The sequence below is a fragment of the Vibrio sp. R15-SG3-ISO1A genome (assembly GCF_059833955.1).
In genome coordinates, this window is record NZ_JCBDGH010000031.1 from 1 (window position 1) to 57,671 (window position 57,671).

Below are 57,671 nucleotides of genomic sequence, written 5' to 3' on the forward strand. Positions count from 1 at the left end.
TTATCTGCCGTCGTGTTAGGTCAAGGCACCTCACAAGACATCCGTTTTGAAGGCATGCAACAGGCACTCAGTGCGCCTCAAACCCAGCTGCGTTTATTCGGTAAACCTGATATCAACGGTCGCCGCCGTCTTGGCGTTGCGATTACACGCCGTGACACCATTGAGCAAGCCATCGAGAGCGCCGTCGAAGCGGCCGGTAAGATCAAGGTGATTTACTGATAGGTTCACGCCTCCCTCTATTTAAGTAATAAAAAACTCTGGTCCATAATGGCCAGAGTTTTTTATTTTCGCCGATTGTCAGAGTTCCGATCTTCGCCTCATGATGGCGCCTGAATCAAATAGACCTCTTCGGCAAAGCGTGACAAACCGCGCTTAGCAATTTTGGGATGGCGCTCGTCGGCATCATCTCGATAGAGCTTAGTCACTTGATACCCCTCATACAGGGCTCGAACTTCCCGCTCAGCAACACTAAATGGGGGCCCCGCCATCTCTGATTGAGGATAATCTAAGGTGACGAGTAAAATCCGCCCACCGGGTTTGAGTAACGACTGAATTCTTGCCACATAGTCGATACGCATCTCTTCAGGCAGCGCCACTAACGCTGCGCGGTCATAGACCAAATCGACCGGTTTGACGGGCGCGGTAAAGACGTCTCCGGTGTAAATAGAGAGTTCATCGAACTGAAACAGCTCATGCTGACCATTGAGAGGGATCACCAACGGCGTATAAAAATGCTCGGCGAAAAAGGCGCGCACCGCTATGTTACTCAGCTCCACCCCTTGCACATCACTGTGCTTGGTCGCAAGCCATACCAAATCTTCTGATTTACCACACAACGGCACAAATACGTTTTCATCTGCGCTGGGGTTGGTCGCTGGCCAGTATTGAATCAGCAATGGATTCACGTCTTCCAAGTGGAAACCAATCTCATTGGATGCCCATTTGGCATGCCAAAACTCAGGATCTTTCATTCTCTTTCTCTTTCGATGACTGACGTGCCATAGCCTAACGGAAAGTCAGCCTTCGTGGTAGGTGGGATAAGGCATTCGGCGATGGAATCTGATCATAATTGGTTACAACTTGCGGATGAACTTAAGCAAAAACGCGCAATCCAACCAAGGTAAGTTAATGAAATTGAGACCAACATCATAATTCAAACGTTTATCGAATAGCGGACCTTGGAAAGGCCATTTCCATCCCAAGATCTTAATCAGACACGTAGCACTTAGCGGTTCCTTTTTCCTCCATTTTCTAAGCGACTACGATTCTAAGGAGAGTGAATGAGCGTATTCTTGCGTACCACTGCACTGATGCTGTTAATGCTCAGCCGCGCCCCGGCGTTTGCCGCCATCCCTATGGCCCCTGACCGAGATGAAGGACCCAGTACTAAGCAAAACCAAGTCAGCCCTAAAGCGTTTAAACACAACTTGAGCGGTTTGTACGGCATCAAATCGACCGACGCCTCCCCCACTCAACCCTATTCAGATTTTGACGTGCTCTACAGCAAAGCGCACCAAGCGCAAGCGGAGCTCGAAACCTTATGTAAAAGTACCGCACTGTTGACCTCCACCGACGCTTACTTTGCTGGCGTAAAATCAAGCCAGCGAGCACAAGAGAAAATTGCCCATGAGCTCGACGGCCAAGTAGAGCGCATCACCGACCTTGCCAGAGCTACAATAGTAGCGCACGATATTGATGGCTTGATGTCCGCCTATGAAGCGTTAGCGCGCGAAACTACGGTAGTCAAAGTAAAGAACCGTTTTAAGAGCCCGCAAGCATCAGGCTATCGTGACTTGAATATTCTAGTTCAACTGCCCAAAACTCAGTTGGTTGCCGAGGTGCAACTGCACCTCAAAGCCATTGCAGATGTCAAAAATGGCGCAGAGCACGATATCTATGAGCAGATTCAGCTGATTGAGCGTCAAGCCGCCGCAGAATCGCGCCCGCTTAATGACATTGAAATGGCCAAGGTCGATAAAATGCGCAAGCTCTCTAAAGCGCTGTATCAAGACGCTTGGCACCCCTACCTCACCACGCATCTTAGCGCTGCCTAATTAATTAGGTTCAGCTCTCCTCATTAATGGGCAAACAAGGGTCAAGACCCTGTTTGCCTCACAACTTGCTCACTCCTGCTTGACGCATTCAGCCAATCGGTTACCCTTTTGTATAGTCAATAATCGATAGCGCGTTCCTCTGAAATCAGTGAGCTTATGAGTCAATCACCGTTATACCTGCAAATCAAACACTACATCGAACAACAGATCAGCTCGGGTCATTGGCCAGTCGGTCACCAAATCACCACCGAGCTTGAGTTAACCAAGCAGTTCAATGTCAGCCGTATGACGGTCAACAAAGCGATTCGCGATCTGGTTGCTGAGGGCAAACTTCAGCGCCGCCCCCGATTGGGCACGTTTGTTTGCGCGCCAGATGAGAAAGCGGAGTCACCGCTGCTTGATATTCGCAATATCGCAGAAGAGGTCGCGCAGCGAGGCAAAGCCTACTCCAGTAAAGTGATTAAGCAGGTTGAGTTATTGGCCGATGGCGTGATTGCGACCAAGCTGGGGGTGATGCTCGATACCAAGGTGTTTTACAGTGAAATCATTCACTTTGAAGACAACTCCCCCATTCAATACGAACTGCGCTGGGTCAACGAAGCATACGCGCCCGACTATCTCTCGCAAGACTTCACCACCCTAACGCCCAACCAATACCTTTCTCAGCACTGCCCGCTCAGCGCGATTGAACACACAGTGGAAGCAATCGTGGCAGATGATAAAGTCCGCAGCGCATTAAAATTGGCGGCAAACGAGCCCTGTTTGCTGCTCAATCGCCGTACCTGGAGCCAAGATAAACTGGTCAGTACCGCGCTACTTTATCATCCCGGTACGCGTTACAAACTCAGTTCCAAAGTGACCTTCTGACCGTTTGAAATTGGTCTGGTGATCACATTTTCATAACATCACACTTGATCATTTGACTACTCAAGACTCATTATTTGTATATACATTTAAATCTAAGAGTCTATCGAATGTTCTCCTCTGAGCTACCCCACTACGACTTGGTGCTTTGCAATGCTCGGCTCGTCACCATGTGTGAGGGCGAGAGCGGCTATCAAGTCAGCGCGCCGACCAGTATCGGTATTGTGCAAGGTAAAATCGCCTTTATCGGCGACATCCAACCGCAGCCCGAACGCTATGATTGCCAAGGCCAACTGGTGACGCCGGGGTTGATTGATTGCCATACCCATCTGATTCATGCCGGTAGCCGAGCGCGCGAATTTGAAATGCGGTTGTGCGGCGCCAGTTATCAAACCATCGCGGAGCAAGGCGGCGGCATTCTCGCAACCGTGAAAGCCACTCGAGAGGCGAGCGAACAGACGCTCACTGAACTCGCGCTGCCTCGTTTGGATGGACTACTACGCACTGGTGTCACCTCAGTGGAAATCAAATCCGGTTATGGCCTAACGCTCGCCGATGAGCTGAAAATGTTGCGCGCCGCCAAAGCACTTGAGCAGCACCGTAAAGTGCGCGTGAACCCCACCTTGCTTGCCGCCCATGCAGTGCCACCAGAATACCAAGGGCGCGCCGACGATTACGTTGACTATATTTGCCAAGCGATCATTCCTGCCGTGGCTGACGAGCAGCTTGCCACTAGTGTGGATGTCTTCTGTGAATCCATCGGCTTTTCACTGGCGCAAACCGAGCGTGTCTTCCAATGTGCGACCGCGCATGGGCTCGCGATTAAAGGGCATACTGAGCAACTGTCGAACCTTGGCGGCAGCGCGTTAACGGCCAATTACTCTGGGCTATCAGCGGATCATATTGAGTACCTAGATGAGACTGGCGTGAATGCGCTTGCTCAATCAGGCACTGTTGCCACCTTGCTGCCCGGCGCGTTTTACTTTTTAAAAGAGACGCAATGCCCACCGATAGACTCCTTGCGCCAAGCCGGCGTTCCTATGGCGCTCGCGACAGACTTCAACCCGGGCACCTCGCCGTTTGCCGACTTGACCATGATGATGAACATGGCGTGCACCTTTTTTGGCTTAACGCCGCAAGAAGCGCTGCGCGGTGTCACCTGCCACGCCGCGAAAGCGCTAGGCTATGGACAGACACGCGGGCAGATCGCACCGGGCTTTGACGCTGATCTTGCGATTTGGGACATCGCCCACCCAGCAGATCTTAGTTACCAACAAGGCATGCCGCGTTTAACCGCACGTGTTGTATTGGGAGAGCTCACTCATGCCTAATCAACCTCAATCATCTTTTCACTGGCAAGGGCGCGATGACAAAGAAGATGGCGCACTGGGTCAGCGCGTGCATCATGTGGTCACCTCTACCACTAGTGACGCGCTCAGCGAGCACACTCAAGATGCCATTTCTCTATTGGGTTTTGCCTGTGATGAAGGCGTGGCGCGTAACAAAGGACGAGTCGGCGCCGCCAATGGGCCAGATGCGATTCGCCAAGCATTGGCAAACCTCGCGTGGCATGAATCGACCCCTTGGCTGGACTTAGGGAATGTCACCTGCGCCCAAGGTCAGCTTGAGGCGGCGCAGCATGAGTGCGCGCAGCACATTGCACTCGCACTTAAGCACGGCAAAGTGATCACCTTAGGTGGCGGGCATGAAGTGGCGTGGGCCTCTTTTCAGGGGTTGGCGAGCTTTCTTCAGCGCCACTCAGATAAAACGTCGCCTGCAACAACGACTCAAGGCGGAGCTCAACAGCAGCAGATCGCACCAAAGATAGGCATCATCAATTTTGACGCCCATTTTGATTTGCGCACCTTTGATACCCAAGACACGCAGCCGAGCTCAGGCACGCCGTTTCATCAAATTGCTCGTTACTGCCAAGCGCATCAGTGGCCCTTTCAGTACGCGTGCATTGGTGTAAGCCGGGCGAGCAATACCGCCTCGCTGTTTCAACGCGCGGATGAACTGGGCGTCTTGTACATCGAAGACACCGAGCTCGCGCCTTACTCACTCAAAACCCCACTCGAGCTGTTGCGCCAATTTATCGAGCAGTGCGATCACCTCTATCTCACTATCGATCTGGATGTCTTTCCTGCTGCCACGGTACCGGGCGTGAGCGCGCCGGCCGCTCGGGGCGTGAGCCTTGATACCCTATCGCCACTTTTACAGCTCTGTCTTGCTCAGCCTGAAAAGCTGCGTCTAGCCGACATTGCCGAATACAACCCTAGATTTGACATCGACCAGCAAACGGCGCGATTCGCAGCCCGCTTATGCTGGGACATAGCTAAGGCCATGGTGAACACACCAAGCCAGACTAAACAACCGAACAAGGAGTTCCCCCAATGAGTCAACCGACCAAGCATCACAACCCGCGCCTTGATACGGCGCGTACCATTCGCGCGCCACATGGCACAACCTTGCGCGCGAAGTCTTGGCTCACCGAAGCGCCACTGCGTATGTTGATGAATAATTTGGACCCCGATGTGGCCGAGCACCCACACGCGCTCGTCGTGTATGGAGGTATTGGCCGCGCGGCGCGCGATTGGGCGTGCTATGACAAAATCGTCGAGGTACTGGAGCGCCTTGAAGAAGACCAAACCCTAGTGGTGCAATCGGGCAAGCCTGTTGGTGTTTTCCCTACTCATAAAAATGCGCCACGCGTACTGATCGCCAACTCAAATCTCGTTCCCCATTGGGCCAACTGGGAGCACTTTAATGAGCTAGATAAGCAAGGGCTGATGATGTACGGTCAAATGACGGCGGGCAGTTGGATTTACATCGGTTCGCAAGGGATCGTCCAAGGCACCTATGAAACCTTTGTCGCGGTAGCCAAACAACACTTCTCTGGTGATGCCAGTGGCCGTTGGGTGCTTACCGGTGGCTTGGGCGGCATGGGCGGCGCGCAGCCGTTAGCCGCGACGATGGCGGGCTTTTCGATGATCGCCGTCGAATGTGATGAATCTCGAATCGACTACCGTCTGCGTACGGGCTATGTTGATAAAAAAGCGACCTCGCTCGATGAAGCGTTAGCAATGATCGCAGACGCTACCACGCCGATTTCTGTTGGCTTACTGGGCAACGCCGCTGATATTTTCCCTCAGTTGGTTGAGCGCGGTATTACACCGGATGTCGTCACCGATCAAACCTCGGCGCACGATCCTCTTAATGGCTACTTGCCTTCTGGGTGGACGATGGCACACGCCGCGACAATGCGCTCACGAGATGAAGCCGCCGTGGTGAAAGCGGCCAAGCAATCCATGGCGCGCCAAGTACAAGCGATGCTCGATTTGCAATCGCGCGGCGCCGCTACCCTAGATTACGGCAACAACATCCGCCAAATGGCCCTTGAAGAGGGTGTCGAAAATGCGTTTGATTTCCCTGGTTTTGTCCCTGCCTATATTCGCCCACTGTTCTGCGAAGGGATTGGGCCATTTCGCTGGGCGGCGCTCTCCGGCGATCCGGAAGATATCTACAAAACCGACCAAAAAGTGAAAGAGCTGATCCCCGATAACCCACATCTGCACCATTGGCTCGATATGGCGCGCGAGCGCATTCAATTCCAAGGTTTACCGGCACGAATTTGTTGGGTGGGCCTTAAAGATCGCGAGCGTCTTGGCCAAGCATTCAATGAAATGGTCAAAAATGGCGAACTCAAAGCACCGATTGTGATTGGCCGCGATCACCTTGATTCTGGATCGGTGGCCAGCCCGAACCGTGAAACAGAAGGCATGATGGATGGTTCTGACGCCGTCTCAGATTGGCCCCTATTGAATGCACTGCTCAATACCGCAGGCGGCGCGACATGGGTGTCGCTGCATCATGGCGGCGGTGTCGGTATGGGCTTTTCACAACACTCGGGTATGGTCATTTGCTGTGATGGCAGCCAAGATGCCAGTGAGCGAATTGCACGTGTCCTGCACAATGACCCTGCAACAGGGGTAATGCGCCATGCGGATGCAGGCTACGATATCGCGAAAAAATGCGCCGCAGAGCAAGGATTAGATCTTCCTATGCTCAATGAAGAACTGAAAAAGCTAAAATAACCCGCGCAAGAGAAGGAATATGAACATGCTCAACTTACTGTTAAAGCCGGGACAGCTCAGCTTACATCAATTGCGCCACATCAGTCGCAGCCCAGTTAACCTTTCACTGGACGACAGCGCCATCCCTGCCATTGAAGAGAGTACGCAGGTGGTGGAACAGGTGATCGCGGAAAATCGCACCGTCTATGGCATCAACACCGGTTTTGGCTTACTGGCCAACACGCGTATTGCGCCTGAAGATCTAGAAACCTTGCAAAAGAGTATTGTACTGTCACACGCTGCCGGCATTGGCGAGCTGATGGCAGATGAAACCGTACGTTTGATGATGGTGCTCAAAATCAATAGCTTAGCCCGTGGCTACTCAGGGATCCGCCTAAGTGTCATCCAAGCGCTTATCGAGCTGGTCAACGCGCAAGTCTACCCTTGTGTGCCGCAAAAAGGCTCCGTTGGCGCCTCGGGTGATTTAGCGCCGCTGGCTCACATGAGCACCGTGTTGCTTGGTGAAGGACAAGCGCGTCACAACGGCAAGATCATTTCAGGTCTTGAAGCCCTGACGATTGCGGGTCTAAAACCGATCACCTTAGCGCCAAAAGAGGGCCTTGCTCTGCTCAACGGGACGCAAGCCTCCACCGCCTTCGCATTGGAAGGTCTATTTGCAGCTGAAGATCTGTTTGCTTCAGCAACCGTGTGCGGCGCGATGTCAGTGGAAGCAGCGCTTGGCAGTCGTCGCCCGTTTGATCCGCGCATTCATCGCGTGCGTGGTCATCGCGGGCAGATGGACGCTGCTGCTGCGTATCGTCACCTGCTTGATAACAGCAGTGAAATCGGTGAATCGCACAATGGCTGCGAAAAGGTGCAAGACCCATACTCCCTGCGCTGCCAGCCTCAGGTCATGGGCGCGTGTTTGCAGCAGATTCGTAATGCGGCCGATGTGTTGCAGGTAGAGGCCAACTCCGTCTCAGACAATCCCTTAGTGTTTGCCGACGACGGCGACATCATCTCAGGCGGTAACTTTCACGCCGAGCCGGTGGCGATGGCCGCAGATAACTTGGCGCTCGCCATTGCCGAAATTGGTAGCCTTTCAGAGCGTCGTATGGCGCTACTTATTGACAGCGCGCTCAGCAAACTACCGCCATTTTTGGTCGACAACGGCGGCGTGAACTCGGGCTTTATGATTGCTCAAGTCACCTCTGCGGCACTGGCAAGCGAAAACAAAACCTTGGCTCACCCAGCCTCAGTGGACAGCTTGCCAACCTCAGCAAACCAGGAAGATCACGTGTCGATGGCGACATTCGCCGGCCGCCGCCTCAGAGACATGGCCGAAAATACCCGCGGTATCTTGGCCGTTGAGTATCTATCTGCCGCGCAAGGGATCGATTTTCGTGCCCCGCTCTCCTCTTCCCCACGTATTGAAGAGGCCAAGCAAATCTTGCGTGAGAAAGTCAGCTTCTACGACAAAGATCGCTACTTCGCCCCTGATATTGAAAAAGCCAATAGCCTGCTCAAAATGGCCGTTCATAACCATCTGATGCCACAAGAGATCCTGCCGAGTCTCTAACCCTCTACACTCAAACATAATGCCTAGAACGCCACCTGCGTTCTAGGCCCATCTCAAAACGAGTCATGGTTTGGTGAAAATTCAACTGGATCGACCATTGAAATCAAATCGTCATATATAATCACGGCAGTTTTGGCTAAGTAGCGTACATTATGTTTTTAACTCCTTATTTTTCTAGCAACGACAAGCAATTCCAATTCACTCGCCTTCAGGCCAGTCATTTCGCCAAAAAAGTGGCCGGTGACTACAACCCTATTCACGATGAAGACAACAAGCGCTTCTGTGTACCCGGTGATCTATTGTTTGCTGTGCTGCTACAAAAAGAGGGCGTCAGCCAGAAGATGCGTTTTGACTTCTCAGGTATGGTGAACGATGGCATTGCCCTGCACATTGAGAACAAATGCAGCAAAGAAGCCGCGGTGGTTGATTCCAACGGTAAAGAGTACCTGCACATGAACCGTGAAGGCGCAGTGAGCCACGATCCCGCGTTCATTGAGCACGTTGTGACAAACTACGTACAGTTCTCTGGCATGAACTTCCCTCACATCATGGTGCCTCTGATGGAAGAGCAGCAGATGATGATCAACTGCCAGCGTCCTTTGGTGATTTACGAAAGCATGGAAGTAGAATTTACCCGCCTAGACCTGACCCACCCAGAAGTCAGCTTTGCCGGCGCCACCTTTGATGTTGAAGGTAAACGCGGCGTTGTGACACTCAACTTTGATTTTAAAGAAGATGGCGAAATTGTCGGCAAAGGTGTCAAGCGCATGGTGGCCAGTGGTCTGAAGCCATACAACCAAGCCGACATTGATGATTTGGTGAATCGCTTCAACGAACGTAAGGACGCGTTTCTTGCACAGTTTAGTGTTGCTGCGTGATTAGTTAGGCTCATTACATAGCGATTGATAAAACTACGCCCCACAATAGTGGGGCGTAGTTTTTGTATGTGTGACGATAGTTATTTTTTATATGGATTTAATCTAAAATGCTTTTGGACATTTCCAATTTAACCACAACGGAATATATTTTCCCTTCAGATAAATGTTGGTATCCAAAATCTTCAATGGCCACCATTTCTAACGGTGGTCGATTTGTGATAAAAGTGGACATACACTTAGCTTGGACGCTTGTCCAACCTAATCATACAAATGTATTAGAGTCTTGTGGAGGAAGGTTAAGATCTGCTCTTGTCCTTGCGTATTCTTCTGCTCTATATTTTTCATATTCCTCAATGCTGCAATGACCTTCAAATTGATCCTCATCGCCATAATTGAGGTCATAACGTTCTATCATTTTCCCATTTATCAATCGCCCAATTTCCCAGTCTAGCAGACAGCTCTGATTCCATAGTCTTACTGAATATGAATGAAGCATGAGAACAACTGCTGTGTTCAACTCGATATTCCCTTGTTCACTCTCAGGAATTGGAAGGTATTGAGGAAGTCGCTCATTGAGACACATAATCGTGCTTGTCATTTCAAGTAAGATATCCACAATATAGTAATCATCATTGCTCAAGTAGAACATTGCGTGATCAGTCTGCTCTTCAAGCTCATCAAGCATGCGCTGTACATATAGATATGTATCTTCTAATGGGATATCTCGAAAGGTTTTCTTAAACTTAATCCTCATCTTTGATTGTTCACGGAGCGCTTCTAACTGTTGATCAAGTGTTTTATTCCATCGAGCCTCATATAACTGATCATCATGGCGTTTATTTTGCTCACGCTGATTCCACCAATAGCCCAAGATTGCTACGACTGCGGTGAATGAATAAAGAAACAGTTGTTTGGAGAATTCACGAACGTCTTGGAGCGTATATTCTAAGGGGTTTTCAGTGACGAACCAATGTGCAATCCAGCCAACAAGTAGCATGGCGATAACAATCAGTGCCCACTTTAGAGATATCCGTATAAAGAGCAAAGGTTTCACTGTGGTCGATATCCTGCATGTATCTGAATTAAATAACCATAACATTACTTTCCACTCGAGAGCACTTTTTAAAAGATACTGGAGATTCATATAGTGGTATTCCAGCACCTATCATTAGGAAAAGTTGGACAATTTTCTACTAAGAACGACCGCCCATTTGTTGCGCAAACTCACTTTGGGGCATTTCCGAGCCATCCACCAAACACTTCTAATACCACCAGATATTAACGCCACAATCGCCTTACCACTAAATCCACCGACGCACGCTCTGCTTGTAATCAATAAACGCTTGACCAAAACGTTGCTCTAAGGCGCGCTCTTCGGGTTCGATTTGGAAACGATTGATGTAGAGGACAAAGCCGAATGATAGCAGGATGGAGAGCAAGTTTTGTTGCCAGTAGGCAAAGCCGAACAGCAGAAGGAATAAACCTAAGTACATCGGGTTGCGCGTGATGCTGTAAATGCCCTTCACAACCATTTGTGATGCTTCGTGGGGCTTTTGTGGGTGAACGGTAGTTTTGGCGCGTTTGAAGGCGATGATGCCTGTGATCCCCACGTAACCCGCGCAAACAAAACAGATCGCAAACACGGTAAAGCCAAACGGCAGTGGAAAGCGCAACGTTGGGAAGAGCTGAGCAACTTTAGCAATCACAACAAACATCGCGATAAATACCGCGACGGGAGGGATCTTAAGTTCGAGCTTTTGCATCTTGGTTCTCCACTGATTTGTGTTTTGGGCAGTGTTGTTACCCACCGATATGATAAAAATAGCCCAGATGCGAGTTCTGGGCTATTGAGAGCGTGACCTAGCTTGAGATCAGTTTATACGATTTGTAACAGCGCCTGTAACGGGTGCTGAGTCACCTGCGATTCAAAGCGTTTGACCTGACTGCGGCATGAGTAGCCGGTGATCAAACAGCGCTCTTTAGGCAATGCGTCTAAGTTTGGCTTCCAGCTCAGTTGATAAATGTCTTTCGACATGGTGAGCTTATCGACCTCGTGACCAAACGTCCCCGCCATACCACAGCAGCCCACTGGCACGGTATTTAGCTTGGCGCCGAAATGAGTAAAGATGGCGCCCCACTCTTTCTCAGCGTTTGGCATCTTAGTTTTCTCGGTGCAGTGCGCAAACAGATACCAAGGTTCGTCATTATTGGCTGAATCACGGGTTGAGTTGTTGACCTCAAACTCTGACAATTTCGGATAGAGCCACTCATGCACGGTCAACACCTCAAAATCGCCGCGCGCCTCACCAAGTACCTCTTTATATTCGTCGCGGTAACAAAGAACCAACGCAGGATCGACGCCGACTAAAGGCACGCCGACATCGGCCACTTGCTCTAAGAAGGCAGCGGTGTTTTTCGCGCTTGAGGCAAACTGCTTCAAAAAGCCTTTGATATGCTGGGCTTTGCCGTTGGGCTTAAACGGCAGCAAAATCGGCGTTTTACCGAGCTTTTGTACCAACTTGGCAAAATCTTCCACAACTTGCGCGTCGTAGTAGCTAGTGAATGGGTCTTGCACGATCACGACGTGATTTTGCTTGTCCTCCGCAGAGAGCGCTGCAAGTTCTTGAAGATTAAACGGCTTAAGCGCGGATAAGCGCGATTTCAGCGTCGGTGTTGAGAGCAAAGGCGCATCGACATAACCGACGGTGGCTGCCGTCATCTCTTGTACCCACTTTTGGCTAAGTACGCCGTTGACCAACTTAGGCGCTTTTGCCATCAAAGGCAGCATAGTTTCAATGTTCGCCACCAGATAATCTTTCGCTGGACGCTGATAACGTGAGTAGTAGATGTTTAAAAAGCGCGAGCGGAAGCTCGGCACATCGACTTTAATCGGACACTGGCTCGCACACGCTTTACAGGCCAAACAGCCACTCATCGCCTCAAACACCTCGTGAGAGAAATCGTATTCGTGACGCTTGTTGAGCGTATTGCGCACACGGTCGATCATGGTCTTGATGCTTGGCGTGCGCTCTAGCGTCTGCTTTTCCAGGTCGAGCACATCAATGTTTTGCTCACTTAACTGGCGCAACCACTCTCGCACTATCCCTGCACGGCCTTTTGGCGAGTGACGGCGATCGGCTGTGACCTTCATCGACGGGCACATTGGCGAAGCGGTGTCATAGTTAAAACAGAGACCGTTGCCGTTACACTCCATTGCTTGCTTAAAGCTATCTCGCACTTGTACATCGATTTGGCGATCATAGTAGCCGCGTTTGGTATCGGTCACTTTAACCAAAGACTCTTTGCTATCGAGCGGCGTACAAATTTTGCCAGGGTTCATTTTGTTGTGTGGGTCAAAAGCGGCTTTAACACGGCGCAGCTCAGTAAAGAGCTCTTGACCGAAGAACTCCGGACCGTATTCAGAGCGGAAGCCTTTGCCATGCTCGCCCCACATAAGACCGCCGTATTTGGCCACAAGCTTCACCACCTCATCGGAGATCTGGTGCATCAGCGCTTCTTGTTTCGGATCGCACAAGTCCAACGCAGGACGCACATGCAATACCCCCGCATCCACGTGGCCAAACATGCCGTAATTCAGCTGTTTGTCATCCAACAGTTGGCGAAACTCTGAGATAAAATCGGCCAAGTTTTCTGGTGGCACACACGTATCTTCGGCAAACGCGACCGGCTTTGCGCGTCCTTTCGCCGCGCCGAGCAAGCCCACCGCTTTTTTACGCATATTGTAAATACGGCCAATACTCGCCAAATCATCACACACTTGGTAGCCAATGATCCCAGCTTCACCCGCTGCGAGCATCTCTTCTAGACGGGCGGTTAAGTCACTCACTTGTTGTGCGACTTCCTGCTCATCTTGCCCGGCGAACTCCACCATGTTGATGCCCTGCATCTCTTTGCCCGGGACATCGGCTAACAGATCGCTGACGGTGTGCCAAACAATGTCTTCTTTGGCTAAGTTGAGCACTTTAGAGTCCACCGTCTCAACGGAGAGCGCTTTGGCTTCCACCATAAACGGCGCATTGCGCAAGGCAGAATCAAACGTGTCGTATTTTACGTTAACTAGGGTACGCGCTTTAGGAATTGGCGTGAGATTGAGCTTGGCTTCGGTGATGAAAGCGAGCGAGCCTTCTGCGCCGCACAGCACACGAGTAATGTCGAAGGTATCGTTTGCTTCATCAAACGCATTTTTTAAATCGTAACCCGTTAAGAAGCGGTTAAGCGGCGGGAACTTAGCGTTAATCTGCGCGCGTTTGTCGCGGCACACTTGCTCTGTCACCGTTAACGCTTGATGCGCGTACTCGCCCTCTTTCGGTAGCCCATGAGATAAGTCCGACTCAAGAATCGACCCATCGGCAAACACCGCTTGCAATGACAGGACATGATCAGAGGTTTTACCGTATTTGAGTGACCCCTGCCCCGAGGCATCGGTATTGATCATGCCACCCAAGGTTGCGCGGTTACTGGTGGAAAGATCTGGCGAGAAGAAGTAGCCGTATGGGCGCACCGCATCATTGAGCTGATCTTTAATCACGCCGGTTTGCACTCGCACCCACCCCTCTTCTGAGTTGATTTCGAGAATCTTATTCATGTAGCGCGACAAATCGACCACGATGCCTTTCGTCAGCGATTGACCATTGGTTCCGGTACCGCCACCACGCGGTGAAAAGGTGACACGTTCATAGGCGGCTTTGCTGCCGAGTTGACCAATCAGCGCGACATCTTGCGTCGATTTCGGGTGGATAACGGCTTGCGGTAGTTGCTGATAGACGCTGTTGTCGGTGGCGACAGCGAGGCGACTTGAGTATTGGCTTTCGATATCACCGCTGAAACCGGCGAGTTTTAATTCATCAAGAAAACCAAGGACGACGGGATCGACATCTGGTTGAGAGTGTAATCTTGGTAACATTTGCTTCCTGCCCCTACTGCGCTGATCCTATCAGCATTGGGTTCGATACATTCGGGTTATAATTTGAGTTTGGTCACTTTACAACATTTAAAAGGGTGATCAAAACAGAAATGCAGTGTCAAATTGGAACTTCTCGCAATTCTTTCCCACACTTAGAAATCATGGACTTGATTTAAAGTGCTTTTATGAGCGATTCATCAATGAAGAAAAACAAAATCATCACGACAGAAGACATTCTCCTTAAGTTATGCCAGTCCGTTTCTGGCGTTATGACCTCTGCGACCAGCTCTCAAATTACCTACTCTGCCATGGTGCAGAAAATCACCAAGACCAGCCTAAAACCGGACTTCGGTTGTTTTGTCCTATTTGATGGTGGTTTTTCTGGGTTGGTGGTGATCAACTTTACGGCCAAAGCCGCGCTTGAGGTGTACACCAACTACATGCGCAATATGGGGATGCCGGAAGAAGAGCTCGCCGTCACTCACACCTCCGACGAAGTGGCCGATGTGCTGGGTGAGCTGATGAACCAGCTCGTAGGTGCGTTCACCAACCAAGTGCGCAAAGATCTGCAAACCCACATCACACAGAACCAACCTAAAATGCTGTCACTCAACAAACAAGTGATTCTGTCGGTCGATACCAACCTTGATCGCCCTCAAGCGCGACGTGTGACCTTCTCGACCGAGAAAGGCAACATCTTCTACTTAGAGTTGGCAATGGATAAGACTGAGTTCATTCAGCTCGAAGAATTTGAAAGCCACGACGACGATGAAACGCCAGATAGCATCCTAGAGAAAGCGCGCCAAGAGATGCAGGACAAAGAGAAAAAATCGGCCGATAAAAACGACGATGCCGATGACATCTTCGCCGAATTAGGTATCTAATCCGCCACCTTTCAGCTCAGCGGTTTTTTAACCCTCTTCAAACGCCATCGACTTTTCCGTGGCGTTTTCCTACATCACCATTTCCGTTTTATGACAGAACACGTTAAAATAGCCGACTTTGTTAAATTAGGTACCCTTAGCTGTCGATGGATAAACAAAAAGCCCTAAAAAAAATAGCGAAGTGTCTGGAGCTCGGAAACTCAGCCAACGTTAACGAAGCCGCCAATGCCATCAAGATGGCGCATCGCTTGATGCTCAAATATGGTCTCGACAAGGATGATATCGAGTTTATCAAGATGGGCAAAACCCAATCGACACACTTACTCCCTGCCAATGTCAGCTCGAATCTGCTGCGCATCATCCGTGGTATCAACACCAAATTCGGCGTTGAGGCCGTGCTGTTAAACCATAAGGGTTTAAAACGCGTGGAGTTTATTGGCGAAGCGGATCGCGCCATCTTCGCCGCGTTCGCTTTTGACATCGTATACCGTGAAATGAACGAACAGACAGGTCGTTTCAGAAACAGTTTTGCAGGCACCGGGACATCTAACGCCGAAGTCACTCGCCGCGTAAACTCGTTTTTGTCTGGATGGGTGGAAGGTGCGCTAGAAAAACTGCCGATCATCTCTCCAGATGAAGAGTCTGCAAAAAAAATCGATGACTACATCGACAAAGAGTTTCAAAACATCGATCGTGAAACCTTCAAGCAGCAGTTACGTGAAGCGATGAAAAACATCACAGAAGATTACGAAGTGGGTCTTAAGAAAGGTCGAACCGTATCGGTCAATCGCCCGATCGATGGTGGACAAGCGCCAAAACTACTGCGTTAACCCAAGAGTGCGTTAGCCCAAGAGTGTGCTAGCTCGATGCTTCAACGCTAGATCGGCAACGGCATGAGAGAAAAGCGACGCCGCGCACTCATCAACTTGGTTAAGAGGCATACACATCTTTGCTCGGCTGAGTATAATCAAAGGTATCACTGGTCAACTTTACCAAACGGACGTTGTTTTTGACTCGATTTGCGGCTTTACTTTTCCTTATTCTGAGCACCTCACTCTGGGCCAATACGCTTGAAGAGCTTCAGCAGCAGGCCCAAGCGAACAATGTTCACGCTCAGTTCCAACTCGCCAGCACTTACCTTGCACAAGAAAACCCCGATCAACAAACGATCGATGATGCCCTCTATTGGCTCGAAACATCAGCGCAAGGGGGTAACCGTCAAGCTGCGTTTGAATTGGCCAGCTTGTCGCTTGACAAGAACAGCGTCAGACCCGACCTAGAAAAAGCGCTCTTCTGGCTTACGAAATTGGCATTGGCCGATGACGCTCAAGCTCAGCTGCAACTTGGCAGAGTCTATGAGCAACTGTCAGTGCAACCCGACAATCTTGATCTTGCCAAGGTGTGGTTTCAACTCGCTGCGCAAAATGCCACTGACCCAAGCTTACAAAGTGACGCCGAAAACGGATACAACCGCGTCTTAGAAGCACAATTTAACGCCAGGAGAGCCAAGCAAGTGGCGGCCATCAGTCAACTAGACGTTGCCTTTGATGATGAATCCATCACCCTCAGCCCTCAAGCCCAAACCATCGACGCCAGCCAAGAGCACGATGGTGTTTTTTTCGGCTTGATGGGTTTTTGTCTGCTAACGAGTGGCCTGTGCATTTGGCTGTGGCGCAAGCAAAGAGGTTTATTACGCCAGCGCACCGCGACTGAGCAACAAGGCCATGCTCAAACCTCTAAAATGCAAACCAGAGTTAAGGAGCAAGATGCTCTGCTCAAGCAGCAAAAGCGCCAGCTTGAAACCCTCTACCGCGAATTTAAAAAGCTGCAAGGGCAGAGCAAGGTTTCTCCCACTCGTCCAACGCAGAGCAAACCTGCGACGCCTTCACCGCTTCACTTAGCCAGTGCAATGTTTGGCTTCAAGCCCTCACAATTGCCCAGTGAACGTGAAATCAAAGTACGTTACAAGCAATTGAGCAAGATTTATCACCCGGATCTCAAAGGCAGCGAAGAGGAAATGAAGCGTCTTAACGGTGCGCTCAAACTTCTGATCAAAGAGGTTAACAAATAGTTACATTTTCTCAGCGCACCCTGTTTAAGTTTTCACCAAGCGTTTAAAACTTGGCGTCGCGCAATCGATCTCCATCCCACTTCGATAACAAATCATTAACCTAACCGTGTTCTGTATGTCATAATCCCGCCCGACAATAAACCTGAGCAAGAAAAACAGACTCGGGTAAGATGGGGAGAACGAGATGTTTACGATCGAAGGAGTATGTGACTGGTGTAAAAAGCCTAGCCTACTCACGAAGCATGATTATGTCGATGGCAAGTACCACCACTCTTGCAAAGAGTGTTTTGAATACGCGACACTGGATGTGCGTCAATTCAATCTTGCCGAGCTGCGCCAACGCGAGCGCCTATCACACTCACTGTGAGTTAGACAGTTATCAGCGCTTCTCTCAAGGATGACAAGCCACTCTCAACGAGTGGCTTTTTAGTCTCTGGTTTTCTACGATCTTAGCGTTTTAACCGTTCTCTGGTGCATCGGCTTGACACTCAGGTCGTGCGCGAGCGAACGCCGCCAACTTACCAAGTGACGCCGTCACATCCACAATGTTGGGATAGCGCCGCATATCAAGGTCAAAGCGCTGTGCGTTATAGACCTGCGGCACCAAACAGACATCCACTAAGGTCACTTCATCCCCGACACAGTAGCAGCCGCGACGCTCGCTAATACGTGGCTCAAGCGCCTCAAACGCGACTTCAATCCAGTGTCGGTACCACTGCTGTTTTTGCTCTTCACTGACGTGCAATGTCGAAGTGAGGTACTGGAGCACGCGCAAGTTATTGATGGGATGAAGATCCGCGGCAATATCCAAAGCCAGGGCTTTGACCCAATATCGCTCGTCGCCTGACGGAGGAATCAATCTTGAGTGTGGATAGGTTTCATCAAGATACTCAATAATCGCCAGTGACTGGTGAATGTGCCTATCACCCTCCACCAGCACAGGGACTAACTTCGCAGGATTGATCGCTTGATACGCATCGCTGTGCTGCTCACCACCCTCTTTGACCAGATGAATCGGGCGTGACTGATAGCTCAAACCTTTTAGGTTGAGTGCGATTCGGACTCGATACGCCGCCGAGGAACGCCAGTAATCGTAAAGAATCCGCTCACTCATAGCGCACAACCTGTTGATCAATGGCGCCAAAGATCGATGCGCCCTGCTCATCGAGCATCTCTATTTTGATGCGATCGCCAAAACGCATAAAAGCGGTGGCAGGCTGACCATCGCGGATAGTTTCAATCATTCGCAACTCGGCAATGCAGGAATAGCCAACGCCCCCTTCCATAATCGACGTGCCGTATTCCGTGCCTTGCTTGTTGGAGACGGTGCCTGAGCCAATAATGGTTCCAGCGCCCAGTGGGCGCGTCGCTGCCGCATGCGCGATAAGCTCAGGGAACTCAAAGGTCATGTCCACACCAGCGTTTGGGCAGCCAAACGGTTCGTTGTTGAAGTGGCTTAGCAGCGGCAACGCCACCTTTGCGCCATCCCACGCTTCCCCTAGCTCATCCGGGGTGACCGCGACCGGAGAAAACACCGATGACGGTTTGGATTGAAAAAAGCCAAAGCCTTTCGCTAACTCATTGGGGATTAACCCGCGCAAAGAGACGTCATTGACCAACATTAACAACCGAATTGAAGATTTGGCTTCCTCAGCGCTGACGCCCATCGACACATCACCTGTGATGACGGCCACTTCCCCTTCAAAGTCGATACCCCAAGCTTCATCCGCCAGTGGGATGTCATCGGTTGGACCAATAAAGTGATCCGACCCACCTTGATACATCAGTGGATCGGTCCAAAAACTGGGCGGCATCTCCGCGCCGCGCGCTTTGCGCACCAATTCGACGTGGTTGACGTACGCAGAGCCGTCGGCCCATTGATACGCACGTGGCAAAGGAGATTCACACTGCTGAGCCGAAAACGTCAGCGAATCTTTGGCTTCGCCTAGGTTCAAACGTTGATATTGCGTCTCAAGCTGTGGCGCCACGCTGGACCAATCATCAAGCGCAGCTTGCAAGGTCGGCGCAATGTCTGAGACATCCAAATATTGGCTTAAGTCCTTGCTAACCACAACAAGGCGACCATCGCGTGTTCCATTTTTCAAACTGGCGAGCTTCATACTTCCTCCTTGCCCGAGGGCTGACGCCAACTGTAGACATAATCAATGTTCTCCACCTCACTCGCCGCTTGACCGATGTCGAGCGCATGTCGGGTATCGATCATGACCGCCACTTCGTCGGTGAAGGTTTTCTTGTGGGCTTGACCGGCCTGAAACGCCTTGGGGTGTGGCCCGTGAGTAAACCCTGCGGGGTGAAAGGTCACCATGCCAGCTTCGATGTTGTCGCGACTAAAAAAATCTCCGGCGTGGTAGAACAGCACTTCGTCATAGTCATCATTGTTATGAAAAAACGGTACTTTCAACGCACCGGGATCGCTTTCAATTGGGCGCGGCACGAACGTACAGACGACAAATCCCTCACCGACAAAGGTGGTATGCGCCGATGGCGGCAGGTGATAACGATGTGACATCAATGGCCGAATATCACGCCAGTTGACTCGCACCACGGATAAGTCGCCATGCCAACCAATCGCATCCAAAGGATTAAACGGATAGGTCACCACACTCACCTGTTCGTGGCGTTTGATGTGTACCTCTGTGGTTTGCTCTGAATACTGCGCTTTAAACGCCTCATCAATACTGGGCACATCGAGCACTGCTGGATCAAATACCGCGTGATTGCCGACCATGCCTTTCTCAGGCAGCGAATAGGCGGCATCGCTGTTTTCAATCATCAACACAAACATGGGTTCTGAGATCTCTAGGCGCCAAGACGTCGAGCGTGGAATCATCACGTAATCCCCTTCGCGCACCGACAAGTGACCGTAGTCGCAATACAGCTCCCCACTGCCTTGGTGAATAAACAGCAAATCGTCACCATCGGCGTTGCGCACCAAATGACGCATCGACTGCTCGCAGCGCCAGACTCGAACCTTACAATGGCGATTGTGTAACAGCTTCGGCACTTGCCAAGGAGAGGACTGACGCGCACTGTCTACCTGATTGAAGTTGAACGCGCGTGGCTTAAGATCCCCTTGCCACTCACTCCATCCCGTCGGCGCGTGTCGATGATGAAAGTGACTGGCAGGACCGAAAAACCCACTGCGACCGGACTCTCGCTCAAAAATGGCCTCTTCAGGAAAATCCGCATGGGCTTGCTTAGAACAGACGCCCTCCCGATGCGGAAAGGTGATCCATTTACGCATCACTCAGTACCCCGCGACGAATTTGGTCTTCTTCGATGGATTCAAACAGCGCCTTGAAATTGCCTTCACCGAATCCTTCATTGCCTTTACGTTGAATGATTTCAAAAAACACCGGGCCAATCACCGTTTGGGTGAAAATTTGCAGCAGTATGCCGTCTTTCATCGGTGCGCCATCGATAAGAATTTGCAGCTCACGCAGGCGTGCGAGCTCTTCACTGTGTCCCTCGACACGCTGATTCACTTTTTCATAATAGGTATCAGGGGTAGGCATAAAGTCCATGCCGCGATCGCGCAGAGTCTGCACCGTTTGGTAGATGTCGTTGGTGCTCAGCGCAATGTGTTGAATGCCTTCGCCGTTGTACTCACGAATAAACTCTTCAATCTGCGATTTGTCGTCAGACGATTCGTTGATTGGGATACGAATCTTGCCACACGGCGCGGTCATCGCTCGGCTCACAAGACCGGTCAACTTGCCTTCAATATCAAAGTAACGAATCTCTTTAAAGTTACCGATCCGTTCGTAAAATCCAGCCCAGGTGTCCATGTTGCCTTGCTTAACGTTATGCGTGAGGTGATCGATTTCAAACAACCCAACATCCATAGTGTTCATGCGCTCGTCAGCATCGGCATAGAATCGGAAATCCACATCATAGATACTGCCGTCTTGGTAGCGGTCGACGAAGTAAAGCAAGCTATCACCAATGCCGTACACCGCCGGAATGGAGAGCTCCATAGGACCAATTTCCGTGACATAGCGCTTGGCGCCATTGTTTAACGCATGCTCAAGTGCCTTGGCAGCATCTTTGACTCGAAACGCCATGCCGCAAACCGAAGGGCCATGTAAGCGCGAGAACTGCTCAGCCTGACTGTGAGGTTCGGCGTTGACGATAAAATTGACGTCTCCTTGACGATACAACCACGCCTCTTTTGAGCGATGCTTTGCTACCTCTGCAAAGCCGAGTGACGCAAACAGCGCTTTCAGATCTTGAATGCCCTTGTCATCAGCAGCGGTGTATTCAACAAATTCAAATCCGTCTGTGCCTAACGGGTTTAGTGCCGTATTCATGGTGTTATCCTCACCTGTTGTTGATCTCTATCGCCTTTAAATTCGCCCATTGATACGATTAATGAAATATCGAGGCTCGATTTGGCACCCATTCAAAAAATCACCTCGAAATGTAAAATAAATGTAACACCACAATGAAGTCACCATAAACACATGATTTAACTATCCCAAACCCGCCCAAGAACAGTAACAATTATTTTACAATCACTCTTGTGTGATAAATTTCCTTAAGTAGTGGCGAACTCCTCGCCACTTAAGTCAAGATTGAGTCAAATCCGCCTTCGATTTGATTTGGCGCAGCGTCATGGCGCTCGCTCTCATTAGGCTAACCGCATCTATCCCCCTCACCACAACCCATGAGGTAGACCATGAGTCACATCAACCCATCGCGCTTGGTCGAGCATTTTATTGAGCTTGTTAAAATCGACAGTGAGACAGGCAATGAAAAACAGATTTCTGAACACCTAGCAGAGCAGCTCGGCGAGCTCGGTTTCACCGTACACAAACTGCCCGTCCCTGCTCATATCTCTAACGGTCATAACCTGTATGCGAAATTCGAAGGCAGCCTAGCAGGTAGCATCGCGTTCAGCTGTCACATGGACACCGTTACGCCAGGCATCGGTATTGAACCTGTGATTGAAGACGGCATTATTCGCTCTAAAGGAGAGACCATCCTAGGTGGCGACGACAAATCGGGCATTGCCGCTATCATGGAAGCGGTACGCGTGCTAAAAGAGCACAATCAAGCGCACAAAACCATTGAGCTTGCTTTCACCGTGCATGAAGAAGGTGGCCTATTTGGCTCTGAGCATTTTGATATGAGCTTTATCGAGTCCAACCACGCCATCGTACTTGATACCGGCGGCCCGATTGGCACCATTGTCAATGCCGCCCCGGGTCAACAGAAAATCGTCGCGAAATTTATCGGCCGCCCTGCACACGCAGGTCTTGCGCCAGAAGAAGGCATCAGCGCCATTCAAGTTGCCGCAGAGGCGATCACGCAAATGAAGCTGCTGCGTATTGATGAAGAGACCACCGCCAACATTGGGGTTGTCGAAGGGGGGAACGCCACCAATATTGTGATGCCTGAACTGACGATAGTGGCAGAAGCGCGCTCGCTCAATGGCGACAAACTCGACGCGCAAGTTGAGCATATGATTGAGACTTTCCAGCGCGCCGCTGACACCCACGGCGCACAGGTTGAGATTGAATCGACGCGTGCTTACAACGCCTTTGTCATCGACGAAGCGTCACCATTGATTCAATCGGTTAAAGCCTCTTTTAACGCGATTGGCGCACAGCCATTCACCAAAGGCACCGGTGGTGGCAGTGACGCCAACAATTTTAACGCCAAAGGGCTGACGACCGTGAACATCTCAACGGGTATGGCGAAAGTGCACACGACAGAAGAGTACATCGCCATTGATGACATGGTAAAAGTGACCGAGTTTGTTCAGCACTACGTAACTCAAGAGTAAACGGTCTAACAGCACAAACAAGCCCATCTGTTTTCTACAAGTAAGGAAACGGATGGGCTTTATCTCAATGTGATGTCGCGAAAATGCGGATTTTCCACCAGCACTGACAACTGTTTGATCTCATCGAGCACCACCAAACACTCTTGTTGATGGATGCTGACCAGCATGGCCTCTCGCCTGCTCTCATCTCGGCGCGTATCCAGCGCAATCCCTTCCATCTCGGTGCCATCTTTGAATGTTAAACGCACGGGATAACGGTAGAGGCAGACAATTTCAATGTAGTCATAGTCACTGCAACGTATCATGCATCACTCCTTATCGAAACTGTCGACCACGATGGCACCCATCGAGGCTGGCATGGTGATCACCACCACGCGCTTAAACGAGGTGATGGGGTCTTCCATCAGGGGCAACTTATCCAGACAGACCAGCACTAAGGCGACCACACACGCCGCAATCAAATACGCCGCGACGATGCGCGCAACAAACTCCCATTTGCGCGTCTGAACGTTACTTTGGAATACGCTTTGATAGGTAAACAGGGTTAAAAACACCACCGAGAGCGAAAACAGGAGAAACAAATTGAGCGGCGGTAAGGTTTCACCCAAACGCCACGCCTCTTCAGAGAACGAAATCGGCACAGCAAGCGCAAAGGCGCCGACAAATATCTGACTCGCATCTTCGAAATTAAAGCTATATTTCATTCACTTATCCTGCAGAATTTTCTATCAAGCTTAGTTGATAAGGCGAGGACGATAAAGCGCTAGAGCCGTTATCGTCACGACAAAATGATTTCGTGGAAGTTTTCCCAATATCGTGGTCAGTTGTGGCTAGAATGGCGCAACTTTTCTATTCGGATAGCCTCCATGAGTCTACTTGAAAATCTCTCCATTATCATGGCGCTGATCTTAACCAGTTGCTTTTTCTCCATGTCAGAAATCTCGTTGGCTGCGGCGCGTAAAATTCGTCTGCGCCAACTCGCTGACGATGGCGATCACCGCGCGACCTTAGTCCTCGGGCTACAAACCCATCCGGGTAACTTTTTTACCGTAGTGCAAATTGGCCTCAATGCCGTGGCTATCATGGGCGGTATCGTCGGTGAATCGGCGTTTACCCCGTATATCGCCGCTATGTTGAGCCACTGGGTGCCCGCTGCGTGGATCGCGCAGGCCAGCTTTGTGCTCTCTTTTACCTTGGTCACTAGCCTGTTTATCTTGTTCGCCGATCTGATGCCTAAGCGCATTGCGATGGCGATGCCGGAAACCGTCGCGTTGGCCCTCGTGAAACCACTCTTGGTGTGCATTCTGATCCTCAAACCCATCATACTAGTATTTAACGGTTTGGCGACGCTGATTTTTCGCCTATTGCGCGTCCCTGCCGAACGCAATGATGACATCACCAGTGATGACATCTACGCCGTCATGGATGCAGGAGCCGAAGCAGGCGTCCTCGATACCAACGAGCAGCAAATGATGGAAAGCGTGTTTCAGATGCAATCGATCCCCGTTACGTCTGCCATGACGCCGCGTGAAGACATTGCGTTTCTCTCACTTGATGACGATGAAACCATGCTTAAGCGCAAGATCGCCGACAATCCTCATCACAAATTTTTAGTCTGTGATGGCCAACTCGATGCAATCAAAGGCTTTGTCAATTCAACCGAACTGTTGATCCGCCTCATCAATGAGCAAACGTTGGATCTTAAAAGTAGCAGCGTGGTGCAAACCTGCCCCATCATCCCCGACACCTTGAGCCTATCGGAAGCGTTGGAATACTTTAAATCCAATCGCGTCGACTTCTCTGTGGTGATGAACGAATACGCCTTGGTCATGGGCGTTGTGACTTTCAATGACTTGCAAAGCGCCGTGATGGGCAGTTGGGTGTTGGCCGAAGGGGAAGAGCAAATTGTCGCCCGTGACGAGCATTCTTGGCTGGTCGATGGTGTCACGCCGATCACCGATGTGATGCGCACACTGCAAATTGACGAACTGCCCCATTCACAAAACTACGAAACCATCGCCGGATTTATGATGTTTATGTTAAAGAAAATTCCGCGACGCACTGATTCGGTGACCTACTCTGGCTACAAATTTGAGGTGGTCGACATCGATGACCATAAAGTAGACCAATTGCTGGTCACTCGAGTGAAACAAAAAGACGACGATCAATAACGCACCAGCCGTTACCAAGACTCCTCTTGAAAACGGGCGGCCCTCGCTTGAGCGAGTGTGCAGTCCGTTTTCTCCATCAATTCCGTTAAGGTGATATTGGGATTGCCGGTGATAAGCTGAGCAAGCTGGATGTTGAGTGGCAACGGCGCAGGGGCACGCGCGCCAACTCGCGCATTGATGAGCATCTCAATTTTTTGCCTGACGTAGGCATAATCTTCGTTACTATCTTCGCGGCTAAGCAATTCATGACAGAGTGCATTGAGCGCCCCCTCTTCCCCCACCAACTGCCAGTGGCGTGAACGCCTAACACGGCTCAACACACAGTGGTGCTGCTGCGCGAGTCGTTTGAGGCTTTGACACTTCTCTCTTCCCAGTTTTTGCACCAATGAGGGCAGCGCGAGTGTCACGAGGTCAGCTTGAAGAGTCATAACAAAGATCAGTGGGCGTTGGATTGGGTCACTTTATCGTAAAAGGCCTGTGCGTCCAGCGGTCTTGAGAAAAAGTAGCCTTGATACTCATCACACCCTTCATTAAACAGTAGAGATAATTGCTCAGAGGTCTCAACACCTTCTGCCACGATCGATTTGCCTAGGTTTTGCCCCATCTGAATAATGGTTCGCACCAACATGTGATCGGTGATGTCAGTGGTGCAATCATCAACAAATGACTTATCGATTTTAAGTACATCAATGGGCAAACGCTTCAAGTAGTTGAGCGACGAGTATTCAATCCCGAAGTCATCAATGGCCACCGACATCCCTCGCTCTCGCAGGCGTTCACACGCTTCCACCACATATTCGGGCTCTCTCATTAAGGTCGATTCTGTGATTTCAATTTGCAGCGCCTCTCCAGGCAACTGGGCGTTATCGAGCGCGTCGATGATAAAACTGGCAACGTCATCATGGGCAAACTGAACGGTAGAGACATTAATCGACACAAGGATCGGTAGCCCAGAGTCATGCCAAGCTTTCACCTGCTTAATGCTTTGCGTAATCACCCAACGGCCAAGAGGCACGATAAACCCAGTTCGCTCTGCAATCGGGATAAATTCGAACGGCGAAATCATACCAAGTCGGGGGTGTGACCAACGAATCAGCGCCTCGGCCCCTACCACGCGATCGCTGACCATAGAGACCTTAGGCTGATAATGCAGCACGAAATGGCCCAATTGCAGGCTCTGCTTCATCTCCGACTCTAACTGATGCTGACGAATCGTCTCATCGAGCAGTTGGTCATCATACCAAACGACGGACCCGGGCCCTTGGGATAGCGCGCGATAGAGTGCCAAATTCGCATTTTTCCCCCACAGACTCACCACTCCATTCGCGTGCTTGGCCAATGCGACCCCCACACAAAAATTCAGCCGATAGGTCGTGTCGCCGACCACAAACAGCTTGCTGTGTTTGGTAAGAATGGTGTCTAGCACCGTTTGCAGCTTTCGCTCTACATGGACATTTTCCACCAGCACGACAAATTCATCGCCCGCAATACGATACATTTGAGCTTGGCTTTCTATTAAGCCGCTTATGTGGCTAGAGAAAGATTGCAACAGTTCATCACCATTGCGATAGCCCAATTTGTCATTGACGCTTTTAAAATTGTGCAGACCAATCTGCAATACCCCAAAACAGTGTGCATTACTCGCGTTCATAGCCGATACCGCCGCATAGAAGGCATTAATATTGGGCAATTTGGTCAAGTAATCGGTGAAGCTGTCTTTTTTAAAGGCCAGCGCTTGTTGCTGGGTTTTCTTGATGTAATACGTCATCAGGGTAGCGAAGACGGTGATCGCGCCCACTTCTATGGCGTCTTCGATAAACTCATCAAAGACATCAGGATCTAGAGTGTGAAGATAGCTGACAATCAGTAATGCCGCGATAGCCAGAGGCCAAAACGACCCGGGAAATAGGACGATGAAACAGAGTGGAAGTAAAATGAAGCTCTCTTCGATGGCATCCATCTCTAACGGTTCAATCAGCCCACCGATAAAAATCAGGCTCGCCGCTAACAGCGCGCAGATACGCTTACTCTGCTCAGATTGAGTGAACAAAGCATAAATCATTAGGAGGGGAAAGAGTAAATACGCCGCTCTGCCCATCTCGTGTTCGAGTAGCAGGGTGCGAGAAATCAGGGCAATAGAGAGAACATAAGCCACTTTAATCGCAATTCCGATCGACCGATTGAATAAATTCTCTTGCACTGCCATCCCTAATCCGTGGGTGATTTAAAATTTATAGCGACTTTGTTCCATAATTTCCACACTTTTTCGTCAATCCAATACCTTTGTCGAACAAGCAGATACAAAAAAGAGGAAGGGGTTCACCGCTTCCTCTTTACATGAATGTAGGGATAACTTTACAGCCCAAGCTGCTCTGCCATCGCTTTCATCTCTTCAAGATCCATTTGATGGACACGAATCATCTGGTTGATTTGACTCAAACGAGAATTGGCGGCATCTTGTTTGTCGCACGCATCCGATTTCGCTTCCCAAGAGGTGCCTTCTAAAAAGGTGTCACACGCTTTCTTCAGTGAGGCCAACTTTGGCTCCAACTCGTCGCGCTCTCTTTGCAATGCGGCTAATTCTTGTTTGACTCTTAGTTCTTGTTGGAAGAGCTCACGCGAACGCTCAAACATCGTTGCCTGCATATCGGCTTGGCGATTAAGCTGCGCATTTTCACCCGCGACATCCGCTAACTGTGATTTCTGCTCGCCGACTTGTTGCTCTAGGGACAGGTTGACCTTTTCCAGCTCCGCCACTTGCGATTCAAGCAGAGCGATTGATGCCTCGTACTGCGCTTTTTGCTCTTCAATCGCTTGTTCCAGCTTTTGCTGCACTTCAACGTCAACGTTGGCGACTTTTTCTTCCACCGTCACCACGAGCTGTTTTTTGTCTGACACAAGCGTTTGATACTGCGATTCCAACGCGTGGTATGTCTGTTGCCACTTTGACGCCGTCACGCTCGAGCCAATTAATGCACCCAGTGCGATACCCAATACGCCAGCAATCGCAATATAGAGGTAGGTTCGCTTGTCGCGTTGTTCGATAACGACCACATCATCATTATCTACGTCTGTCTGTTTATTCACGTATGACTCCTGCTCCACTAGCGAATCAACTCAGTGATTACGAGTGTCACGGTATAAATTAAAAACCCTGAGATCAACGTCACCACCACTGCTTTTTGCAGTTTTTCGCTCGTGCGATAGCGGATCAACACAAATGCCAATGCGACCAAAAAGGCAATCGCCAACAATCTTGTCATAGCCTCTCCTTAGCTGTACCCACATGCTTGGGGGCAACTTGATAACCTTTTCATTTATACCATTTTTTCGCGCGTTTTGGTCAGCGCCCGGTAGTTTTATTCTGTTTACTTAGGTGAGTGCGCAAATTATCCGCGCTTAATGCCTTTTATGAGTGATTCATTTGGGCAAGCTGCACTTTTGGGGTATAAAGAGCGCGACACCAAATGGGAGATAAACATGAAACCGTATCAGTTAGAGAAGAAAAAACGTCGTATTCAGAAGAAATTGTTCCTCGGCGAATTTGCCGTACTGGGTTTCGAGATTCGTTGTGAAACCAACATTCAAGATTTCGACCGCTACGACCAGTTTGTGGATGATTTTATTGACTACATCGACAGCCTTGGTTTGTGCTTCGGCGGTGGTGGCCTTGAGACATTTGACGGTTTCCTATGCAGTGTGGCCCGCTACGGCAATGCGACGGCAGAGCAACAAGCTTTGGTTGGCGCGTGGCTAGAAAAACGCGAAGAAGTGACCAAAGTGGAGATCGGCGAGCTGGTAGACGCCAACTACTTCTAAGCTTTCATTTTTGATTGTTCAAAAAATAGCGCTGTTGAGCGCTATTTTTTTTGCCCCCAATTCACCGTACTTTCGGCGTTTTCCGTACCCTCCCCCCTTAAAACGATCACAAGTGCAAAAACACGCTTGATCTCACAAAAAAAAGTGTTACAGTTCTCGCGTCAATAGCTCAGAACTATTGACCATCTTTTGCTCAACACATTGAGCGATTGTTCCAATGAAGACTGCAGGAGAGTGGTTAATAACTAAATTTTAACATTTAGTTAAGATAACCCGCCGAAGAATTAACTATTTCAGGTGCTACTTAGGTAGCGAGGACTGTAGTTGGAGGAACCTCTGGAGAGAACCGCTCTACCTTGTTGTAGAAAGTGGTCGCCGAAGGAGCAAGCCTATGTTTAGGTGAAACTCTCAGGCAAAAGGACAGAGGAGTGAAAAGACCCGTTATTCGGTAGCTTCCTGTCTATCGTTTTTGAGATCATCGATCTCGGCTTTTCCCTCTTCTCCTTATTTAAGCATTATCAATTTAAGGGGAACCCATGAATAACCTACAATCTTTACTGATCACTATCGACAATTTCGTTTGGGGACCGCCCCTGCTGATTTTGTTGGTGGGTACCGGTGTCTATTTCACTTTTCGTTTAGGTTTACTCCAGTTTAGACACCTTCCCACGGCACTGAAAATGGTGTTCAGCAAATCAGACTCCGGCAAGCAAGGGGATATTTCCAGCTTTGCTGCACTGTGTACCGCCCTGTCCGCCACCATAGGTACGGGCAACATCGTTGGTGTCGCCACCGCCATCAAACTGGGTGGTCCCGGCGCACTATTTTGGATGTGGTTGGCGGCCCTATTTGGCATGGCCACTAAGTACGCTGAGTGTCTACTCGCGGTGAAATACCGCAAAGTGGATGCTAAAGGCCAGATGGTCGGCGGACCGATGTACTACTTGCAATATGGTGTCGGTTCTAAAACCTTAGCCGTGCTGTTTGCCATTTTCGCTCTCGGTGTGGCTTGTTTTGGTATCGGCACCTTCCCGCAGGTCAACGCCATTTTGGATGCTTCTGAAATCTCGTTTGGCGTATCCCGTGAGGTCTCTGCGGTCATACTGACGCTATTGGTCGCTTTTGTAACGCTAGGTGGCATTCAGTCGATTGCGAAAGTCGCAGGAAAAGTGGTGCCTATGATGGCTCTGTTCTATGTGATGGCGTGTTTGAGTGTCATCATCATGAATTCTGCTCAGCTTTTTTCTGCCGTTGAATTAGTGGTCGTCTCTGCCTTTACGTCAACCGCAGCGACAGGCGGATTCCTAGGGGCAAGCATTATGCTGGCGATTCAATCTGGGATTGCCCGCGGCGTGTTCTCGAATGAATCTGGCCTAGGTAGCGCACCGATGGCCGCCGCAGCAGCGAAGACCGACTCTTGCGTCAAGCAAGGTCTGATCTCGATGACCGGCACCTTCTTTGACACCATCATCATCTGTACCATGACGGGCCTTGCCTTGATCCTGACTGGCGCATGGCAAAGTGATTTTGCTGGCGCGGCCATGACCACTCACGCCTTTGCCGTCGGACTTAACGCCGACACGCTAGGTCCACTGCTCGTCTCCATTGGCCTGATTTTCTTCGCCTTTACGACTATTTTAGGCTGGAACTACTACGGCGAACGTTGCGTTGTGTTCTTACTAGGTACTAAGGCTGTGCTGCCTTACAAAGTCATCTTTGTCGCTCTGGTCGCTTCTGGTGCGTTCCTTCACCTCGATATGATTTGGATCATCGCCGACATCGTCAACGGACTAATGGCCATTCCTAACCTTATCGGCTTGATTGCGCTGCGCCACATTGTGGTCGAAGAGACTAAACAGTACTTTGCTGCGCTGTCGGTGGGTAGCAGTGCCAAAGCCACCGTGTAAGGTGACGTGATCAAAAAGCCCGCGCTCTAGCAAGCGCGGGCTTTTTCATTTCTAATCCACTGTGATTTCTAATACATTGTGTATAGATTAAATTCTCTTTAAATCTGCGGTTTTTCAATCATCAGTTTAACACCAAGCGCAATAAGAACCGCGCCGGTGGTCCCTTCCATCCAGCGATTAAAACGCGCACTGCGAAGTAGAGATTTAGCCCGAGTCAGCACGCCCGCCAATCCACACTGCCACACCATCGCAATCACAAAATGGATCGCAGCCATCACACATGACTGCACAAACGCAGACCCCTCTGGATTGATGAACTGCGGTAAAAACGCCAGATAAAACACCGCCGTTTTAGGGTTCAGCACGTTCGACAAGAAGCCTTCTCGCAGTGAGCGCCACGCCGTCGCTTTGGTGTGCGCCACCGTTTGCACCGCGATCCCCGCATCCAATTGTCCATTGAAGAGCCCCTTAATAGACATCACACCTAGCCAAATCAAATAGGCCGCGCCGACCATTTTCACCGCACTAAATAGCTCAGCCGATTGCGCCAAGACCGCCGAGATACCAATAGCAGAAAAGGTGGCATGGACAAACAAGCCCGAGCAAATCCCCAAACTAGTTAATACACCATCGGAAAAGCCGCCACGCGACGAGTTACGAATCACAAGCGCAGTATCGAGCCCTGGGGTTAGCGTCAAAATGGTGATGGCGACCAAAAACGCTTCCATATTGTTGATCATTGCAGGTCCTTATTATTGGGGAGCAGAGGCTCCAGTCAGCGCGAGATATAACCAGGTCATCTCAGGAAAGATCGCCATCTTATAGCAAGGCCGCCAAAATAAGCAATGATTATGCTTCTTGCTGCAATTATTGAACGCAAACCTCTTGGTCAATGCTGAGGAGGTTGTTAAGATTTTGGTTTTCCCAGTCACCTAAGGTGTGGTCATGAGCGCATTCGACAAACTCAAACAGCATTCCCAAAAAATTTCTCGTTTTAATCACTTAGCGGCCATCTGTGGATGGGACCAAGCGGCAGTGATGCCGAGCGGAGGGAATCAAGCTCGCTCAGAGGCAATGGCCGAGCTATCCGTGCATATTCATCAATTGCATACCCAGCCACAGCTCGCGGATTGGTTTGCCGAAGCAGAAACAGAAACGCTCAGCGTTGAAGAGAGCGCCACACTGCGAGAGCTTAAACGCCAGTGGCAACAAGCCAATTTGCTGCCTGAAGCACTGGTGCAGGCCAAATCCCTAGCGGGCTCGAAATGTGAACACGCTTGGCGTACCCAGCGTGGCCAAAACGACTGGATCGGGTTTGAGAAAAACTGGGCAGAAGTCGTTAAACTTTCCAAAGAAGAGGCGCAAATTCGTGCCGATGCCAACGGATCGACACCCTATGATGCGATGCTCGACATTTACGAGCCGGGCACCACGTCAGCGTCACTCGATACGCTGTTTGCCGATGTAAAAAGCTGGCTACCTGCCTTGATCGATGAGGTGATCGAAAAGCAGTCCTCTGAGCACTACCTCACCCCAACTGGCCATTTCCCTACCGAGCAACAAAAAGCGCTCGGGCTGGATGTGATGAAACTACTGCAATTCGATTTCGACCATGGCCGATTGGATGAGAGCGTCCACCCTTTTTGTGGTGGTGTACCGCAAGATGTGCGAATTACCACCCGCTACGATGAAAACGAATTTGTACAATCGCTCATGGGCATCGTTCACGAAACAGGCCACGCCCGTTATGAGCAAGGTTTACCCAAAGCGCTAGCAGGATTGCCGTCCGGTGAAGCTCGCTCAATGGGGATTCATGAGTCTCAATCACTGTTTTTCGAGATGCAAGTGGGCCGCAGTGATGCGTTTATTGCCCATCTATCACGACTTGCCACCCAACACTTCTCCGGACACGATACGTCGCTCTTTAGTCAAGCGAACTTTCAAAAGCTTTACACTCGCGTCAAAAAAGACTTTATCCGGGTTGATGCCGACGAGCTCACCTATCCGGCTCACGTCATTTTACGCTATGAGATCGAGCGTGATTTGATCAATGGTGATATTTCCCATCAAGATGTTCCAGAGCTCTGGGACACAAAAATGCGCCAGTATCTCGGCCTTTCTACCGCCGGTAATTTCAACAATGGCTGCATGCAAGACATTCACTGGACAGATGGCGCCTTCGGCTACTTCCCATCATACACGTTAGGTGCCATGTACGCGGCGCAGTTTATGGCAGCGATGAAGAAAACCGTAAATGTGGATGAAGCCATTCACTCTGGTGATCTCACGCCTATTTTTACTTGGCTGGGCGATAACATCTGGAGCAAAGGCAGCTTACTGACAACCGATGAGCTGGTTAAATCGGCAACAGGCGAAGTGTTGAACGCTCAGTTTTTCCAAAATCACCTGAGAAGTCGATACCTGTAGATAGTACTCACGCAAAATGAAACGCCGTCACAGGGTTTACCCTGTGACGGCGTTTATGTGTGATCTTTACGCTTTAAGGTGTTGATCAAAGAATTCCAATGTTCGCTGCCAAGCGAGCTCGGCTTCTTTTTCGGCGTAACGTCCGGTGGAGTCATTGTGAAATCCGTGATTCACGCCCTCGTAAACGTAGGCTTGATAGTTCGCCCCATTGGCCTTAAGCGCTTTCTCGTACTCCGGCCAAGTTGCGTTGACACGCTCATCAAGACCCGCGAACTGAATCATCAACGGCCCTTTCACCTTCGGGATCAAAGATTCCGCTGCAGGTGTACCATAAAAAGGCACCCCTGCATCCAACTGCTCAGGAATGGTCGCAGCCAGCATATTGACTATGTAGCCGCCAAAACAAAAACCGACCGCCCCTAATTTTCCGTTACTTAGCTCATGCGATTTCAAGAAGCTCGCAGCAGCTAGGAAGTCCGCTTCAATCTTCTCTCTATCTAAACTCTTTTGCATCGCGCGGCCTTCATCGTCATTTCCTGGATAACCGCCCAACGGATAGAGTGCATCGGGAGCAAAGGCGATAAAACCTTTCGCGGCCAATCTTCGCGCGACGTCTTCAATGTATGGGTTAAGCCCACGGTTTTCATGCACAACCAGTACGACAGGCGCGGTGCCTACCAACTCTCGTGGCACGACCAAATACCCTTGCCCTTCACCGTGACCATTCGGTGAATCAAACTTGACGTAGCTGGCTTTGATTGCGGGATCGTTAAACGACACCTGCTCTGCCAGTGCATAGTTCGGTGTCAGTGCTGACGTTAAGACCGACATCGTAAAGCCTAATGCAACAAGACCAGAGAGACGTCTCATGAATTCTCGTCTGTCTATCAATCCATGTGCGTATTCGTCGTACCAATCAAATGCTTCTTGCGGAATTGCTTTAGGCGCCACAGGCGCTGTGACCTTTTCACCGATGATGTTTGACATCCTTATCTTCCTCATTGACTGTTATTACTTGAAGCGATAGTTACTTGAAGCAATAGTTATTTGATAACGTTCGTCATTTGAAACGATCGTTCAAGAAGTAAGATAGTCGCTATTGGACAAAAACGAGTGTTATTTACATTAATTTACACAGTAGACGCGACTGGTATCGCAGCCAAGCTCGTCACGTTTTTACCTTGGAACTTAGACTGGTATAAGGCTTCATCAGCATAGGTGAGCAAGTCATTGAGCAAATCCTCTGAATGCAACTGCGGACCCACGCTACTGACAATCCCAAACGAGCAGGAAGCGTGAAAGCGCCCCCCTTCTTGCCCAAACTCCGCCTGAGCAATGCGTTGGCGAATTCTCTCGACAATGGCCACGGCTTCTTCGTCATTTGATAGACCCGCCAGCAGTATCACGAACTCATCACCTCCAAAACGAGCAAAACAGTCTGTCGGTCTGATCGTATCTCGAGTAATACGGGCGATGTCCTTAAGTAGCCCATCACCGCTCGTATGCCCATAATGATCATTGATCGCCTTGAAATCATCGATATCAAAGATACAGAGATAAAAACGATGTTCGCTCGCCTTTCGACTGCGTGAAACTTCATCGGCCAAACGAATTTCAAAATAACTACGCGAATACGCTTGTGTTAGATGGTCAAACATCAGACGGGTGCTGAGCTCTTGGCGCTCACTGTATAGCTCGTCGATATGGAGGACCAATATCCATGTAATGCAGCAAGTCAGCAGGAACGAGCCTATCCAAGTCAAGGGTGGCATATCGAGCACTTCTATCGCGGTCAACGTGTCACTGACGCCAGTGCACATCCAAATCGCACTGGCGGCCAACAACATTCTTAACGTACGCAAATCGTCTTCTTGTCGCTTAGCCCTTTGCCTTAGGTAAACGCGAAATAGAACGATCATACAATACATCGCTAGCAGTAATATCCACGCGCCCCAAAGCTCAAACAGAGGCCCAAACACAAGTCCGGTGTAGTAACTGGATGTCACGTAAAATTGATTGTCCAGAAAGTATGGACTCGGAACCACCGCCATCAATGAAAACAGACCACATATCGCGTAGGCAAGCTTCAATGGCGTCGGAGCCTTATAGTCAAAGAAAGCGATGTAAAAATGCAGACCGAGCACAATCGTAAACATTGAAGTCACGATGGCGACTCGGTTAAAAATATTCAGCAAAACCAGATTGTCGCTAACGTTCAGCAGAATGGCAAACGCACCAAGGAACAGTCCGCTAGCTAAAGCCGTTAAGGAAAATATTCGATAGTAATGAACATTTTCCTCGTAACGAGATTGAAGCCGGTTATACAGCATCACAAAAAAGAAGCTCAGAACTAAACTGATGCTTGATGCGATAAGCATAGGCAATGAGGTAAGTAGCACGATGCCTTCCTTTTAAGACCCAGGGTATCCCTGTATGAAAACGCTAAGTCCCAACCTAGCAATCGCTACCTCTACACTCAAGAAATATTCATCTTTTCAATCACTTTTTGGAATATTTCAACGTGACGTCACATTTGCGACAGGTTTCACATTTATGCTTTACAACGCCCACCACTGCAATCGCCAAACCTCGGGTCCTACTTACGCCTCCGCCAACTGAGTCAGTAGCTCATCACGGCGCAATTCTAGGATTTCATCAATAAGTTGCTCTTTCGCACGGAGACCAAAATGATCGGCGTAGTTTTTCACCTTAGAAATCTCTTCAGGTTGAAGTTGATACACCTCGCGTTTGAGGCGTTGCATCGCTTCACTCTTGATACAACCTTGCTGCTGAAGCAACTTGATGATTTCCATGTCGGCTGGGTGTGGTGTTCTTGGCATAACGGTTTCTTATATTTTTCGGATTGACGTTGTTAGCCACTGCTCGTTGGCAGTGTTAAATTTTGCAGAAAGCGTAGTCTCTGATTGTTACAATTAAATTTAAACCAATAGAAAGTTAAAAATTCCAGATCAAAGTCAACGTTCTGTGCTGAATGTCCCTTCACGTCGGTACTCATAGGTATCCGCAAAGCGTGACAGAATCCAATCCCCAGCCGTGATCAAAGGGTAGCCACCCTGCCCTTGTTTTTCAGCGAGGCATGACTTTAGCGTCGTCACTGGGGTGTCAAAGTCTGGCTCGACGAAAAATGGCATGGAAAAACGCGTCTTGCCATTGCTCGGACTCGCGACTCGATGCTTAGTGGAGCGATAAATATCATTCGTCCAGCGCTGCATTAAATCGCCAATATTCACGACAAAGCTTCCCTCGACGGGCGTGGCGTCTATCCATTGATTTTGCTTATTCAGCACCTGTAAACCACCGCTCGCATCTTGGTAAAGTAATGTGATACAGCCGTAATCCGTGTGGGCTCCCGCCCCATTGCCCACCGTGTTGGTTGAAGGTTCTTGACTTGGGTAGTGCAACATACGCAACACAGAGATAGGTAACGTAAAATATTGGGTAAAGAAATGTTCTGGCTCATTCAGTGCAATTGCCATCGCTTTGAGCAACTTAAGGCCGACATCTAACGTAAGGCTGTAATGCTGATTCATCGCCTGGGTAAAACCTTCAATCGAGGGGTATTGGTTGGGGCCATAAAGCTTTGGACAATGCGCGACTTGCGAATGATAGGGCGAGAGGTCGAGCGCCATATCAAACGACTCTTTGCAATCCAACTCGCCGAGTGGATCGAGTTTCTCGGCGCTCAAGCGCCCCCACCCACGGTGATTCATACTGTGCTCAATCGATATCGCTTGTTTCTCCTCTTGTGGTAGGGAAAACAGCGAGCGTGCATAGTGTTCAATCTGATTAAACTGAGTTTGAGGAATGCCATGTCCTACTACATAAAAAAAGCCGAGCTCTCGGCAAGCTTGATCTATCTGATCGATGACTGGGCCCCAGTCGCGGCGATCATCAGAGTTGAGCGGAGAAATATCGATAATAGGAAGTGACATGAATGCTCCTTGCAGTGTGTCATTGACTCTGCAAGGAGTGAGCAAAAAGCTGACCAACAAGCCAACTTTTCTTTATCTAATTATATCAATCACTTAAATGAAAGCGAAAGCGAAGCCAAATGATACTTGCCCCACAAACTGCCGAATAGGATTGTGTTTGCACCAAAGTGAGGAAACATATAGCGAGCCGACATCAATCGATGAACCGCTCTTTGATCTCCAGAATATTCGGTAACTGGTCCATAAATACGGGCACCAGTTGTGGATCAAAATGTTTTCCGGCTTGCTCTTGAATTAGGGCGACAGCATCACTGACCGGCCAGGCTTTCTTGTATGGGCGTTCACTGGTCAGGGCATCAAACACATCCGCAATTGCCGCTAGGCGTCCTTCTATCGGAATCGCTTCACCGCTTAATCCCTTAGGGTATCCGGTTCCATCCCACTTTTCATGGTGGTTAAGCGCAATACTTTGAGCGAGGGCGATAAGCGGAGAGCGCGGGTTTTCCAAGATTCGTACCCCTGCTTCCACATGCGTCTGCATCAACGAAAACTCTTCTGGTTCCAATCGACCCGGCTTGAGCAAAATACGATCTGGAATCGCGATTTTTCCAATGTCGTGCATCGATGCTGCCATGCGTAGTTCGTCTGCCGCTTCTTCATCAAAACCGATCGCAAGCGCCAGAGTTTTCACATAATGACTCATGCGCAGTACATGCATCCCGGTCTCATTGTCTCGGTATTCAGCGGCGCGGCCTAAGCGCTGAATTAAGTCAATTTGCGTCGCTTTGAGTACATCAATTTTGACCATAGATAACTGCGTTTTAACTCGAGCACGCACAATGGCAGGGACAATAGGCTTAACAATGTAATCGACTCCGCCGAGGTTAAAACCGGTCTCCTCATCAATGCTGTCACTGAGCGCGGTGACAAAAATGATCGGTATCATTGCCGTATCGGGGTTCGCTTTCAGTTGCTGACAAAGCTCAAACCCTGTCATCTCAGGCATCATCACATCAAGCAAAATAAGGTCAAACTTCTCTTGCTCGAGCAAACTTAATGCGTCTTTGGCACTGCGAGCAAAGGAGAGCCGATAATCGCTATGCAGTACTTGTTTCATCACTTTCAAGTTGGCGGGTTCATCGTCCACAATCAGTAATCTTGGCACCGAACGCATCACCGGGGTATGACGTGTGAGGGGCTCTGGCGTTAATGATGTCATCGTCACAGCGTTCCTTATTCAGCTAGGTAGGTTAACGCCAAGTCGATATGCTCGCTGGCTTTGGAAAATTCAAACTCGTCGATCGCGTTCATGGCATCGATGATCGGCTTTTGCAGTTTGTCGGGCGCGCGACTGCGAAGCGTTTCACCAATATCCTCACGTAATTCACCACTGTGGGTCGCCGCTCGCCACTCTGTTAATAGACGCTCAACCTCATCGGCAGGCAACGCGTCATCGAACGTTATTTCTTTCACCTGGGTATCGGTTTGACTCAGTGCAATGCGGCTATCGAGCTCCTGCTTGACCTTGTGCCAACAGAGCGACAGATCGCCAATCAATGGCAGCGCTTTCGCGTGGTCTTGGTGTATAGCGGCGTGCTCTATCTGGGCAAAGAGTTGGTGCAGCGCCATTAAAGCCAAGTTGCCACACACGCCTTTGAGTGCATGGGCTTGCGAACGCACAGCCCGCCAGTCTTGGTTTTGCAGTGACTGCGCCAAGGCACTCGGAAGCCCCTCATGCTTGTCCAGCATCTTGCCAAGTTCCGCTAAGTAGAGCGCCTCGTCCACCCAAAGCGTCAGTGCTTTCTGCCAATGAATCATCGCCTGATCACGGCTCTCTTTGCCAGACGACTCTGCAGGCAACGATGGGATACTGACCTGTGATTCAACCTTTAACACGCGCGCCATTTCTGCGCTCAAACGGTTAAAATCAACCGGCTTATTGGCAAAGCCATTCATACCCGCCTCTTGCGCTTGGCGCTTGTCTTCGGTCAAGACACTGGCAGTCAGAGCAATAATCGCAACAGGGGGCTTGTCTTGCTCGCGTTCCCATTGACGGATCTGACGGCTGGCTTGTAGGCCATCGAGGCGCGGCATTTGTAAGTCCATCAGTATCAAATCAATGCTGTGCGTTTGGTATTGCTGAACCGCTTCAACACCATCGCGCGCGACCCAAACTTGATGACCCGCCCGTTCAAGAAGCAGAGAAAGCAGCGTCACGTTTTGTTCAATATCATCACAGACTAACACTCGCTGGCTTGGCAGCATCACTTGCGAGTGAACGTCCGCGCGCGGCAGCCGTTCACTTTTGGGCAGTGGCAGTTCGAAGTAGAAACAACTTCCTTTTCCGAGTTCACTGGTGGCGTGAATCTCTCCACCCATTAGTTCAACCAACTGCTTAGAAATACTGGTCCCTAACCCCGTACCACCGAAACGACGGCTCATGGAAGCATCGGCTTGCGTAAAAGGATCAAAAATCGCGTCAACCCTGTCAGGCGCAATGCCGATACCGGTATCCATCACGCTGAAACGCATCACATCGCTCTGCTCAGTGGGCGCGATGTTAAGCGTGACACTGCCCTCTTCGGTAAACTTAATGCCATTACCCACTAAATTCATCAGTACTTGGCGGATGCGGTCTTCTGCGCCGAAGACAATGGCTGGCACGCGGTCATCAATATGCAGGTTGAGCTCAATGCCTTTGTTTTTCGCATTAAGCCATAACGTAGAGATGACGCCATCGACACAATCCGCAAGATGAAACACCACAGGTTCGACTTCGAGCTTGCTTTTTTCCAACTTAGCGCTGTCGAGAATATCATTGAGAAGATGAAGTAAAGAGCGAGACGCGTTAGATATGGTTTCCAGGTGACGTCTATCCTCGCTGCCCATTGGTGATTCGAGCAAAATATTGGTAAAACCGATGATCGCGTTCATGGGCGTGCGGATTTCGTGACTCATATTGGCCAAGAATGCCGCTTTGGTTTCGACCGCTTCTTCGGCAATGCGTTTGGCATTTAACAGTTCAGACTCCATCTCTTTGCGATTGGTGATGTTGATCATCACACCATCAATCCACAATATGGTGCCGTCTTCATCGCGCACCACCATGCCGTTTTCCAGTACCCATACGGGTTGGCCGGCTTTATCAATCAACTGATATTCGACAGCATAGGTTTGCTTGTCGTTGGGCAAGGCGGCGATCGTGTCACGCACCGACTGCTCGTCCTCTTCAACAATCAGCGACGCTAAGCTTATGTTTCCTTCAAGGAACTCCTCCGATCGATAGCCACAGAGCTCCACGATGGCATCACTAAGGAAAATCGGACTCCATTTTGGGTCAAAACAGCGTCGGAAGGCCGCGCCGGGGATATTACGCATCAAAGAGGTTAATCGCTCTTGGCTATCACGCAGCTTGACTTCCATCGCTTTACGTTCAGAAATGTCCGCGATAAAGCCCACAAATAATGTATCACCATGCGCAAGGTGGACTTTACCTACACCAAGGCGCACTGGAAATTGATGGCCCTTTTTGTGCTGTGCATAAACTTCTCTCGGCGCACCAATGATTTTGTTCTCGCCCGTTCTGAGGTAATTAGCCAAATAGCCATCGTGTGCTTGCTTGTGAGGGGCTGGCATTAATTTGGAAATGTTTTGCCCGAGCAATTCATGCTCTTGCCAACCGAAAATTCGGCTTGCGGCAAAGTTCACACCTTGAATGACGCCTTTCGCATCGATGGTAATCACCCCATCAGTGGCGGTATCGAGAATGGCTTGCAATCGAGATTCACTGGCGGTTTTCTCCGTTAATAACTGTCGGTAGCGCAGCTGTGAACTGACGTTCACCGCTAAGGTGGAAATAAGCAAAGTCGCAATGGAAACGGCGATGGCGATAAAAGACTGTTCGTGCAAATCCTGCGGGGCCATCATCATAGAATGGGGCTCAAGCATAATGAAGCGCGCGGCTTCCATGCCGGTGTAATGCATACCTGAAATGGCGCATCCCATGATCGCAGCGCTAACCAAGTTGATATGAAATGAACGCATGGTGGGGAAATGATGCTTAAGTAGGCGGCGCGCAGAGAGTGCGACGATGGCCAATCCGACCGCGACAACAATCGACAGACCAAACCAATACGGGTCATAGCGCAGCATGGCCCCCATTTCCATGGCTTCCATTCCAATGTAGTGCATGGCACCAATACCCGCGCCTACGACCACACCGTTACGCAGAATAAGTCGATAAGAATCACGCTGATTGATCAACGATCGCAGTACCAAATAACTGGCTAACACAGCAGGAAGAAGCGATATCAACGTGAGTAAGGTGTCATAACTCATGTGATGGGGCATCTGAAAGGCGAGCATGCCGACAAAGTGCATACTCCAAATCCCTCCCGCCATAATGAAGGCACCAGAAATCAACGCCACCTGCTTATGTGATGGCGTAACGATGTGCCTAGCGGCAGCGGCAAGTCTCAGTGCAAAGAATGACGCCATCATCGCGAGAAAGATGGAGACAACCACCAACCAAGGAACGTAGGTTCCTGTCATCAACGTGTATGAACCAACCTCTGTTATGAATAACCTGTCGAGCATGAGGGAAAGCACCCACTTATTGTAATGATATCTTTATCAACTATTGGACGCATAAGGTACTATTTGTATTAATAAATGTGTAGACATTTATAACCTTTAATTATTAGTGGAATCTAGCTTATCTATAAACTTGACTGCCATTTCAATCACTTTTGTTCATTTCCCGCCCTTTCCACTCCCCCTAAAACGCAAAAAGCCGCAGAATTCTGCGGCTTTGTGATGACCAAAAGGTCAAATTTAGGGGTTATTCGCTGACAAGCTGCTGCTGTGGTGCGCGCGATGCGTTGACCAAGAGCACACCAACGGTCAGAACCATGGTGCCACACAAGATGAACAGCAGACGTCCAGTGAATTCATTTGGAATCAATGCCATCGCAAGGATACCTAGACCAGCAACACTGATCAGTTTGCCCAGCATGCCACGTTGCTTAGTATCGAGGTTCTGCTGTTCTTCTGAGTTAGCCACCACTGGCGTGTTCCAGTTTTCGAACAGTTTTTCTACTTCCGCTTCACGCTCTGGCGAACGTCCTTTGTACACCAAGGTTGTCGCTAAGAAGAAGCCACCAGTGAACACCACGTGCGCTGCAAGGCTCAGTGCCACTTTCAAGTCAGACCATTCACGACCAGTCAATGCTTGTTCCATACCGAACAAGTTCTCGATATGTTCTGCTTTTAGCGAGATACCAAAGTAGTAAGAGACGAAGCCACCAACCACTAGCGTTGCCCAACCAGCCCAATCCGGGGTCTTACGAACCCACATACCCAGTAGTACAGGGATCAACATTGGGAATCCAATCAGAGCGCCCACGTTAAGTACAATGTCAAATAGGCTTAGGTGACGCAGTGAGTTGATAAACAGACCAATGCCGATGATGACAAAGCCCATCACAATAGTCGTCACTTTACTTACCACAACCAACTCTTTCTGAGACGCATGAGGGCGCATAATCGGGCTGTAGAAGTTCATCACGAAGATACCCGCATTACGGTTCAGACCTGAGTCCATCGAAGACATGGTCGCCGCAAACATCGCCGACATCAGTAGACCTACCATACCCGCAGGCATCACATTTTGTACAAACGCTAGGTAAGCCGCATCCCCACCCACAGAGCCATATTGGTCTGCAAAGTCAGGCATGAATGCTGCTACGTACCAAGAAGGTAGGAACCAAATCAGTGGACCAACAATCATAAGTACGCAAGCAAGACCCGCTGCTTTACGAGCGTTGTCACTGTCTTTTGCACATAGGTAGCGATAAGCGTTAATGCTGTTGTTCATCACACCAAACTGCTTGATGAAGATGAATACCACCCAAAGCACAAAGATGCTCATGTAATTTAGGTTGTTACCCACAAAGAAGTCGCCTTCGAAGTTCGCAACAATATTGGTGAGGCCGCCGCCGTGGAAGTACGCCGCGACTGCACAAGTGATGGTCACCGCCATGATAACGAGCATCTGCATGAAGTCAGAGGCAACGACCGCCCAAGAACCGCCTGTCACCGCCATCAGCATAAGAACCAGACCCGTCACAACGATCGTGGCTTCCATCGGGATGTTGAAGACAGCGGCTACGAAGATAGCAAGACCATTCAGCCAAATACCTGCTGAAATTAAGCTATCTGGCATACCTGCCCATGTGAAGAACTGCTCTGACGTCTTACCGAAGCGCTGACGAATGGCTTCAATTGCCGTAACGACACGAAGTTGACGGAACTTTGGCGCAAAATAGATGTAGTTCATGAAATAGCCAAACGCGTTGGCAAGGAATAGGATAACAACGACGAAACCGTCGCTGAACGCGCGTCCTGCGGCTCCTGTGAACGTCCATGCTGAAAACTGCGTCATGAAGGCGGTAGCTCCTACCATCCACCATAACATCTTACCGCCCCCTCGGAAGTAGTCGCTGGTTGAGGTGGTGAACTTACGGAACATCCACCCAATCGCGACTAAAAAGAAGAAATAGGCAAGAACAACAAGAGTATCAATGGTCATTTTTTCAGCCTTAAAATTAATAACATTAGCTTGTGACAAGCATACCCGAACACAAATTCATTTGTACTACAATATGCCTTTTGTGTGATCTAAAACAGATTTGATCGCACACTTTATTTGCAAGCGAATATTTGGTTTCATACATAAGCAAGATGCAGAGCACAAATACATAGCGCAGAATGATGCAAAGGTACAACTTCGAGTACTCCCGACAACGACATCCCAAAAAAGTCATACAATTAAACATAAAAAAACCCAGCTTACGCTGGGTTTTTTTAACTACTTACACACTATACTAAGACAGCGAGATTTCAACAGTCTCACCATCAACGGTAAGAATCAGCGACTGCCCTTCTAGCTTATGAGAGACTTCCACTTGCTCACCGGCGTTCTTGTTTGGAACAAGAAGCGTTAGGATGTTGTGCTGTTTTGATGGTTTGAACTGCACTTCAACGTGACGGTGAATTTCAAGATCTTGGTACTCGTATGGGTCAACGTCGCCGAAGCCTTCAACGTTCTTAACAGATTCAATGTTGTCGGCAGACTCGTTGATGAAGTTCACGTCTAGGTGTGCTAGTTCGCCACGGATAGTGAATGACTTGTCAGCCACTTCATTTGCGAATGTAGTGTGCATTAGCCAAGTCATGTCTTTCTCTTCAGATAGAGCAGCCTTGTCTTGCATGACGAATACTTTACCCTTCACAAACCAGATCTTACGCTTGTAAGACTCGATTTCTGGAACGAAGAATTTGTAAGATGCTGTTGCATCACCTTCAACCATTTTAACTTCTGATTCTGTATCGAAGTCAGTGATGTTACCGCCCGCTTCAATACAGAAACGATCTTGGTGACCGTCAAAGCCCGTGTTCTTGTTCTCACCGTACTGACCTTTACCACCGAATAGAGGAAGGTTCTTAGAGAACGTTTGACGACGCCATTTAGTGTGCATGTCTACACCGAAACCACCGTAGTAGCCAGTGATCGCTGCTAGCGTTTCACCGAATGCGTGCAGAGTGAACGCGTTTTGGTCACCGTGTGAGTGAGAGATAGAGCCAAATGGTGAACACTTGAATACCATGTGGATGTGGTTATCACGCTCAGTCATCTTGTTGTGGAAGGCAGCCCAACCAGTGATTGGGAATACTTTCAACAGTGGATCGTTTGATGGTGCTTTCTCTTCTGGTGCATCCCAAAGGATGTTGAAGCGTAGGTCGTCGTAGCCGAAGTCCCACCAACCGAAGTTGTAGAATTTCGTGTGTGCTTCAGTATCACGGCCTTTAAGCTGGTTGTAGTACCAAACGTACTCAGGCTTCTGGTTAACACCTGCGTAGTGCTTGATGTTGTAAGCCAGTTTTAGACCTGGGAAGTCACCGATTGATGACTGGTCACAGAAGCTCGCGCGCATAGAGTGAACAGGCATACAGTATAGTGGGAAGTCACCAGTGTTTTCGTAGAATGTCTTGTTGAACATATCTACGCCACAGTAGGCTTTCAATAGGTCGAATGCTTCGCCTAGGAATGCCGTTTGCGTGTTCCAGTAGTCAGGACCTTCAGCCCAACCGCCGTCTTCACCGCCCCATGGTGGGTAGTGTACTGCGTAGTATTCTAGAGCGTATGCGATGTACTCGCCTGCTTTCGGGTGATCGTGGTAAAGCGCGATACACGTTGGGATAATAGCAGAAGAGATTGAACGTACACCGTGACTGTTTAGAGGGTTGTTCAGTAGATCAACCGTCACGCGTAGGTGGTGCATGATTTCGTCTAGACGCTCGATGAGTGCGTCTTGAACTTGCTGACGCTCTTCATCAGTGAAGTAAGCGTGTAGCCAGTCGTAACCCCAAGCCATTGCTGCGATTACACGGAAAGCGGCTTCGTCGTTATAACCACGAGAAGTGACGCCTTCTGGATCGTAAGTCGAGAGCTTTAGAGTCCAAGCTTTTGCTTTCGCGATGAGCTCTTCGTCTTCTTTCACGATACCAGCGATGGCAAGGTTACGTGTCGCGTTAAGCGCCATTTGGCAATCAACGTACATTTGACGCCAGTAAGGACGCCATAGAGAAGCTTTACCTACCGTCTCTTCTGGGTAAGGTTGAGGCTCTTCAAATGGAGCTGTCTCAAGGAACTTAACCGTTGAGTTGTTGTAGAAGTCATCGAACATGCAGTGAGATTCATCTGCGCGTACAGCCGCTTTGAACGTTTCCAGATCAGCAGACTGAACAAGAAGACGCGGGCGTGCTTCGCTCAGGTTGTCGAGGAACGACAAATCAAAATCGCGCTTTTGTACTTCGATTGGGAGTAGATCGACAAGGTTACCTGCTGAAGTGTCATTTTCCAGCTTCATCTTCCTGATCGCATCAAGAGATTTTTGGTTGCTCATGTTAACTCTCTTTGTAGTGAGGGTTTGAAGGGTATGGGCAATAATATAAATCTTATTGTAGGACAATTAAACCTTAAAACGCGAAAAATGGCCTTTTTTGTCATTTCCGTGACCTAAAACAAATCGACAGCTCAGAACCGCAAAAAAGCGAGCACTCGGCTCGCTTTCATCATCGATTTGGTATCGGCTTAGTTTACGTGCGCAACCGCCGCCTTCACTAGTGCACCTAGCTCGTCCCACTTACCTTCGTCCATCAGGTTCGTTGGTACCATCCAAGTACCGCCACACGCTAGTACAGAAGGGATAGATAGGTAATCATCCACATTCTTAAGGCTAACGCCACCCGTTGGCATGAAGTTAACTGGGTAAACCGCTGTCAATGCTTTTAGCATAGGCACGCCGCCTGAAGGCTCAGCAGGGAAGAACTTCAACGTACGAAGACCCATTTCCATCGCTTGCTCAACAAGGCTTGGGTTGTTCACGCCAGGAACGATCGCAACGCCTTTGTCTAGGCAGTATTGCACGGTACGAGGGTTAAAACCTGGGCTAACGATGAAATCAACGCCCGCATCGATAGACGCTTCCACTTGCTCGTTCGTTAGAACGGTACCTGAACCGATCAGCATGTCCGGGAACTCTTTGCGCATCACGCGGATCGCTTCAATGGCACATTCAGTACGTAGCGTGATCTCTGCGCAAGGCATGCCGTTTTCTACCAACGCACGACCTAGAGGAATCGCGTGCTCAACTTTGTTGATAGCGATAACAGGGATCACTTTCAGGCTTGCTAGTTTTTCGTTCAATGTTGTCATAATGTTTAGACTCTCTCGTTATAAAGCTCGCACAAAGGCGAGCTTATTATTCATTCGATTACAAAGGTAAATCTGGCATCACATCGCGAGGGATGATCGCACCTTTGTGCTGGATCACTTGTCCTGCCATGCAGTGGCCGTTGAATGCTGCTTCTTGCGCGTTACCGCCCGTCAGACGTTTGGCTAAGAAACCGGCGCTGAATGAGTCACCTGCTGCTGTGGTGTCGACCACATTGCTGACCGGCTTTGGCGCGACGTAGTTCGCTTCTTCACCTTCAACGACGAGGCAATCTTGCGCGCCACGTTTGATGATGATCTCTTTTACGCCCGCCTCCGATGTACGCTTGATGCACTCTTCAAGGTGTTCATCACCGTACAATGCCTGCTCATCTTCAAACGTCAACAACGCAGTGTCGGTCAGAGACAGCATCTTCGAGTACCACTCAATCGCTTCAGCTTGGTCTGCCCATAGCTTAGGACGGTAGTTGTTATCGAAGAATACTTGACCGCCGCGTTCTTTGTATTGCGCTAGGAAGTTGATCAACGTCTCACGGCCCACTGGGGTCAAAATCGCGAGCGTAATGCCGCTTAGGTAAACCGCGTCAAAGCCAAACAGCGCATCAATCAACGCTTTAGACTCAGGCTGCTCGAACATAAACTTCGCTGCCGCTTCGTTACGCCAGTAGTGGAAGTAACGCTCGCCAGTGTCATCGGTTTCGATGTAGTACATACCTGGGTTTTTACCGTGAATACGCATCACGTGTGACGTATCGATCCCCTCTTCTTGCCAAACCTGTAGCATCTCAGTACTGAACGAGTCTTCACCCAGTGCCGTAATGTAACTGGTGTTCACATCGTGACCTTTGGTCAAGCGAGAGAGGTAGAGTGCGGTGTTTAGTGTGTCACCACCGAATGATTGCTTTAGTTCACCTTCTTTCTTCTGAAGCTCAACCATACATTCGCCGATGATAGCAACATTAATCATTTTCATTGTTTACCTTAGCAATTGAACTGCCAATGAATTACTTCAGGAAGTCTTCACGTGCAGGGTTAAAGACGTCTAGCAGGATACTGCCTTCTTCGAGCGCAACCGCGCCATGAACAAAGTGTTTCGGTGCGATGTACGCATCGCCTGGCTTCAGTACTTTTTTCACGCCGTCCACTTCTGCTTCGAAACTGCCTTTCACTACGTAGCCGATTTGATCGTGAATTTCGTGAGCGTGAGGGTGGCCAATCGCGCCTTTATCAAACTCAAGGTGAACCGCCATCAAGTCGTCAGTATAGCCAACAATTTTGCGCTTAATCCCGCCGCCAATGTCTTCCCAAGGGTGATCGTCTAAAAGAAAAAATGGATTCATCGTTTTGCTCCTAAAATCTAGCGTAGTGCTGTTTGTTCACATCATACCTCAGTGAGATTAATTGTAATACAATACAAACCAAAAGTGTGACACAAATCAAAAATGAAACTACGTTTCAACTATTTCACCATCAATTATCGAACAAGAAAACGTCGAGTAAATCTCTGTATTCTGGCCCGTTAATTCAGGTCCTCAATGCGAATTCAGTGATTTCGCTCATCATTTTTCCTCTCTACCCTACCATAATAATCAATATTGTATTACTTTATATGGTAAATAATTGCTCTGCTATACCCAAAGGTGACGAGGACATAACGATGAACGCGCTCTTATTCACGCAAGATGAACTGACACTCCTACGCCAGGAAGTGGGTCAGCCTAGCTTAATGGGCAAGACCATCGACAAACACTGTCGTGAACTTGAAGCGTTTATGCGCTTACCCCTCGAAGTACCCGGTCACGGTGAAGCCGGTGGCTACGAACACAATCGCCACAAACAGAACTACACATACATGAACCTCGCTGGACGCTTGTTTCTGGTCACACAAGATGAGCGATACGCAGCGTTTGTTCGTGATTTACTCGATGGCTATGCGGATACCTATTTAACGCTTGATTATCAAGTTCAGAAGAATACCAACCCGACTGGGCGATTGTTCCACCAGCTCCTTAATGAACATGGCTGGCTTCTGTTTGCCAGCATTGGCTATTCCTGTGTTTCTCACACCATGAGTGAAGCGCAAAGAACGCGCATTATTGATCGCCTCTTTGTGCCGATGATTGAAATGAGTACAGAGAAGTATGCACACCGTTTTGACCATATTCATAATCATGGTGTCTGGGCAGTCGCCGCTGTCGGTGCCTGCGCCGTCGCGATTGATAAACCTGAGTACTTGGAGATGGCCGTCTATGGCCGCGATAGAAACGCAACGAGCGGTTTTTTAGATCAAATATCGCATCTCTTCTCCCCATCGGGTTATTACCTTGAAGGGCCATACTACTCTCGTTTTACCATTCGACCGTTAGTGCTGTTTACCGAGATCATCCACCGACACCTACCTGAGGTCGATATTTACCGCTACAAAGATGGTGTGGTCGGTAAAACCGTGCAAGCGTTGTTGGCAACCGCTTACCCTAATGGTGTGTTCCCTGCTCTGAATGACGCCTCACAAAGCATGAGCATCAACGATGCCGGCGTGCAGGTCGCCGTGAGCATCTATGGCGCGCATTATGCTCTGGACGATAACATTCTTGGCATGGCGAAAATTCAACAAGGCGTTTGGATGCATCCTTGCGGTTTGGCACTCTCCAATGCCTTTGAAGAGGCTCAGGCGCAGCGTGAGATTGGTCTACCCTACTGGCCCAGTGTTGCACTGTGTGAAGGTCCAAACGGCGATCAAGGTGCACAAGGCTTTATCCGCATGCAAGATGCAAGTGGCGATGTGACCCAACTTGTAATGAATTATGGAATGCACGGTATGGGGCATGGCCATTTCGATACCCTTGGCATCACCCTGTTCAATCGTGGTCAAGAAGTGCTGCGTGAGTATGGTTTTGCACGTTGGGTCAACGTTGAACCTAAGTTTGGTGGACGCTACTTAGCCGAAAACCCATCGTATGCTCGCCAGACCGTTGCTCATAATCTGGTCACCGTTGATCAAAAGTGCCAGAACCAATTCGACGTCGAACGCGCGGACGCTCGCAGCGGGACGCCACACTTTTTCGATGCGACTCAAAAGACACTAAAGGGCATGAGCGCATTCGCCAACGAGCATGTGGATGGTTGCGACATGCAGCGCAGTGTCTTTTTACTCAGCCTAGACGAGCTAGAAGCGCCACTCTTGATTGACCTTTACCGCATCGACAACCAACCGGACCAAGCCAATACGCTGCGAAGTTACGACTACACACACCAATATCAAGGTCAGATCATTCGTAGCAACGTGGAGTATCACACCCATCAAGAGCTGCGCCCACTGGGCGACAGCCACGGATATCAGCACCTATGGAACGTGGCGGAAGGAGAAGTCGCAGATTGTGCATTGGTCAGTTGGCTTCAGGGCCACAGCTACTACACTTGGGTTGGCGCGAGTTCAAATCCGAGCAACAAGCTAATCTTTACACGCACAGGGGCCAATGACCCTAGTTTCAATTTGCGCAGCGAACCCGCCTTCTTGCTTCGAAGTGAAGGCCCGTCGACGGTGTTTGCCTCTGCGCTTGAAACGCACGGCTATTTTAATGAAGAATTTGAGCAATCGGTCAACGCCCGAGGCCAAGTGGAGTCGATCCAAGTGGTTGGCAATAGCGATGTGGGGAGCGTTGTGCAGATCCGCACCCGCCTACATGAAATCACCTTGATGGTCAGCCACCAGCAAAACGTGGCTGAGAGTACGCCACACCAAGTGGCGGCTACAGAGAACGCAAACATTTACAGCTGGAACGGTGCCTACGCGTTAGACATCACCCCAAAAAACTAAGTATCGGTCAGGAGACAACATAATGAGCTATCAACCTCTATTAATGAATGTTGAGGAAGCAGCTGAACTACGTAAAGCACTTGGCACGGATAGCCTATTAGGACGCGCATTGGCGCGCGACATCAAAAAAACCGACCAATATATGACACAGGTTGGCATTGAAGTCCCTGGTCATGGTGAAGGTGGCGGTTATGAACATAACCGTCACAAGCAGAACTATATCCACATGGATTTGGCGGGGCGTTTGTTTCTCATCACCCAAGAAGATAAGTATCGTGACTACATTGTTGATATGCTTACCGCTTACGCCAAAGTGTACCCAACGCTTGAGAGCAATGTCAGTAAAGATACCAACCCACCAGGCAAGATCTTTCACCAAACACTGAATGAAAACATGTGGATGCTCTACGCATCGTGCGCCTACTCTTGTGTCTACCAGACACTATCGGATGAGCAAAAGGCGCTGATCGAAAACGATCTCTTCAAGCAGATGATTGACTTGTTTGTTGTCACCTATGGCCATGATTTTGATATCGTTCACAACCACGGGCTTTGGGCAGTGGCTGCGGTCGGTATTTGTGGCTATGCCATTAACGATCAAGCCTCGGTTGATAAAGCACTGTATGGTCTGAAGTTGGACAAGGTCAGCGGCGGCTTCTTAGCTCAGCTTGATCAACTCTTCTCGCCAGATGGCTACTACATGGAAGGCCCCTACTACCACCGCTTCTCGCTGCGTCCTATTTACCTGTTCGCCGAAGCGATTGAGCGCCGTCAGCCAGAGATTGGCATCTACGAGTTCAATAACTCGGTCATTAAGACGACGTCTTACGCAGTGTTCAAAACCGCGTTCCCAGACGGTACTTTGCCAGCGTGCAACGACTCGTCAAAAACCATCTCTATCAATGATGAAGGCGTGGTGATGGCGACGTCTGTTTGCTTCCATCGCTATGAACAGAACGAAACCTTGCTCGCGATGGCCAACCACCAACAGGACGTATGGGTCCACATCTCAGGTAAAACGCTCTCTGATGCGGTTGCGAATGCCAGCGACATCAAGCCATTCAACTGGGGTAGCTTATACATTACCGACGGCCCACAAGGTGAGAAAGGTGGTCTTGGTATTTTGCGTCACCGCGATGCGCAAGACGACGACACCATGGCATTGACCTGGTTTGGGCAACACGGCTCTGATCACCAATACCACTCAGCACTCGATCATGGTCACTACGATGGTTTGCATCTGAGCGTATTCAATCGCGGCGTAGAGGTCCTGCACGATTACGGCTACGGTCGCTGGGTCAATGTCGAGCCTAAGTTTGGTGGACGCTACATCCCGGAGAACAAGTCGTACTGCAAACAAACGGTCGCCCACAACACCGTGACGGTGAATCAGAAAACGCAGAACAATTTCAACACTGCCCTGGCAGAGTCAAAGTTTGGTGAGAAGCACTTCTTCAACATCGACAACGCCAAACTGCAAGGCATGAGTGGTCGTATCCGTGATTACTATGAAGGCACGCAGATGCAGCGCAGCATCCTACTTGCCGAGTTACCCGAGTTTGAAAAACCGCTGGTGATTGATGTCTATCGAATCGAATCCGAGCAGGAGAACCAGTACGACCTTCCTGTGCACTACAGCGGCCAGATCATTCGTACCGACTTTGAATACAACACACACTCCACACTCAAGCCGCTTGGCGATTCTGACGGTTATCAGCACCTTTGGAACCTAGGCTCAGGTAAAGTAGAAGGCAGCGCGCTGGTCAGTTGGCTAGTGAAAAACAGCTACTACACGTTAGTCACCAGTGCGAATTCTAACAGCGAAGTGATTTTTGCTCGTCTCGGCGCCAACGATCCTGACTTCAACCTACGCAGTGAGCCCGCATTGATTCATCGCCAAAGTGCAAAAGATCATGTCTTTGCCTCCGTCCTTGAGACACACGGCTACTTCAACGAAGAGTTTGAACAATCCGTCAATGCACGTGGTCTTGTGCGCGCGGTGACCGTGGTGGGTCACAACGAAGTCGGCACTGTGATTCGTATCGATACAACATCAGATAATCACTACCACTACGCCATTTGTAACCTTGATGAAGAGGCACAACATAGCGAGCATAGTGTTGAATTTAATGGTACTGCCTACACATGGCAGGGTGCCTTTGCCCAAATTGATTAGACCGTGTTAGGTTCGCTCGTTGGCCCCACCGACTGAGCGCCCCTCTCTCACATGGACTTATTGATGTAAAAATCGAACTAAGACAAAAGCCGAGCATCCCGCTCGGCTTTTTATTTACAAGTTATCATATGACAAAAATAACCATAGCTATGATGAGGATTTCATCGTGCTCGCGATCACTAAAATCTCCCTTTAACCCTTTAAATATCTGAGCTGGAGCACTGTTTGGCACTCTCGATAGTGATCAAAATAACACTAGGCCAACTCCTCGTTGTTCATCATTAAAATAATACAATATCATTTGTTTGTGATTAGGACGTAACACGGAATTAATGCCCATGAAGAAGGATCACGTATCCATAGCTAAAGATGCCGTCGAACTTGTCAAACCCGCTATAGACAAGCTCTTTGAGCGAACCAATCGCCAGGAGCTACACATAGTGATCATGGACCCAAGGCTCAAACCTTGGGAGGCAAGCTTCGAAGAGGCCATTTTGTACCAAACCTCACTGGGCTCTCCAGATGAGTGGACCATCCCTTTTGACCAATTTGCCCTCAATAAAGCTAAGCAAGCATGGCGCAGCGGTCAACCTAACCTGGTCAACCAAACCCTGCACACATCATCACTGCAATCGGAGGATCTGCTGTTCTATGGCTCCTTTGTATACGGCGATGTCGTCGTCGCGTGCAGCGGCGTCGAACAATGGTACGACATGCTCATCAGCGGATGGCTAGCCGTCGCATTTGAGCAACTGTGCATGAGCGAGTACCAAAACAATAAAAGTAACAACCCTACACAAACTTACCGAAACTGAACGTGAAGAGAAGGTCTAAGACTATGAGCAAACTACTGAAATCTCTACTGGTTACCGCTGGCATTATGGCTTCAGCGAGCGCTATCGCCGCCGACTATCCGACCAAAAACATTCGACTTGTTGTTCCCTTTGGTGCGGGTGGCGGTACGGATGCCGTAGGTCGTACCTTGGCCAATTCTGCCAAAGATATTCTCGGTCAAAACATTGCCGTGATGAACCGTACTGGTGGTGCAGGCGCCGTAGGCATGAGCTTTGGTGCTCAACAACGTCCCGATGGCTACACACTGACGGTCGTTACACGCGAAATTGCGTCATTACCTCAAATGGGACTCATGCAACACGACGCGAGCGATTTTAAATTGATCCGTCTGGTCAACCTTGACCCTGCGGTTGTGTTGGTGCACAAAGACAGCCCATACAACACCATCAACGATCTGATTGCCGAAGCCAAAAAAGGCGATGGCGTCGTGAAGTTTGCCTCCACCGCAGCGCCAAACTTCTACCTAATGGCTCTAGAAAAAGACCAAGGCATCAAGTTAAATGCCATTCCTTACAACGGTGCAGCGGAAGCCATCCCGTCCGTATTGGGTAACCACACCGACGTGACTATGGTTACGCCAGGAGAAGCGATTGCGCAGCTTCGTTCAGGTCAGCTTAAAGCGCTCGGCGTGATGTCTAATGAGCGTATCTCGTACATTCCAGATGTCCCAACCCTCAAAGAACAAGGCGTTGATGTGGTAACAGGAACATGGCGTGGTATTGGCGCGCCAAAAGACACGCCAGATGAAATCATTGAGACCTTAGGTAAAGCCTTTGATGAAGCAATGGCATCTGCTGAGTTCAAACAGTTCATGGAAAAAGGTGCGATGACTATCCACAACATGAACGCCGAAGAGTTTACTCAGTTCGTCAAAGACGATACCAAAGCACTGAGCACACTCATCAACTGATCGACGTCGAGTTATTGGGAGCCTTCTCTTGAGGCTCCCATTTTTTGCTGTATCGAGGTGTCCCTATGATGAACCGTCATGTAATTTTCCCTTCTCTCATGATTGTATTGAGCGCACTGACTCTTGCCGTCATCACTCAGTTTGATCAACCGAGATTTCAAGATGCGAGCGTCAACGCACAATTCTTCCCGAGTGTGATAGCTGTGATGCAAATCGTCATCTGCGTTGCGCTGATTATTCAACACAAGCTCAAAACCACAGCGTCTAGCGATGCGCCGATTTTCTCCAAAATGGCGTGGTTCGGTTTGGCCTTTCTCATTACTTATGCCGCGCTCATCAGCGTGATCGGCTATTTGTATGCCAGCTTACTCGCGTTCACCCTCTACCTGATCTGCTTTAGAGTGAAAAAGCCGCTCTTTTATGCCGTGGCGTGGGTATTTGTCTTTTCTGTCTACTATCTGTTTGGCGAGGTGTTTTACATTGCTTTGCCCGACGGCTACTTCTACTAAGGAGGGCGTATGTTAGAACATCTGTTTAACGGCCTCTTGACGGCTTTTAGCCCAGCTGTATTGCCAGTGCTGATTTTCGGCGTTGTCGGCGGTATTGTACTTGGCGCCCTACCAGGATTGACCGCGACGATGGGGGTCGCCATTTTACTGCCTTTCACCTTCGGCATGGAGTCCACTCCGGCACTGGTGATGCTTATCGGCGTCTACATTGGGGGCATTTACGGCGGCTCTATCGCGGCGATTTTACTTAAGACGCCCGGTACACCCGCTTCCGCAGCGACGGTGTTGGATGGGCATACACTTGCGGCGAAAGGCCAGGCCGCCCGAGCGCTCAGTATCTCAGCTGTCGCGTCCTTTATTGGTGGATTGATCAGTACCATAGTCTTGATAGCCATCGCGCCCCTATTGGCCAATTTCGCCCTGCGCTTCAACGCGCCGGAATATTTCGCCCTCGCCCTGTTTGGCTTAACCATCATCGCCAGTGTCTCAGCACAAAATATTCTTAAAGGCTTGTTAGCTGGCACCATTGGTTTACTGGTCTCTACGATAGGCTTAGACCCTATCAGCAGCGTACCCAGATTCACTTTTGGCGTGATGGATTTATACAGTGGCGTGAACGTCATTCCAGTTCTGATTGGTCTGTTTGCTCTGTCTGAGGCCATCAATCAAATTGAGAAACTCCTCAATGAGAAACGTGCCTCAATCGCCAAATTCGACCACACATTGCTCAGCCGATCTGATTTAAAAGAGATGATGCCCACCGCGGTGAAAAGCGGCGTACTTGGCACGTCCATCGGTTCTGTGCCCGGTGCGGGTGCAGACATTTCGGCCTTCGTTTGTTACAACGAAGCCAAACGGGTCTCGAAAAATCCTGATGAATTTGGCAAAGGCTCAGTGAAAGGTCTCGCCGCCGCAGAGGCTGGAAACAACGGTGTTACCGGCGGTGCATTAGTCCCCCTATTGACGCTTGGTGTACCCGGCGATGCGGTCGCCGCCGTGCTACTCGGTGCCTTGATTGTGCAAGGTCTCACGCCGGGTCCATTGCTCTTTGCGCAAAATCCAGATGTCGTTTACGGTGTGTTTAGCTCGATGTTGGTCGCCAATGTAGTGATGGTCATCGTCGGCTTAGTTGGCATTCGTTTTTTCTGTCGCATCATCGAAGTGCCGAAGCTTTTAATGATACCCATCATCATTTTCTTATCGATCGTCGGTGCCTATGCCATCAATAACTCGATGTTCGATGTCGGTATTGCGATTGCATTTGGCCTACTTGGATTTGTATTGGGTAAGCTTGATATTCCATCCTCACCCATCTTACTCGCCATCATTCTTGGCCCTATGGCCGAAACGAACTTACGAAAAGCTCTACTGATGTACGATAACTCCTGGTCATTCCTCTATGAACGTCCAATCGCCCTTGGCTTTGTCTTATTGGCCATCTTCTCTGTCTACTCAACAATGAAGATGAAAAAGAAAGCCAAACTCGAATCCGCGCACCAGTAAGCTTTTCCCTTCCCCAGACTCCCAAGCCTGCTTGGGAGTCGTCACACCACAGTTTGTTACATTATGCCAAGTTGGAATAGCCGTTATTCGTCATCAACAACGCCGGATTTTGCTATACTCACCGCGCAACGCTCCAGACCAATTAAATCACTGATTTAATTAACTTATTACATAAACTAGATCAATACTTCTCCTCTATTTGCGTTGCTAGTTGATAAGATTTCTGCGCGTTCACATAGGTACGGTTATGGGTTTTAAACATCGAAAAACGTTTATTTATCAGTTGGAAAGACACGATAAGCGCTACTGGATGAAATTCTGTGGTGAGAACAAACGTAATCCAATTAACCGCCTATTCAATCGTCTGATGACGCTGTCAGAAAAAAGCCAAAATTGGCAGTTACACAGTGGCTTCGACACCAAAACGCGCTTTTTGCTTGAACAGAGTCACTTGATTGAGGCGGCAAAACGGTCACTCCCGGTGCCTCGCGTCGTGATGCAAGGTCGCGGGTTGTTTGTTACCGAGTGTGCCGGCCAGCCTTTGACCGAGTCGCACACTGTCTCCCCCAAACAGCGCTTAACCAAAGCGATGCGCGGGCTGATTGCGTTTCACCAACAAGACATGATTCATGGCCGTCCGGCGATGCGGGATATTTTAATCAATGACGCTGGACAGGTGACCTACATTGATT

The 57,671-nt window shown here is 49.5% G+C and carries 49 protein-coding genes, 1 pseudogene and 2 riboswitches (1 of these 52 running past the window's edge); of the genes and pseudogenes, 24 read left to right on the top strand and 26 right to left on the bottom strand.

The annotated features are described in order from the left end of the window. Positions 1-219, top strand: a pseudogene (locus AC6R0L_RS04640) (phosphoribosylglycinamide formyltransferase 2); the annotation flags it as partial. A gap of 98 nt (positions 220-317) precedes the next feature. On the opposite strand, the gene AC6R0L_RS04645 reads toward AC6R0L_RS04640, so the two are convergent. Continuing rightward, positions 318-971 (bottom strand): thiopurine S-methyltransferase, encoded by a 654-nt coding sequence (locus AC6R0L_RS04645; protein WP_500628402.1) that lies wholly within the window; start codon positions 969-971, stop codon positions 318-320. A gap of 309 nt (positions 972-1,280) precedes the next feature. Between AC6R0L_RS04645 and AC6R0L_RS04650 the strand changes: the two genes are divergently transcribed. The 7 genes from AC6R0L_RS04650 to AC6R0L_RS04680 all read left to right on the top strand — a co-directional run bounded on the left by AC6R0L_RS04650 (position 1,281) and on the right by AC6R0L_RS04680 (position 9,448). Further along, a complete protein-coding gene (locus tag AC6R0L_RS04650) occupies positions 1,281-2,054 on the top strand; it encodes a nucleotidyltransferase family protein (protein ID WP_500628403.1) in 774 nt (257 codons plus the stop codon). Positions 2,055-2,210: 156 nt separating this feature from the next. Beyond that, a complete protein-coding gene (hutC, locus tag AC6R0L_RS04655; RefSeq protein ID WP_334550531.1) occupies positions 2,211-2,921 on the top strand; it encodes a histidine utilization transcriptional repressor HutC in 711 nt (236 codons plus the stop codon). Between the two features lie 107 nt (positions 2,922-3,028). Then, positions 3,029-4,249: an imidazolonepropionase gene (gene hutI, locus AC6R0L_RS04660; protein WP_500628404.1), complete on the top strand. Its 1,221-nt coding sequence runs from the start codon at positions 3,029-3,031 to the stop codon at positions 4,247-4,249. Beyond that, positions 4,242-5,315: a formimidoylglutamase gene (gene hutG / locus AC6R0L_RS04665; RefSeq protein WP_500628405.1), complete on the top strand. Its 1,074-nt coding sequence runs from the start codon at positions 4,242-4,244 to the stop codon at positions 5,313-5,315. The genes hutI and hutG overlap by 8 nt, the downstream gene beginning before the upstream one ends. Beyond that, positions 5,312-7,012, top strand: a complete 1,701-nt coding sequence (gene hutU, locus AC6R0L_RS04670; protein WP_500628406.1) for a urocanate hydratase — start codon at positions 5,312-5,314, stop codon at positions 7,010-7,012. Before hutG ends, hutU begins: the two co-directional genes overlap by 4 nt. 19 nt (positions 7,013-7,031) lie before the next feature. Next, the gene (gene hutH, locus AC6R0L_RS04675) at positions 7,032-8,570 is read left to right on the top strand and encodes a histidine ammonia-lyase (protein WP_500628407.1); all 1,539 of its coding nucleotides are present in this window, start codon (positions 7,032-7,034) and stop codon (positions 8,568-8,570) included. Positions 8,571-8,722: 152 nt separating this feature from the next. Then, entirely contained in the window at positions 8,723-9,448 is a 726-nt protein-coding gene (locus AC6R0L_RS04680) for a DUF3581 domain-containing protein (protein WP_500628408.1), read from the top strand. 262 nt (positions 9,449-9,710) lie between these two features. Here the strand turns inward: AC6R0L_RS04680 and AC6R0L_RS04685 are convergent, their stop codons facing one another. The 3 genes from AC6R0L_RS04685 to ydiJ form a co-directional block, all read right to left on the bottom strand. Beyond that, positions 9,711-10,502: a hypothetical protein gene (locus AC6R0L_RS04685; protein ID WP_500628409.1), complete on the bottom strand. Its 792-nt coding sequence runs from the start codon at positions 10,500-10,502 to the stop codon at positions 9,711-9,713. Positions 10,503-10,749: 247 nt separating this feature from the next. After that, on the bottom strand, positions 10,750-11,211 hold the full coding sequence (locus AC6R0L_RS04690) for a methyltransferase family protein (protein ID WP_500628410.1): 462 nt from the start codon (positions 11,209-11,211) through the stop codon (positions 10,750-10,752). 113 nt (positions 11,212-11,324) lie between these two features. After that, positions 11,325-14,372: a D-2-hydroxyglutarate dehydrogenase YdiJ gene (gene ydiJ / locus AC6R0L_RS04695; protein ID WP_500628411.1), complete on the bottom strand. Its 3,048-nt coding sequence runs from the start codon at positions 14,370-14,372 to the stop codon at positions 11,325-11,327. A gap of 200 nt (positions 14,373-14,572) precedes the next feature. On the opposite strand from ydiJ, the gene AC6R0L_RS04700 reads away from it, so the two are divergent. The 4 genes from AC6R0L_RS04700 to AC6R0L_RS04715 all read left to right on the top strand — a co-directional run bounded on the left by AC6R0L_RS04700 (position 14,573) and on the right by AC6R0L_RS04715 (position 17,694). Beyond that, positions 14,573-15,256, top strand: coding sequence for a DUF3334 family protein (locus AC6R0L_RS04700; RefSeq protein WP_500628441.1), 684 nt, complete (start codon positions 14,573-14,575; stop codon positions 15,254-15,256). A 146-nt stretch (positions 15,257-15,402) separates the two neighbouring features. Then, on the top strand, positions 15,403-16,086 hold the full coding sequence (locus AC6R0L_RS04705; protein WP_334550544.1) for a DUF2786 domain-containing protein: 684 nt from the start codon (positions 15,403-15,405) through the stop codon (positions 16,084-16,086). A 179-nt stretch (positions 16,087-16,265) separates the two neighbouring features. Next, positions 16,266-17,327, top strand: coding sequence for a tetratricopeptide repeat protein (locus tag AC6R0L_RS04710; protein WP_500628412.1), 1,062 nt, complete (start codon positions 16,266-16,268; stop codon positions 17,325-17,327). 184 nt (positions 17,328-17,511) lie between these two features. Further along, a complete protein-coding gene (locus AC6R0L_RS04715; RefSeq protein ID WP_334550546.1) occupies positions 17,512-17,694 on the top strand; it encodes a hypothetical protein in 183 nt (60 codons plus the stop codon). Positions 17,695-17,784: 90 nt separating this feature from the next. On the opposite strand, the gene maiA is transcribed toward AC6R0L_RS04715, so the two are convergent. The 4 genes from maiA to hppD are packed head-to-tail and all read right to left on the bottom strand — an operon-like array spanning position 17,785 to position 21,658. Then, positions 17,785-18,441, bottom strand: coding sequence for a maleylacetoacetate isomerase (gene maiA / locus AC6R0L_RS04720; protein WP_500628413.1), 657 nt, complete (start codon positions 18,439-18,441; stop codon positions 17,785-17,787). After that, the gene (locus tag AC6R0L_RS04725) at positions 18,434-19,447 is read right to left on the bottom strand and encodes a fumarylacetoacetate hydrolase family protein (protein ID WP_500628414.1); all 1,014 of its coding nucleotides are present in this window, start codon (positions 19,445-19,447) and stop codon (positions 18,434-18,436) included. The genes maiA and AC6R0L_RS04725 overlap by 8 nt, the downstream gene beginning before the upstream one ends. Next, entirely contained in the window at positions 19,444-20,592 is a 1,149-nt protein-coding gene (locus tag AC6R0L_RS04730) for a homogentisate 1,2-dioxygenase (protein WP_500628415.1), read from the bottom strand. The genes AC6R0L_RS04725 and AC6R0L_RS04730 overlap by 4 nt, the downstream gene beginning before the upstream one ends. Further along, a complete protein-coding gene (hppD, locus tag AC6R0L_RS04735; RefSeq protein ID WP_500628416.1) occupies positions 20,585-21,658 on the bottom strand; it encodes a 4-hydroxyphenylpyruvate dioxygenase in 1,074 nt (357 codons plus the stop codon). The genes AC6R0L_RS04730 and hppD overlap by 8 nt, the downstream gene beginning before the upstream one ends. A 368-nt stretch (positions 21,659-22,026) precedes the next feature. Here hppD and AC6R0L_RS04740 point away from each other — a divergent pair, with 368 nt between their 5' ends. Then, positions 22,027-23,136: a M20/M25/M40 family metallo-hydrolase gene (locus AC6R0L_RS04740; RefSeq protein ID WP_500628417.1), complete on the top strand. Its 1,110-nt coding sequence runs from the start codon at positions 22,027-22,029 to the stop codon at positions 23,134-23,136. A gap of 59 nt (positions 23,137-23,195) precedes the next feature. Here AC6R0L_RS04740 and AC6R0L_RS04745 read toward each other — a convergent pair whose 3' ends face one another. Next, the gene (locus AC6R0L_RS04745) at positions 23,196-23,441 is read right to left on the bottom strand and encodes a Rho-binding antiterminator (protein WP_500628418.1); all 246 of its coding nucleotides are present in this window, start codon (positions 23,439-23,441) and stop codon (positions 23,196-23,198) included. 3 nt (positions 23,442-23,444) lie between these two features. Next, positions 23,445-23,840 (bottom strand): DUF2391 family protein, encoded by a 396-nt coding sequence (locus tag AC6R0L_RS04750; protein ID WP_334550553.1) that lies wholly within the window; start codon positions 23,838-23,840, stop codon positions 23,445-23,447. Positions 23,841-24,002: 162 nt separating this feature from the next. Between AC6R0L_RS04750 and paeA the strand changes: the two genes are divergently transcribed. After that, positions 24,003-25,307, top strand: a complete 1,305-nt coding sequence (paeA, locus tag AC6R0L_RS04755; RefSeq protein ID WP_500628419.1) for a polyamine export protein PaeA — start codon at positions 24,003-24,005, stop codon at positions 25,305-25,307. Between the two features lie 11 nt (positions 25,308-25,318). On the opposite strand, the gene AC6R0L_RS04760 is transcribed toward paeA, so the two are convergent. The 4 genes from AC6R0L_RS04760 to AC6R0L_RS04775 all read right to left on the bottom strand — a co-directional run bounded on the left by AC6R0L_RS04760 (position 25,319) and on the right by AC6R0L_RS04775 (position 28,570). Then, on the bottom strand, positions 25,319-25,735 hold the full coding sequence (locus AC6R0L_RS04760; RefSeq protein ID WP_500628420.1) for a ribosome recycling factor family protein: 417 nt from the start codon (positions 25,733-25,735) through the stop codon (positions 25,319-25,321). Positions 25,736-25,743: 8 nt separating this feature from the next. Then, positions 25,744-27,513: a putative bifunctional diguanylate cyclase/phosphodiesterase gene (locus tag AC6R0L_RS04765; protein WP_500628421.1), complete on the bottom strand. Its 1,770-nt coding sequence runs from the start codon at positions 27,511-27,513 to the stop codon at positions 25,744-25,746. A 149-nt stretch (positions 27,514-27,662) separates the two neighbouring features. Next, entirely contained in the window at positions 27,663-28,394 is a 732-nt protein-coding gene (locus AC6R0L_RS04770) for a chromosome partitioning protein ParA (protein ID WP_500628422.1), read from the bottom strand. Positions 28,395-28,411: 17 nt separating this feature from the next. After that, positions 28,412-28,570, bottom strand: coding sequence for a hypothetical protein (locus tag AC6R0L_RS04775; protein WP_487902409.1), 159 nt, complete (start codon positions 28,568-28,570; stop codon positions 28,412-28,414). Between the two features lie 217 nt (positions 28,571-28,787). Between AC6R0L_RS04775 and AC6R0L_RS04780 the strand changes: the two genes are divergently transcribed. Together AC6R0L_RS04780 and AC6R0L_RS04785 are read left to right on the top strand one after the other, a co-directional pair. Further along, positions 28,788-29,126 carry a YggL 50S ribosome-binding family protein gene (locus tag AC6R0L_RS04780; RefSeq protein WP_500628423.1) on the top strand — a complete coding sequence of 113 codons (339 nt, stop codon included), beginning with the start codon at positions 28,788-28,790 and terminating at the stop codon, positions 29,124-29,126. Between the two features lie 217 nt (positions 29,127-29,343). Beyond that, a riboswitch (glycine riboswitch) is annotated at positions 29,344-29,457 on the top strand. 2 nt (positions 29,458-29,459) lie between these two features. After that, a riboswitch (glycine riboswitch) is annotated at positions 29,460-29,553 on the top strand. A 109-nt stretch (positions 29,554-29,662) separates the two neighbouring features. After that, positions 29,663-31,033 carry an alanine/glycine:cation symporter family protein gene (locus tag AC6R0L_RS04785; protein WP_500628424.1) on the top strand — a complete coding sequence of 457 codons (1,371 nt, stop codon included), beginning with the start codon at positions 29,663-29,665 and terminating at the stop codon, positions 31,031-31,033. A gap of 98 nt (positions 31,034-31,131) precedes the next feature. Here the strand turns inward: AC6R0L_RS04785 and AC6R0L_RS04790 are convergent, their stop codons facing one another. Next, positions 31,132-31,773 (bottom strand): LysE family translocator, encoded by a 642-nt coding sequence (locus AC6R0L_RS04790; protein ID WP_500628425.1) that lies wholly within the window; start codon positions 31,771-31,773, stop codon positions 31,132-31,134. A gap of 205 nt (positions 31,774-31,978) precedes the next feature. Here AC6R0L_RS04790 and AC6R0L_RS04795 point away from each other — a divergent pair, with 205 nt between their 5' ends. Further along, complete coding sequence (locus AC6R0L_RS04795) at positions 31,979-33,460, top strand: carboxypeptidase M32 (RefSeq protein WP_500628426.1); 1,482 nt, start codon at positions 31,979-31,981, stop codon at positions 33,458-33,460. A 66-nt stretch (positions 33,461-33,526) separates the two neighbouring features. On the opposite strand, the gene AC6R0L_RS04800 is transcribed toward AC6R0L_RS04795, so the two are convergent. The 11 genes from AC6R0L_RS04800 to AC6R0L_RS04850 all read right to left on the bottom strand — a co-directional run bounded on the left by AC6R0L_RS04800 (position 33,527) and on the right by AC6R0L_RS04850 (position 48,549). Further along, on the bottom strand, positions 33,527-34,447 hold the full coding sequence (locus AC6R0L_RS04800; protein ID WP_500628427.1) for a dienelactone hydrolase family protein: 921 nt from the start codon (positions 34,445-34,447) through the stop codon (positions 33,527-33,529). Positions 34,448-34,590: 143 nt separating this feature from the next. Further along, positions 34,591-35,859 carry a GGDEF domain-containing protein gene (locus AC6R0L_RS04805; protein WP_500628428.1) on the bottom strand — a complete coding sequence of 423 codons (1,269 nt, stop codon included), beginning with the start codon at positions 35,857-35,859 and terminating at the stop codon, positions 34,591-34,593. A gap of 201 nt (positions 35,860-36,060) precedes the next feature. Beyond that, a complete protein-coding gene (locus tag AC6R0L_RS04810; protein WP_487902401.1) occupies positions 36,061-36,300 on the bottom strand; it encodes a hypothetical protein in 240 nt (79 codons plus the stop codon). A 135-nt stretch (positions 36,301-36,435) separates the two neighbouring features. Continuing rightward, positions 36,436-37,413, bottom strand: coding sequence for an isopenicillin N synthase family dioxygenase (locus AC6R0L_RS04815; protein WP_500628429.1), 978 nt, complete (start codon positions 37,411-37,413; stop codon positions 36,436-36,438). A 193-nt stretch (positions 37,414-37,606) separates the two neighbouring features. Then, positions 37,607-38,632, bottom strand: a complete 1,026-nt coding sequence (locus tag AC6R0L_RS04820) for an HD domain-containing phosphohydrolase (RefSeq protein WP_500628430.1) — start codon at positions 38,630-38,632, stop codon at positions 37,607-37,609. A gap of 14 nt (positions 38,633-38,646) precedes the next feature. After that, complete coding sequence (locus tag AC6R0L_RS04825; protein ID WP_500628431.1) at positions 38,647-41,964, bottom strand: MHYT domain-containing protein; 3,318 nt, start codon at positions 41,962-41,964, stop codon at positions 38,647-38,649. 289 nt (positions 41,965-42,253) lie between these two features. Further along, positions 42,254-44,002, bottom strand: coding sequence for a sodium:solute symporter family protein (locus AC6R0L_RS04830; protein ID WP_500628432.1), 1,749 nt, complete (start codon positions 44,000-44,002; stop codon positions 42,254-42,256). 295 nt (positions 44,003-44,297) lie between these two features. Then, complete coding sequence (locus AC6R0L_RS04835) at positions 44,298-46,379, bottom strand: DUF4962 domain-containing protein (protein ID WP_500628433.1); 2,082 nt, start codon at positions 46,377-46,379, stop codon at positions 44,298-44,300. Positions 46,380-46,567: 188 nt separating this feature from the next. Beyond that, positions 46,568-47,191, bottom strand: a complete 624-nt coding sequence (locus tag AC6R0L_RS04840; RefSeq protein ID WP_500628434.1) for a bifunctional 4-hydroxy-2-oxoglutarate aldolase/2-dehydro-3-deoxy-phosphogluconate aldolase — start codon at positions 47,189-47,191, stop codon at positions 46,568-46,570. A gap of 58 nt (positions 47,192-47,249) precedes the next feature. Further along, a complete protein-coding gene (kdgK, locus tag AC6R0L_RS04845) occupies positions 47,250-48,182 on the bottom strand; it encodes a 2-dehydro-3-deoxygluconokinase (protein WP_500628435.1) in 933 nt (310 codons plus the stop codon). Between the two features lie 31 nt (positions 48,183-48,213). Further along, positions 48,214-48,549 carry a cupin domain-containing protein gene (locus tag AC6R0L_RS04850; protein ID WP_334550598.1) on the bottom strand — a complete coding sequence of 112 codons (336 nt, stop codon included), beginning with the start codon at positions 48,547-48,549 and terminating at the stop codon, positions 48,214-48,216. 311 nt (positions 48,550-48,860) lie between these two features. Between AC6R0L_RS04850 and AC6R0L_RS04855 the strand changes: the two genes are divergently transcribed. The 7 genes from AC6R0L_RS04855 to AC6R0L_RS04885 form a co-directional block, all read left to right on the top strand. After that, a complete protein-coding gene (locus AC6R0L_RS04855) occupies positions 48,861-51,026 on the top strand; it encodes a heparinase II/III domain-containing protein (protein ID WP_500628442.1) in 2,166 nt (721 codons plus the stop codon). 22 nt (positions 51,027-51,048) lie between these two features. Further along, entirely contained in the window at positions 51,049-53,202 is a 2,154-nt protein-coding gene (locus tag AC6R0L_RS04860; protein WP_500628436.1) for a heparinase II/III domain-containing protein, read from the top strand. A gap of 338 nt (positions 53,203-53,540) precedes the next feature. Further along, positions 53,541-54,017 carry a hypothetical protein gene (locus AC6R0L_RS04865; RefSeq protein WP_500628437.1) on the top strand — a complete coding sequence of 159 codons (477 nt, stop codon included), beginning with the start codon at positions 53,541-53,543 and terminating at the stop codon, positions 54,015-54,017. Positions 54,018-54,040: 23 nt separating this feature from the next. Then, on the top strand, positions 54,041-54,967 hold the full coding sequence (locus AC6R0L_RS04870; RefSeq protein WP_334550603.1) for a tripartite tricarboxylate transporter substrate binding protein: 927 nt from the start codon (positions 54,041-54,043) through the stop codon (positions 54,965-54,967). Between the two features lie 65 nt (positions 54,968-55,032). After that, positions 55,033-55,476, top strand: a complete 444-nt coding sequence (locus AC6R0L_RS04875; protein WP_487902394.1) for a tripartite tricarboxylate transporter TctB family protein — start codon at positions 55,033-55,035, stop codon at positions 55,474-55,476. 9 nt (positions 55,477-55,485) lie between these two features. Then, complete coding sequence (locus AC6R0L_RS04880) at positions 55,486-56,979, top strand: tripartite tricarboxylate transporter permease (RefSeq protein ID WP_500628438.1); 1,494 nt, start codon at positions 55,486-55,488, stop codon at positions 56,977-56,979. Positions 56,980-57,226: 247 nt separating this feature from the next. Further along, positions 57,227-57,671 carry the 5' portion of a BUD32 family EKC/KEOPS complex subunit gene (locus tag AC6R0L_RS04885; RefSeq protein WP_500628439.1) on the top strand. 287 nt of this gene lie beyond the right edge of the window, so the window shows 445 of its 732 coding nt (coding positions 1-445); it begins with the start codon at positions 57,227-57,229; the stop codon falls past the right edge of the window.

Bases quoted from the DNA above. Each gene is read 5' to 3' on its own strand.
- AC6R0L_RS04645 (WP_500628402.1), bottom strand. From the start codon at position 971: ATGAAAGATCCTGAGTTTTGGCATGCCAAATGGGCATCCAATGAGATT.
- AC6R0L_RS04650 (WP_500628403.1), top strand. From the start codon at position 1,281: ATGAGCGTATTCTTGCGTACCACTGCACTGATGCTGTTAATGCTCAGC.
- hutC (WP_334550531.1), top strand. From the start codon at position 2,211: ATGAGTCAATCACCGTTATACCTGCAAATCAAACACTACATCGAACAA.
- hutI (WP_500628404.1), top strand. From the start codon at position 3,029: ATGTTCTCCTCTGAGCTACCCCACTACGACTTGGTGCTTTGCAATGCT.
- hutG (WP_500628405.1), top strand. From the start codon at position 4,242: ATGCCTAATCAACCTCAATCATCTTTTCACTGGCAAGGGCGCGATGAC.
- hutU (WP_500628406.1), top strand. From the start codon at position 5,312: ATGAGTCAACCGACCAAGCATCACAACCCGCGCCTTGATACGGCGCGT.
- hutH (WP_500628407.1), top strand. From the start codon at position 7,032: ATGAACATGCTCAACTTACTGTTAAAGCCGGGACAGCTCAGCTTACAT.
- AC6R0L_RS04680 (WP_500628408.1), top strand. From the start codon at position 8,723: ATGTTTTTAACTCCTTATTTTTCTAGCAACGACAAGCAATTCCAATTC.
- AC6R0L_RS04690 (WP_500628410.1), bottom strand. From the start codon at position 11,211: ATGCAAAAGCTCGAACTTAAGATCCCTCCCGTCGCGGTATTTATCGCG.
- ydiJ (WP_500628411.1), bottom strand. From the start codon at position 14,372: ATGTTACCAAGATTACACTCTCAACCAGATGTCGATCCCGTCGTCCTT.
- AC6R0L_RS04700 (WP_500628441.1), top strand. From the start codon at position 14,573: ATGAAGAAAAACAAAATCATCACGACAGAAGACATTCTCCTTAAGTTA.
- AC6R0L_RS04705 (WP_334550544.1), top strand. From the start codon at position 15,403: ATGGATAAACAAAAAGCCCTAAAAAAAATAGCGAAGTGTCTGGAGCTC.
- AC6R0L_RS04715 (WP_334550546.1), top strand. From the start codon at position 17,512: ATGTTTACGATCGAAGGAGTATGTGACTGGTGTAAAAAGCCTAGCCTA.
- maiA (WP_500628413.1), bottom strand. From the start codon at position 18,441: ATGAGTGAGCGGATTCTTTACGATTACTGGCGTTCCTCGGCGGCGTAT.
- AC6R0L_RS04725 (WP_500628414.1), bottom strand. From the start codon at position 19,447: ATGAAGCTCGCCAGTTTGAAAAATGGAACACGCGATGGTCGCCTTGTT.
- AC6R0L_RS04730 (WP_500628415.1), bottom strand. From the start codon at position 20,592: ATGCGTAAATGGATCACCTTTCCGCATCGGGAGGGCGTCTGTTCTAAG.
- hppD (WP_500628416.1), bottom strand. From the start codon at position 21,658: ATGAATACGGCACTAAACCCGTTAGGCACAGACGGATTTGAATTTGTT.
- AC6R0L_RS04740 (WP_500628417.1), top strand. From the start codon at position 22,027: ATGAGTCACATCAACCCATCGCGCTTGGTCGAGCATTTTATTGAGCTT.
- AC6R0L_RS04745 (WP_500628418.1), bottom strand. From the start codon at position 23,441: ATGATACGTTGCAGTGACTATGACTACATTGAAATTGTCTGCCTCTAC.
- AC6R0L_RS04750 (WP_334550553.1), bottom strand. From the start codon at position 23,840: ATGAAATATAGCTTTAATTTCGAAGATGCGAGTCAGATATTTGTCGGC.
- paeA (WP_500628419.1), top strand. From the start codon at position 24,003: ATGAGTCTACTTGAAAATCTCTCCATTATCATGGCGCTGATCTTAACC.
- AC6R0L_RS04760 (WP_500628420.1), bottom strand. From the start codon at position 25,735: ATGACTCTTCAAGCTGACCTCGTGACACTCGCGCTGCCCTCATTGGTG.
- AC6R0L_RS04765 (WP_500628421.1), bottom strand. From the start codon at position 27,513: ATGGCAGTGCAAGAGAATTTATTCAATCGGTCGATCGGAATTGCGATT.
- AC6R0L_RS04775 (WP_487902409.1), bottom strand. From the start codon at position 28,570: ATGACAAGATTGTTGGCGATTGCCTTTTTGGTCGCATTGGCATTTGTG.
- AC6R0L_RS04780 (WP_500628423.1), top strand. From the start codon at position 28,788: ATGAAACCGTATCAGTTAGAGAAGAAAAAACGTCGTATTCAGAAGAAA.
- AC6R0L_RS04785 (WP_500628424.1), top strand. From the start codon at position 29,663: ATGAATAACCTACAATCTTTACTGATCACTATCGACAATTTCGTTTGG.
- AC6R0L_RS04790 (WP_500628425.1), bottom strand. From the start codon at position 31,773: ATGATCAACAATATGGAAGCGTTTTTGGTCGCCATCACCATTTTGACG.
- AC6R0L_RS04795 (WP_500628426.1), top strand. From the start codon at position 31,979: ATGAGCGCATTCGACAAACTCAAACAGCATTCCCAAAAAATTTCTCGT.
- AC6R0L_RS04800 (WP_500628427.1), bottom strand. From the start codon at position 34,447: ATGTCAAACATCATCGGTGAAAAGGTCACAGCGCCTGTGGCGCCTAAA.
- AC6R0L_RS04810 (WP_487902401.1), bottom strand. From the start codon at position 36,300: ATGCCAAGAACACCACACCCAGCCGACATGGAAATCATCAAGTTGCTT.
- AC6R0L_RS04815 (WP_500628429.1), bottom strand. From the start codon at position 37,413: ATGTCACTTCCTATTATCGATATTTCTCCGCTCAACTCTGATGATCGC.
- AC6R0L_RS04820 (WP_500628430.1), bottom strand. From the start codon at position 38,632: ATGACATCATTAACGCCAGAGCCCCTCACACGTCATACCCCGGTGATG.
- AC6R0L_RS04825 (WP_500628431.1), bottom strand. From the start codon at position 41,964: ATGACAGGAACCTACGTTCCTTGGTTGGTGGTTGTCTCCATCTTTCTC.
- AC6R0L_RS04830 (WP_500628432.1), bottom strand. From the start codon at position 44,002: ATGACCATTGATACTCTTGTTGTTCTTGCCTATTTCTTCTTTTTAGTC.
- AC6R0L_RS04835 (WP_500628433.1), bottom strand. From the start codon at position 46,379: ATGAGCAACCAAAAATCTCTTGATGCGATCAGGAAGATGAAGCTGGAA.
- AC6R0L_RS04840 (WP_500628434.1), bottom strand. From the start codon at position 47,191: ATGACAACATTGAACGAAAAACTAGCAAGCCTGAAAGTGATCCCTGTT.
- kdgK (WP_500628435.1), bottom strand. From the start codon at position 48,182: ATGAAAATGATTAATGTTGCTATCATCGGCGAATGTATGGTTGAGCTT.
- AC6R0L_RS04850 (WP_334550598.1), bottom strand. From the start codon at position 48,549: ATGAATCCATTTTTTCTTTTAGACGATCACCCTTGGGAAGACATTGGC.
- AC6R0L_RS04860 (WP_500628436.1), top strand. From the start codon at position 51,049: ATGAGCTATCAACCTCTATTAATGAATGTTGAGGAAGCAGCTGAACTA.
- AC6R0L_RS04865 (WP_500628437.1), top strand. From the start codon at position 53,541: ATGAAGAAGGATCACGTATCCATAGCTAAAGATGCCGTCGAACTTGTC.
- AC6R0L_RS04870 (WP_334550603.1), top strand. From the start codon at position 54,041: ATGAGCAAACTACTGAAATCTCTACTGGTTACCGCTGGCATTATGGCT.
- AC6R0L_RS04875 (WP_487902394.1), top strand. From the start codon at position 55,033: ATGATGAACCGTCATGTAATTTTCCCTTCTCTCATGATTGTATTGAGC.
- AC6R0L_RS04880 (WP_500628438.1), top strand. From the start codon at position 55,486: ATGTTAGAACATCTGTTTAACGGCCTCTTGACGGCTTTTAGCCCAGCT.